This window comes from Anaerosalibacter bizertensis (genome assembly GCF_009696605.1).
GTDB lineage: Bacteria > Bacillota > Clostridia > Tissierellales > Sporanaerobacteraceae > Anaerosalibacter > Anaerosalibacter bizertensis.
Map to the genome: position 1 here is coordinate 1 of NZ_VULR01000017.1, position 45,141 is coordinate 45,141.

The window sequence follows — 45,141 nt, forward strand, 5'->3', positions numbered from 1 at the left end:
AGAGTAAGACTCCAAGTAGACTACTTGGTTGATAGGTCCCAGGTGTAAGAGTAGCAATATTCTTAGCTAAGGGATACTAATAAGTCGAGGGCTTGACCAATTATCTTACTGTGTATACAATTTTCAATTTCATATATTATCTGGTGACTATAGCAGGAGGGTCACACCTGTTCCCATACCGAACACAGCAGTTAAGCCTCCTAACGCCTATGGTACTTGAGTGGTAACGCTCTGGGAGAGTAGGAAGTTGCCAGATATATTCCTGGGTAGCTCAATGGTGGAGCAACCGGCTGTTAACCGGTAGGTTGTGGGTTCGAGTCCCACCCTAGGAGCCATATATTGCCGGGGTGGCGGAACAGGCAGACGCACAGGACTTAAAATCCTGCGATCCCCAAAGATCGTACCGGTTCGATTCCGGTCCTCGGCACCACTACTGGCGCGGGATGGAGCAGTCTGGTAGCTCGTCGGGCTCATAACCCGGAGGTCGTTGGTTCAAATCCAGCTCCCGCAACCATTTAACCTTTAAATATGGCGGCGTAGCTCAGTTGGCTAGAGCATGCGGTTCATACCCGCAGTGTCAGCGGTTCAAATCCGTTCGCCGCTACCATTATTTTAATTCTTAGTATCCTGGCCCTATGGTCAAGCGGTTAAGACACCGCCCTTTCACGGCGGTAACCCGGGTTCGAATCCCGGTAGGGTCACCAGGGCGCATAGCTCAGTTGGGAGAGCACCTGCCTTACAAGCAGGGGGTCATAGGTTCGAGCCCTATTGCGCCCACCAAATTTAAATATGGCCTGGTAGTTCAGTTGGTTAGAATGCTAGCCTGTCACGCTAGAGGTCGAGGGTTCGAGTCCCTTCCAGGTCGCCATTTTACCATAAGGTAAATACTTTCGCTGGTGTAGCTCAATTGGCATAAGCAGAGAACCCAAATCTCTGATTTGGTGTGAATCGCTTAGTCGGAGCAGCTAAGAACAATAACATTGTTCTTTATACATCATTAAATTAATACTTTTGCTGGTGTAGCTCAATTGGCAGAGCAACTGACTTGTAATCAGTAGGTTGGGGGTTCAAGTCCTCTCACCAGCTCCATAAAATGCGGAGGAGTTCCCGAGTTGGCTAAAGGGGACGGACTGTAAATCCGTTGGCTCAGCCTTCACTGGTTCGAATCCAGTCTCCTCCACCAAATTTTATTATATAGTGTATAAAACTAAATAGTTTGCGGAAGTGGCTCAGTGGTAGAGCATCGCCTTGCCAAGGCGAGGGTCGCGGGTTCGAATCCCGTTTTCCGCTCCATTATGCGGGTGTAGCTCAGTGGTAGAGCCCCAGCCTTCCAAGCTGGTTGCGAGGGTTCGATTCCCTTCACCCGCTCCATTTTTTATAAGAAAACCAAAATACGTTTTTCGTTTTGTGTGAATCACTTAGTCGGAGAAATTCTTTAGGATTACTATTTCAAAACAATTATAAAATTAAATATGGCGGCATAGCCAAGTGGTAAGGCAGAGGTCTGCAAAACCTTTATCCCCAGTTCAAATCTGGGTGCCGCCTCCAATTTGTACCTATAGCTCAACTGGATAGAGTGTCTGACTACGAATCAGAAGGCTGGGGGTTCGAGTCCCTCTAGGTACACCATTAAAATCCTTGTAATTATTGATGATTACAAGGATTTTGTTATATTCTCAAAGGGGGGTTATCATATATTATTTTATGTAGGAGCAGAAATTGCTCAAGCACCCTTGTATATAATTTCTGGATTTGTTATTTTAGGTATTCATGCCTTGATATTATTCTTAGCTGCAAAATTGTTTAAATTAGATTTATTTACTTGTGGCGTTGCAAGTTTAGCTAATGTAGGGGGAGTTGCTTCAGCACCTATATTAGCAGCAGCATATAGTGAAGCTTTAATACCAATTGGAGTACTTATGGCCTTGATGGGTTATGTAATAGGTACAGGAGGAGGACTTTTAGTAGGTAAGATATTATCTATGATTTAAATATAAAACATTTTAAATAGAGGTACTATATTAGTACCTCTATTTTTTCATTTATTTTTATAGAATCTTCCTTTACTATAGAATTATAAGCTAATATATTTACTCCTTTTTTATTTGCTTCTATCAATGCATTTGAAAACTTTTCATCCATAGAGGTATTAGGGGTAAAATATTTTATGTTTTCCATTTGAATTAGGAAAAATATATATCCTTTAAGTCCAGATTCTACTACTTTTATCATTTCCTTTATATGTTTAGTCCCTCTTTCAGTTGGGGCATCTGGGAATAAAGATAAACCATTATTTTCCAATGTCACACCTTTCACTTCTATAAATCCACTTTCTTTATCTTTTTCAAAATATAAATCAAAACGAGAATTTCCAAAAGTAACTTCTCTTTTAAGCACTTTTATATTTTCTAATTCTTTTATCCTATTGGACTTAATAGCATCAAAGACTACTTTGTTTGGAACTTGTGAATCTATATTTATTAGTTGATCTTCCTTATAAGCAGATATAAGAGAGTATTTGGTCTTTCTATTTGGATTATTTGATTTTTCCAAATAAACTTTTGTACCTTTTATTAGAATTTCTTTACATCTGCCAGTGTTTTTCACATGAACTTTTTCTTTTTTACCATCAATAAGAACGTTGGCAATAAATCTATTAGGACGTTCTAAAAATATTCCCTCACACATATTATTGTATTTCAAAAGTGATCCCTCCAAAGTACATATTAATTCTATTATATATTATTTTAAGGTTAAACAAAATAATATGTTTATTGGATTGGAGGTTTCTAATATAAAAAAATAATAGTTCGAAATATATAGATAATTTAGAATAAATATAATATAATGGAAATTAGTGGATTCAGTATTATAAACTTAATTTATAGAGAGGTGGATATACTATGAAAAAGGTTGGCTATATTTTAATAGTTAGTATTCTACTATCCATGATTTTAGTTGGATGTAAAAACAATAATTCAGCAGAAATAGATAAGGTATATAAAACTATAGAAGATTATTTTAATAGTTACTATACTATAGATGATTATAAAATTTTAGATGATAGTGATAAGGCATACGCAAAAGAAACGGATTTAATTGAAAGTGTAAAACAATATTCAACAGAAGAATTTTTTAACAGGCTAAAAGAAAAAAGGGGAAGTGGGGCAACGGTAGATACGGCTAAATTAGCTAAAAGAAATATTAAAGTTGGAGATATTGAATATAAAATAGAAAAACCTAAAAATATTGAAGAACTAAAAGATGAGATAACTTTATATTATACAGCAGATTTTAAATTTTATAATGATGATAAGGAGGATATTTTAGAAAAAGAAGGGCAAATAAGGCTTAAAAAAGTTAGTGGGGAATGGAAAATAGATTATGAACCAGGATATATACTACATTATATGTTTGAAAAGATAAAGTAATTTAGTGTATTTTTTATAGCACTGAGACTATTATTAATATATTTATAATTTATATATTAAAGACTGCCATGGTAGTCTTTAATTTTATTTTTTAATTTATATAATAGTATATAGAGAACAAATATAAGAAGATTTTATTATAAACTTTAGAAAGGGTGTTATTGTCTATGTATAAAATTAATGAAACTATCATAAACTTAATTAAGGGAGATATAACTAAGATTGAGACTGATGCTATAGTTAATGCAGCAAACAATACTTTACTTGGAGGGGGAGGGGTAGATGGAGCAATTCATAGAGCAGGAGGACCAGAAATATTGGATCAATGTAAAAAAATAGGGGGATGTCCTACAGGAGAAGCTAGAATAACTACTGCTGGAAACTTACCTAGTAATTATGTTATACATACGGTTGGCCCTGTATATAGGGGAGGAGACAATAGAGAAGCTGAGCTGTTATATAATGCATATTATAATTCATTAAAACTGGCTAAAGAATATAATTTAAAGACTATTGCTTTTCCATCTATTTCAACTGGAGTATATGGTTATCCTATAGATAAAGCCTCAGATATTGCTATTAAAGCAGTAACAGATTTCATTGAAGAAAAAGGTAGTATTGATAAAGTGGATTTTGTTTTATTTAGTGATAATGATTATGAAATATATGAAAAAAAGTTAAATAAATTAATGAATGAGTAAATATTTTCATTTGGTAACATTATTTAAAAATTAACTCAATATTGACTTTTCAGGTAAACTAATATATTATTATTTATGTAACAAATACTATATAAGGGAAGTGTTTTAAATTTTTGGAGATACTCATAAAATAATAGCTAGTAATATCCATGAAAGTGTTCGTAGAACCTATGATATAGAGCTAGATAAAAAGAAGCTTTTATGGGGATCTGTAGCACCAGATATATTGCCGCAATTAAAGATACACAGACATTATGAAAAAGAAAGTTTAGATTTTGTTGTAAATGAAATAGCAAAACTAATATTTTTAAGTAGATTTGTAAATTTAGATGGAAAATTAGATCCTATTGTAAATAAATATATAAGTAAAAAAATAGGTATGATATCACATTTTTTAAGCGACTTTGTGTGTTTGCCCCATTTTGAACGTTGGACTTTTGCAGGTAGTATGTTTAAACATATGTCTTATGAGTCAAAGCTGAATAGATATGCTAAATATCATGATTTTAAAAGGAATGTTATAGATGTTGATGATGTAGATATTTTTCAAGATAAAAATATAAATATTAAAGAAATAATAAAGAGTTATATTGAAAATGTAATTGAAGAATATTCAATTAATGAAGGATTTAAAAATGATCTTGATTTTTCTCTTTCCTTAAATATCAAGATATCTTATTTTATAATAGATACTATAAAAGTATATAATGAAGCAATGAAGAAAGAATTTGCTTTTGATTTTTAAAATACTATTAAATTTACATTAAATAAATTTAAAAAAAGAAGGAATTTTGATTAATGTGTAGAATTGATAATATAGTCGAAATAATTAGACATTTTAGATATTTATAAATTCTAATAGGAATTTTGTTTAGAGTACTGCTTTATTTGTGACAATACGGAGTAAAATCCTATTTGTTTTAGCAAATAAAACCCAGTACTAGTGGCTTGTATTGCCTAAAATGGTCCCTAAGTCAAGGACATTATAAAAAAGCCTAGGCAGATAAAAGCTGATTTCTATATTGTATAGGAGTCAGCTTTTTTAATCCCCATTGATATCTAAAATTATTATAATACTCCATATAATCATCTATTAAAAGCTGTAGTTCCTCAAATGTAGAGAAACCCTTAGAATCTATCTCATCCTTCATATGTCCAAAGAATGATTCTTGAGGAGCATTATCCCAGCAATTTCCTCTTCTTGACATGGATTGCCCAAGGTTATATTCTTTTAATAACTTTTGAAATTTGGGACTAGTATAGTGTACCCCTTGGTCTGAATGTATAAATGCATCCTTATGTAATAAATTCTTATGCTGTATTATTAATTTGCCTATGGTTTTGGTTGCTATTTCAAGAGTAAGACGGTTAGACAAATTATATGACAGTATTTCATTTGTTGAGGCATCTTTAATTGTTGATAAATATGCCATACAGGAAGCCCCATATGGAAGATATGTTATATCAGTTAGGAGGACTTTCCCAACAACCTCTTGTTTAAAATTCCTATTCAAAAGATTTGGCACAACAGTATGTTCTTTAGTTGCTTTCATCATTCTTCTATATGGATTTGCTTTTCTAATAGGGCATTTAATGTTATACTTTCTCATAATTTTCTGTATACATTTTCTATTGACTATTAAATTGAATTCATTCTCTAGAACCATTTTAATGGATCTAGAACCTTTCTTATACCCTCTATGATTAAAAGCTTTTAATATTGCTTCTTTCAGTTGTAAATCTCTTTGTTCTCGTACATCTCTATTTTTTGATGATTCTATGTATCTGTAATAACCAGATCTTGATACTTCTGCTACCTTGCATAGGTGACTAACCATATTTTTAAAGTTGTATTTTGAAATGATTTCTTGAATAAGTTTGAAGATAATAGCTGCCTTTAGTTCACCTCTTTTCACCTGCCTTTCTTGCAGCTCGATTTTTTTTTTAATAATTCTGCCTCAGCTTTCCAGTATGCTATTTCTGCATCCTTTTTAGCTATTATTTCTTCCACAGATAATTCACGACTTAAGGGTCTACCACTATTAAATTTTCTAGTATCTCTAAGTCCTAATTCCCCAGATTCTCTATATGATTTACGCCACCGCTTACTTGCACTATAGATTCTATGATTACCTAATATATTTACATCAAATCCAGCATCAATAAAGATTTGAGTTGGTAAATATCCCTTATTATATTCAGCAATAAACAATGTTTTAAAATCGTCTGTATAAGTAATTCCACGTTTACTTACTGATTTTACATACTTATTCTTTGATAAAACATCAATCTCTTCATCAGAAAATAATTTATTACTCATTAAATCCCCAACCTTTCCGTTGTCTTTCTACTATATTGTACAAAAAAAGATCCTATAATAATAGACTTTTTTTAATTGTCTACTATATAGGATCCATTTTAGGTTGTAGGTGTAGGTTTTTTAATTAATACAAAGACTGGCATAATAGAAGATGTAATGGTTACTTTACTTTCTGATTTGTGCAAAGAGTTTTTATCCCATTTGATGGTAGGCCACAATATTAAAGAAGATGGAATAGATGAAATAGTAGATAAAGTTGAAAATAGATTTTTTGGCTATTCACAAAAAGCTGTAGTAGTAGCTATGAAAGGTGCCTATAGACGATATGTAGAATGGGAAAGAACCAATTGAAGGTATTATTTAAACTTTGTTGATGAAGGTGCATTATGATATGCTACTAAAAAGAATGGTAGGTTTTATAATTTAAGGTTGGGATACATTTTTAAGCAAGAACATGAAAAAACTTCTAGAACCTATTTTTAGAAGTTTTTTCATTTAAAAAATCTAGTGATTTTTTGAATATGAAGTTTTTGAACCAAAGGTGTGATGTTAGATGTCCTGAAGGTAATCTGTATATTTTTGGCTTATTAAGATTTATCCATAAGTTTTGTGATGATTTTCTTGGTATAAATGGGTCAAATAATGCATTAAACATTAATACTTTTTTGTTGTCTATTTTTTTAGCAAATAATGAGGGGTCATATCTATAACAGTTAGGTAATTTATTTAAATCTTCTAATGAATTTACTTCTTTTATTTTTTCATTAAAATTCTTATGTAATTTGTGGCATCTTTCAGGGCTACAACTATCTTCATCTTCATATCTAATACGTAAAACTTTAGTTGCAACGCTCTTCCAAGTAATATATTCAAAGTTTCCACCTGTTACAACCAATATACCTTTATTAATCCTATGATCTAATGCAAGAGATATGGTAGCTATCATTCCACCAAAGCTAAAACCCATTATATGAATTTTTTCAATACCCATTTTTTCTAAAAAGTCTATACAAGTTAATGTATCTACTACTGATTGATAAAAACGTTTTTCAATATCTGAAGAAGTACCAGATAGAAAAGAGATGTTTTTATCTTTAGGCATTCTATTATAATGATATGGTAAAATTAACATTATTGTAGTATAACCGGATTTTGATAATTTAGATGGATAGTATTTAAGATATTCAAAATTTCTTTCTCCAAGTCCGTGGATAAATACAACGCCTTCTTTAGAATTACCTTTGTATAATAAAGCTTTTACTTTATCAACATTGGGATCACCAGATCTTAGGGGGCTATCAAAATATACTTCATCCATATTTTTTAGAGATTTAATATTAAAGTTTATATTTTCTCTGGAAATATTGTACATATAAAATCAATCCTTTCTTAATATATGGTATTTCTATATTTCTAATAAAAATCCTTTAACTATATTAAATATTGCTTATATATTGTATTTAGTTTAAAATATAGATTAATTGAAAAAGCAAATGAAAGGGGAAATATGTATGCACAAGTTTAAAAAAGCAAATTTCATAGTATTGACTATAGTTATATTGACCATATTATTATCTGGTTGTGAACTAGAATCAAGTGAGAATTTTCAGGACAATATTGGAGATTTAGTAGTTCATTATATAGACATAGGACAAGGCGATAGTATATTTATACAGCTTCCGAATGGTGAAACATCTCTGATAGATGGTGGACCAAAGGCTAATAGTAATGTAGTTGTAAACTATTTAAAGGAGATGAAAATAGAAAAAGTAGATTATTTAATTGCAACTCATCCTCATGAAGATCATATTGGAGGACTTCCTGAAGTAGTTAAAAATTTTGAAATAGGGAAAATATATATGCCAGATAAAGTAGCCAACACTGCTATATTTGAAAGTCTATTAAAAGAAATTAAAGCTAAAGATTTAAAAATCAGTGTTCCTAGTAGTGGAGAATATTTAATAGATACTGATGATCTAAAATATCAAGTATTAGCCCCAAATGGAGAAAAGTATGAGAATACAAATGATTATTCAATAGTTTCAAAAATAACTTTTAAAGATAATTCCTTTTTATTTACAGGAGATGCTGAAAAAACTTCTGAAAAAGAAATGATTGGAAAAGGATATGATTTAACTGCAGATGTTTTAAAAGTTGGTCATCACGGAAGTAGTACTTCTACTACAGAAGAATTTTTATTGAAAGTAGACCCAGACTATGGAGTAATTAGCTTAGCTAAAGACAATAAATATGGTCATCCACATAAAGAGATTATAGAGCTACTTAATAAAAAAGGAATAGATATACTTAGAACAGATGAGTTAGGAAATATAATTATAAAATCTGATGGTAAAGACATAGAGATACTAAATGGATATAGTAAAGAAAATTCTATAAAAGAAACAGTATATGAAGAAGAAAACTATATAGGAAATAAAAATACTAAAATTTATCATTCGCCAGACTGTGGCTCACTTCCTAAAGAAGAAAATCAAATAATATTTAAGTCTAAGGAAGAAGCGGAAAAAGAAGGTTTTAAACCTCATGAAAAATGTATAAAATAGGAGGGTAATTTATGAAAGGTATTGTGGATAGGATTGAAGGAGATTATGTAGTACTTGAAATAGGAGAAGAAATTAAAAATATCGAAAAGGAAAAATTTCCAGAGGATGTTAGAGAAGGGGATATAGTGGAGTTTAGAGAAAACAAGTATATAATCTTAAGAGAAAAGACAGAAAAAAGGAAAAAAACTATGGAAGAATTATTTAATAAGCTAAAGGAATAAATAGAATAATTATTAGTTTTTTAAGCTTGACAAAACTCTATTTATTTAATACAATACTTTAATAAACTAAATACTTGTAATAACTAGGAAGAGAAGAGTAGGCTATAAAATTTGTTATAGAGAGTTGGTGATGGTGGAAATCCAATACAAATTTATAGTTGAAGAACATCTCTGAGTTTCTAACCGAAATTCTAAGAAAGAGTAGGTTTAGACGGTTCTGATCCGTTAAGAATCAGATAGTATCGAATAATTTTCTGTACTAGTATGAGTGTGGTATGAATTAAGGTGGTACCGCGGAAGTAACCTTTCGTCCTTTGGATGAAGGGTTTTTGTTTTTTGATATATAAATTATATGAGGATTTAAAGGAGGAAGATTAATGCAATATTTAGATACAAGAGAAACTCAAGTAGCTATAAAAAGATTAAAAGATTATTTTGAAAAAAACCTTGCTGAAAAGTTAAATCTTACTAGGGTATCTGCACCCCTATTTGTAAAACCTGAAACAGGATTAAATGACAATTTAAATGGTGTGGAGAAACCTGTATCATTTCTAATGAAAAACTATGACGAAAAGGTAGAAATAGTTCAATCCCTTGCAAAATGGAAAAGAATTGCATTAAAGTGGTATGATTTTAAAGAAGGAGAAGGTCTTTATACAGATATGGATGCAATAAGACCTAATGAAATTTTAGATGAAACCCATTCAATCTATGTAGATCAATGGGATTGGGAAAAAGTAATATCAAAAGATGAAAGAACAGAAAAATACTTACAGAATATAGTAGAAGATATATATTCTGTATTTAAAGAAACAGAAGAGTATGTGAATTCATTTTATCCTTTTTTATCTACTAAACTACCTGAAAAAATTACTTTTATCACTACTCAAGAATTAGAAAATATGTATCCAGATAAAAGTTCTCAAGAAAGAGAATATTTAATTTGTAAAGAGAAAAAAGCAGTTTTTCTAACTAAAATAGGGAAAATATTAAATTCTGGTAAACCTCATGATGGTAGAGCACCAGATTATGATGATTGGGAACTAAATGGAGATATTTTATTTTGGAATCCAACATTAGAGGCAGTTTTAGAATTATCTAGTATGGGAATAAGGGTAGATAAAGATTCATTATTAAAACAATTAAAATTGGCTAATTGTGAAGAAAGATTAAAGCTTAAATACCATAGTAAACTAGTTAATGATGAACTTCCTTATACAGTTGGAGGAGGAATTGGACAATCAAGAATATGTATGTACTTTTTAGAGAAAAAACATATAGGAGAAGTACAGGCATCAGTATGGACTGATGATATAATAGAAGAGTGTAAGAAAAAAGATATTTTCTTACTTTAGTAAAATGTCTTAAACAACTATTTATAGGACTTTAAGGAGTGATTATTTGAGGGATAAGATCAATATTTTTTATATAATATTGGGAATTGGCATAGGAATTATTGTAACTAGTCTTATATTTACATTAAAGCCTAAAATTAAATATGTTGATTATAGTGATGATGAAATAATAAAAAAAGCAAAAGAGTTAGGAATGGTTTCAGTTAAAGAAAAAATAGAGTTAAATGAAGAAAAGGATAAAAGAGAAACTGATGAAAAAGAAGATACCAAGGAAGAGATAATTTTGTTTCGTGTTGAAAATGATGATACGTTAACTTCTGTTGCGGACAGATTATTAAAAAAAGGATTAATAGCGAATAAAGAAGATTTTATACAATTTGCAAAGTATAAAGAAGCTGATAAAAAACTAAGAACTGGAGACTATAAATTAGAAAAAAATTCAAGCTACAATGAGATAATAAAAATACTTATTAAATCAGAATAGGAATACTAAGTATTCCTATTCTTTATCGCCTAATATGAAACCAAAACCCCCAAATAAAAAGAAGAAAATAAATATTATAAATATGAAATTAAATCCTCCAAAAAAGTTACCACGGCTTTTATTAGTATCTTTTCTAGACTCTTCAATCATGTCAATATTTTGAATAGGTCTTCTATCCATAAATACACCCCCAATTATTTACTTACTATATGTTTATGTAAGCTATGAAAATTGGTTACTATTTTTAATATAGGTAAAAATAGTATATTTATTTACAAATTATTTATATAAAAAACAAAAAAAGAGTATATTTTTTACCATTAATAAAAATTATGTAGTATAATAATATGTACCTTAATTACAGGTGCTTATTTTATTGTTTTAAAGGTTTAAACCTCCAGTTCTTTGGTAATAATTGCTAGGGGAGGGATGTTTTATGGCTACAGCGACGGTGAATTTATGGCAAATGTATAAAGGATTAAAATACAATTTTTTATTTAATAATGACATAAATTGTATACATATCCTCCTTAACTTGTATGATTTAGAAGAAGATATAACCAATATCTGCCCTAAGTATATGTGTATAAAAAATGTTAAGAAGCGCGTCAAGAATTTATTGAGATATAGAGAAGATAAAGAATTGGTTGCTAATAAAATTAGTTATTTAATACATGAAGACGTGGATAGGCTAGAACTTTGTATTTATTTAGAAGGATATAAGTATGGTTATTATAATAATAAATGGGTAAATATCCTAGAAGAGAAGACTCTTGAACACTATAGTATAGATGAGATATTTGAAAGAAGACTATTATTCCATTATGATTTTTCATACGACAACATAGATATCCTAAAAAAAGAATTTGAACTAGAAATAGAAGATTCAGAAAGAAAAAATAGATATATAGAAAACTTGGTTATTTCATTTTGTGATGAAATTATAAAAGATAAAATAAATAATTTAAATAAATACATAGACAGGCAATTGAAGATGGACTTTAGTTCAAATTCCACTATTAAAGAAGAAGGAATTAGATTTTCTAAAGAGGATTTAGATAAAATTTATGGGGCTATAGTTAAAGATTTATTTAAGAGTATCTTCAAAATATATAAAGATGCAAGTTGGTTTGGAGTAAATGATAAAGTTATAAAACGATATTCTATATAATAAGCATTTTTAAAATTATTATAGAATAGATTTTATTATTACGAGGGGGGATTTTTAATGTATGTAAAAAATCATATGTTACCAAAGGATAAATTAACATTAGTTTATATTGATGAAAGCATAGGAAGTGCACTAGAAAAGATAAATAAAGGAGATTTTCTATCCTTACCTGTATTTGATGGAGACGAATTCAAAGGAATTTTAATGAAAGAAGCAATATTTAGGTACTATTTTGAAACTAATTCTATGGATAAAACTGATTTTTTAGATGATGTAAAAGTAAAAGACTTATATAATGAGGTATATAAATCTATATTAGAAACAGAAATAATAGAAAATGCTTCATATTTATTAAAAGAAGTTAGAACACCATTTTTACCAGTATTTGATGTAAAGGGAAACTTTACTGGAATTTTGACTCATACATCTATTTTTAATGCTTTTTCTGAAATATTTGGCCTAGGAAAAGGGACTAGAATATTGGTGAATCTATTTGATATACCGGGTCAACTTGCTAAATTGACTGGAATAATAAGGAAAGAAAATGTCAATATAATTAATATAGCTGTGATGGATGCGAAGGTATTGGATGTTTATAAAGTTGTTATTAGGGTTGATACGGAAGATGTAAATGATTTAATTAATAAAATTGATAAGTCAGGATTTAAAGTAGCGGGTGTATCGAAATAGATATAAAGTTTCTTATGTATAAAAAAATGTAAATTGGGAAAAATATCCCTCTAGATAGTACTGGAGGGATATTTTATGAAAAAATTTAGTATATTTCTTATATCTGTGCTTTGCGTAACAATTTTTTTATTAAGTTTTGTCTATGGATATTATTTCACTAATAGAAAAATAACTAATAAACCAAATAATACTAAAAATATTTCTAAATCTAAACCAAATGATTTAGAAATAGTAAAGGAGGATAATGTAATTTCTCCTAATACTTTTGTTGAAAAGGAAATTAATTATTCAGAATGTGGTCATGTTGTTACAGATACATTTAAGGCTAACGATGAAATAATAAATAAAACTGAAAAAGACTTTAGAAATTATATTAAAGAAAACTATCCTAATATAAAAATCATTGCATTTTCTACTCAAAAAATTGTTTTACGAGAAGAAAGAAATCATCTTTGTCCAAATCACTATGTGGTAGGGGAATCTGAAGGGAAAATTGCTATATTTAAGATTAATGACAGTGGAGAGAAGATTTTAGATAAAATTTTTAATGACTATCCATTGTCTTTGCTTAAAGAGGTAGATCAGCAAAAGTTAAAAGATGGGATAGTTGTAGATAATGAAGAAGAACTTTCAGATGTATTAGAGAATTTTATTAGTTAAACATTAATGATTAAGAGGGAGAAAACCCTCTTTTTATTCTGCCTTTTGAAAGTTTATTTAATATTTTTAAATAAATATGTTAAAATAAATAGGAGAACTTTTGAAAGGGGATAACTATGATTATATTAGGAATAGATCCAGGCATAGCTATTGTAGGATATGGAGTAATAGAGTGTAAGGGCAATAGATTTAAAGCTTTAGATTATGGAGCTATAACTACTGAGGCTAATATTCCTTTTACAGAAAGAATAAGAATAATATATGATGATATGACGACTTTAATAGATAAATATAATCCTACTGATTTAGCAATAGAAGAATTGTTTTTTAATAAAAATGTTAAAACAGCTATAAAGGTTGGACAAGCGAGAGGGGTAGAGATACTTGCTGCAGTTCATAAAGGGCTAAATATATATGAATATACACCTTTACAAGTAAAACAAGGTGTGGTAGGGTATGGTAGAGCAGAAAAAAGACAGGTTCAAGAGATGGTAAAGATGCTCTTAAATTTAAAAGAAATACCTAAACCTGATGATGCTGCAGATGCATTGGCATTGGCATTGTGCCATGGAAGTTCTTTGAAATTTAAAGAAATGTTCAGAATGAAATAATGGGGTGTTTTGATGTACGAGTATATTATAGGAAATATAATGGAAATACAAGAAGATTATTTAGTATTAGAGAACAATGGAATAGGATACAAAATATATGTGTCCAATAATTCTTTATCAAATATAGATAATAGAGAAAATGTAAAAATATATACATACTTTAATATGAGAGATGATGGAATATTTCTCTATGGTTTTGCAACAAGGGAAGAATTAGATATGTTTGAATTACTTTTATTAGTTTCTAAAATAGGACCTAAAATAGCAATGGGGATATTATCTGTTTTAACTCCTAACGATATTAAGCTGGGCATAATTAATAATAATACTGAAATATTGTGCAAAGCCCCAGGGATTGGTAAAAAAACGGCAAGTCGTATAATACTTGAATTAAAAGATAGAATAGATGAAAATATTGTTGTTAATGATAATCTAAACATAACTATGGAAGATGATAGTGTTGTAGAAGCTACTAATGCACTTATGGGTTTAGAGTATACTAAAAGCGAGATAGACAGAGCTTTAGCCAAAGTAGATATCACTGGTTTAACCACAGAGGAGATCATAAGAATAACATTAAAAAACATGTCTAAAAAATAAGAAAGGGTATGGATAGTCATGATTGAAGATGAAAACAGAATTGTATCAAGAGATTTGAGATCTGAAGATATTGAAAATGACACAAGTTTAAGACCAAAGTGGATTGAAGAATATATTGGTCAAGAGAAAGTAAAAGAAAAATTAAATATTTTCATAAAAGCAGCAAAGGAAAGAGAAGAATGTCTAGATCATGTTCTATTGTACGGACCTCCAGGTTTAGGGAAAACTACTTTGGCTAATATTATTGCTAATGAAATGGGTGTAAATATAAGGGTAACTTCTGGACCAGCCATTGAAAGGCCAGGGGATTTAGCTAGTATTTTAACTAATTTAGAAGAAAATGATGTATTATTTATAGATGAAATCCATAGATTAAATAGGAGTGTAGAAGAAGTACTATATCCAGCTATGGAAGATTTTGCACTAGATCTTATTATTGGCAAAGGTCCTAGTGCTAGATCTGTAAGATTAGATCTTTCTAAATTTACTCTTATAGGAGCTACTACAAGAGCTGGTCTTTTAACTTCTCCTTTAAGGGATAGGTTTGGTGTAATATTAAACTTAGATCTATACGATGAAGAAAGTCTTAAAATGATTGTAAGAAGATCTGCAAATATTTTAAAAATAGGGATTGAAGACAAAGGTGCCTTAGAGATAGCAAAAAGATCACGTGGGACTCCAAGAATAGCCAATAGACTTTTAAAAAGGGTTAGAGATTATGCACAAGTAGTAGAAGATGGAGTTATAACTGTAGATGTAGCTAATGATGCTTTGAAGCTTTTGGAAATAGATAGTTTAGGTTTAGATAGTGTAGATAGAAAGCTTATTTTAACTATGATAGATAATTTTAATGGAGGGCCTGTAGGATTAGATACAGTTTCAGCAGCTACAGGAGAAGAGAGGACAACAATTGAAGATGTTTACGAGCCTTATTTATTGCAAATGGGATTTTTAAATAGAACACCTAGAGGAAGAATTGTAACCAAAAGAGCATATGAACATTTTAATATTCCATATGAAGAATAGAGGTGATTATATGGAGTACATGGGAAAGATTCTGATAACAATAGGTATAGTACTCCTTATACTTGGGGCAGTGATATTACTAGGTGGAAAAATAGGATTAGGTAAATTACCAGGAGATATTTTTGTAAAGAAAGGTAACTTTACATTTTTCTTTCCTATAGTTTCAAGTTTGATTATAAGTTTAATTTTAACTTTAATTCTAAATTTATTTAAAAAATAACTAGCAAGGGATGATGAAATGAAGAAAGAAGATTTTTATTATGAACTACCAGAAGAACTGATAGCTCAACATCCACTTAAAAATAGAGAAAAATCTAGATTAATGGTTTTAGATAGAGAGACAGGAGAAACTAAAGACAGACATTTTGAAGATATATTAGAATATTTAAATCCAGGAGATTGTATGGTTTTAAATGATACTAGGGTAATACCAGCAAGATTATTTGGAAGTAGAGAAGGTAAAAAAGAAAGTATTGAATTTTTATTATTAAAAAGAATAGAAGATGATAAATGGGAGACTTTAGTTAGGCCTGGGAAAAAAGCAAGACCAGGACACAAAATAGTTTTCGGAGAAGGCAAGCTTCAGGGTGAAATATTGAGTATTGAAGAGGATGGTACTAGAATTATAGATTTTAGTTATAAAGGAATTTTTGAAGAAATATTAGATGAATTAGGGGAGATGCCTCTACCTCCATATATTCAAGAGAAGCTTGAAGATAAAGAAAGGTATCAAACAGTTTATTCGAAAAACAAAGGCTCAGCTGCTGCTCCTACTGCAGGGCTACATTTTACTAAAGAGCTTTTAGGAGAAATTAAGAATAGAGGAGTAAATATTGTATATATAACTCTTCATGTAGGACTTGGCACTTTTAGACCGGTTAAAGTTGAAAATATAGAAGAACATCATATGCATGAAGAATATTTTGAAGTCTCAAAAGAGGCGGCTAATATAATAAATAGAACTAAAGAAAATAGTGGAAAGGTTGTTGCAGTAGGCACCACTTCTACAAGAACCTTAGAAAGTATAGCCAATGATGATGGCAAAGTTATAGAAGGTAAAGGCTGGACGAATATTTTTATTTACCCAGGATATAGATTTAAGGTAGTAGATTCATTAATAACCAATTTTCATCTGCCAGAATCTACTTTGATAATGCTTGTAAGTGCTTTAGCTGGTAGGGAAAACACCCTTAATGCTTATAATAGGGCAGTTGAAAAAAAGTATAGATTTTTTAGTTTTGGAGATGCTATGTTAATTAAATGAGGAGGATTTGTATGGCAATAAAATTTGAACTTATAAAAGAATCTAGTGAATGTAATGCTAGGCTAGGGAAATTATATACTCCTCATGGAGTTATAGAAACACCAATATTTATGCCTGTAGGAACTAAAGCTACTGTAAAAACTATGACACCAGAAGAGGTTGAAAAATTAGGAGCTCAAATAATACTAGCAAATACTTATCACTTATACTTGAAGCCAGGACATAAACTTATTGAAGAGGCAGGAGGACTTCATAAATTTATGAATTGGAATAAGCCAATACTTACAGATAGTGGAGGATTTCAAGTATTTAGTTTAGGGAAACTCCGAAAGATAACAGAAGAAGGAGTAGAGTTTAGATCTCATATTGATGGTTCGAAACATATGTTAACTCCAGAAAAATCCATTGAAATACAAAATTCATTAGGTTCAGATATTATGATGGCTTTTGATGAATGTGCCCCTTATCCTAGTACATGGGAATATATAAAGCAATCAATGGAAAGAACTAGTAGATGGGCAAAGAGATGTAAAGAATATCATAAAGATTGGGATAGACAAGGTATATTTGGAATAGTTCAAGGTGGAATGTACAAAGATTTGAGAGAAGAAAGTGTAAAAGCTATAACAGATTTAGATTTTCCAGGGTATGCTATTGGAGGGCTAAGCGTAGGAGAGCCTTTAGATTTAATGTGTGAAATATTAGATTTTACTACACCTATGCTTCCTAAAGATAAACCTAGATATTTAATGGGAGTGGGAACTCCAGATTATTTATTTGAATCAGTAATTCGTGGTGTAGATATGGCTGATTGTGTGTTACCAACTAGAATTGCTAGAAATGGTACAACTCTTACTAGCCATGGAAAATTAGTTATAAGAAATGCTAAGTATGCCAAAGATTTTGGCCCATTAGATCCTGAATGCGATTGTTACACATGTAGAAATTATTCAAGGGCTTATATTAGACATTTATTTAATGTAAATGAAATACTAGGTTCAAGACTTGCTACTATACACAACCTTTATTTCTTAATTAAGTTAATGAAAAATATAAGAGAGGCTATTAAAGAGGATAGACTTTTAGAATATAGAGAAGAGTTTTATAAAAAATTTGGATATATTAATTAAAATTAAGAAGGAATTAGAAAACTTTTGTTGAATAAAAGATAGAGTGAAGGAGGGATAGATTTGCCAGCGAATATTCAAGGATTAATTTTGCCAATTGCTTTTTTAGTGATTTTTTATTTTCTAGCAATAAGGCCTCAACAAAAAAGAGAGAAACAAGTTAGAGAAATGAGAGAGGCTCTTAGAGCAGGAGATAAGATAATAACTATTGGAGGAATCTATGGTAAGGTAGTGAAAGTTAAAGAAGATATTGTAACTGTAGAAGTAGGCCCTGATAAAGTTAAATTTGATATTACTAAATGGGCTGTAGGTAGTGTGGTTAATAAAAAACCTGTTAAAAAGGATTCAACTGAAAAGAAAGATGAAAAATAATATAAAAACTTCCTTCTAAAAGGAAGTTTTTTATATTTAAAGTAATAAAATTCACTTTTCTAAAATAAATATTGATTAAGGAATATAGGAGGTGAATTTTATGGATATTAAAAAATCTGATTATGCTTTATATTTATTAAAAGGGATTTTAATTTCATATATTGTTACTTTTTTAATGCTTACCATAATATCTTTGCTTTTAACTTACACAAATTTAAAAGAAAGTAGTATTCCAATTTTAACTACAGTAGTTATGATAGTAAGTATTGTTTTGGGATCAATATATTTAACTTTGAAGATAGGAGAAAAAGGGTGGTTAAATGGAGGAATAATAGGTCTATTGTATATAGTAATCCTTATAATATTAAACAAAATTTTCATAAAACCTTTTATGTTTAATATGTATTTTATAACTAAAATAATAGTTTCATTAGTTATTGGTATAATTGGTGGAATGATTGGAATTAATCTGAAATAGAACTTTAAATGTATATTCATTTATGATATAATTTATAAGGTATTATTCCTATCAGAAGGAGGATTAGTTATAATGAAGCATATAAAAACTTTAGGAAAAAGAAATTTAAAAAACACATTAGCTAAAGGTGGATGTGGAGAGTGTCAAACCTCATGCCAATCAGCATGCAAGACTTCTTGTACTGTAGGAAATCAAAAGTGCGAGAATAAATAGTATTGTTTAAAAAAAGGTGGTGGTTTTATCCACTACTTTTTAATTTGTCATTTTTTATTTTAATAGTTAGTGGGAGGATATCATATGTTAAACAGCCAAAAAATTCATAAATTTCATCTTAACAATAAATATATAGTATTAGATATAAATAGTGGTGCAGTACATTTAGTAGATGAAGTAGCTTATGATGTATTAGACTATTATGAAAACAAGGATTTAAAAGAAATAATATCTGAATTAAGTAAAAAGTATTCTAAAAATGAGATAATAGAAGCTCATAGTGAAATAACTAAAATTAAAGAAGATGGACTTTTGTTTTCAGAAAATATAAACATGAACAATTTTAATTATAATAATGAAAATATAGTAAAAGCCTTGTGTCTTCATGTAGCCCATGATTGTAATTTAAGGTGTAAGTATTGTTTTGCTTCTCAAGGTGATTTTAAAGGGGAAAGACTTTTAATGCCTCTAGAAGTAGGCAAGAAGGCTTTAGAATTTATTGTAAATTCATCAGGAAATAGAAAAAATTTAGAAGTGGACTTTTTTGGTGGAGAGCCATTAATGAATTTTGAAGTAGTTAAGGATTTAGTAGCTTATGGTAGAGAATTAGAAAAAAACCATAATAAAAGATTTAGATTTACTATAACTACTAATGGTGTATTATTAGATGAAGATAAGATGGAATTTATTAATGAAAATATGGACAATATAGTACTAAGCCTTGATGGGCGAAAAGAAGTAAATGATAATATGAGGACTACTGTTGATGGAAAAGGAAGTTATGATATCATAGTTCCTAAGTTTATTGAAATGGCTGATAAAAGAGGGGATAAAGATTATTTTGTAAGAGGAACTTTTACAAGTAATAATTTGGACTTCACTAGAGATGCTTTAGAATTTTATAATTTAGGTTTTAAAAAAATCTCCATAGAACCTGTAGTTACAGATCCCAAAGAAGAATATGCAATAAAAGAAGAGCATTTGGATACAATATTAAATGAATATGAAGAGTTTTCTAAGGAATATATTAAAATAAAAAAGATGGACAAGGACTTTACATTTTTCCATTTTATGATAGATTTAAATCAAGGGCCATGTTTAATTAAAAGAGCAACAGGATGCGGTGCAGGTTCTGAATATATGGCAGTGACACCTGAAGGAGATTTATACCCATGCCATCAATTTGTGGGAAATGATGATTTTAAACTAGGAGATGTGTTTAATGGGGTTATAAACTCTGATATAAGGGAAAAATTTAAACAAAGCAATGTTTTTAGTAAAGAAGAATGTAAAACTTGTTGGGCAAGATTTTATTGTAGCGGTGGTTGTCATGCTAATGCTTACAATACTAATAAGGATATTACTAAACCATATAAAATAGGTTGCGAAATGGAGAAGAAAAGGATCGAATGTGCTATATCAATTTTGGCTAATTTAGAAGAATAGGAATAATTAAGATTTTTATTAGTTAGTTGACTGTAAATTTAAACAACTATATAATCATATAGTATTAGATACTAGAGGGAGGAAGAGGAATGAGGCTTAAAAGTACTATTATATTTTTAATAATAATTTCTTTAGTATTTTTGGGTTCTTATACGGCTATCAATGGAGCTGATATTGGGAAAATAAAAATACCAAATGCTAGAGAAGCAGTGGAACTTGGATTAGATTTAGCTGGTGGAGTATATGTAGTATTGGAAGCTCAAACAGATGCCCAAGGTGCAGAACTTCAAAAAATTATGGAGCAATCAAAAGCTGTAATTAGTGAAAGGGTAGATGGATTGGGAGTTTCTGAACCTAATATAGTTATAGAAGGGAATAATAGAATTAGGATAGAATTAGCAGGAGTAAAAGATGTTCAGGAAGCTATAGATATGATAGGAAAAACTGCACAACTTAAATTTGTTGATCCAGATGGTAAAGAAATTTTAACTGGAAAAAATGTTAAAGGCTCTGAACCACAGTATCAAAAAATGGATAGTAGTGGAGAACAACCAGTAGTATCTTTAGAATTTGATAAAGAAGGAACTAAGAAGTTTGCTGAAGCTACTAAGAGATTGGCACCGAAAACAGAACCTACAGAAAAAATAATCTATATAGTATTAGATGATCAAGTTATATCTAATCCTGTAGTTAATGCAATTATAGATGATGGTAGAGCAGTAATACAAGGTGATTTTACAATAGAAGAGGCAGGAAGACTTGCCACCTTGATTAGAGCTGGATCTTTACCAGTAGAGATGAAAGAAATACAATCTTCAGTAATTGGACCTAAACTAGGGTTAGAAGCCCTAGATAGGAGTATAAAAGCGGCAGCAATTGCTATTATGATTATATTCATATTTATGCTTATTATGTATAAGATACCAGGATTAGTAGCTGATATAGCATTAACTATATACATTATGCTAGTATTGATTGGTATGAAATCTTTAGGAGCAAAACTTACTTTACCTGGAATTGCAGGTCTTATACTTTCTATAGGTATGGCTGTAGATGCCAATGTATTAATATTTGAAAGAATAAAAGAAGAGCTAAGAGTAGGAAAGTCTATAAGAGCATCTATAGATGCTGGTTTTAAAAGAGCACTTTCATCAGTACTTGATTCTAATATAACAACTTTAATAGCAGGTCTAGTATTGTATGGTTTTGGAAGTGGGCCTATAAAAGGTTTTGGAGTAACACTTATACTAGGTATTATTGCTTCTATGATTACTTCTGTATTTATTACTAAACACTTATTAAAACTTATGGTAAATATGACTGGTGCAAAAAATACTAAGTTATATGGGGCTTAGAAAAGGGGTGATTGTAGGTGGATATAATAAAAAACAGGAAAATATTCTTCTCTATTTCTTTAGCAATCATAATAGTTGGTATGATAATGATGGCAGTAAATGGATTAAATAGAGGAATAGATTTTGAAGGCGGTACATTAATACAAATTAAAATTGGTAAGACTATTTCAGTAGATGAAGTTAGACTGATTGTTGATAAATTTGATAAAGAGGCAAGTATAGTTCATTCTGGTGAAAAAAAAGATGAAATACAGATTAAAAGTAAAAAAGATTTTAATAATAAAGAGATACATCAAATTTTTAATGAATTTAAGGAAAAGTATAAATTAAAAGACGAAGATTTGGTTCAATCTCAAAAATTTGGACCAACAATGGGCAAAGAAATAAGACAAAAAGCTTTATTATCTTCAGCTATAGCTGTAGTAGCAATGCTTATCTATATTTCATGGAGATTTGAATTTAAATTTGCAATATCTGCAATAATTACCTTAGCCCATGATATTTTAATTATGCTTTCGGTATACGCAATATTTAGAATACCAGTAAATGGATCATTTATTGCTGCTATATTGACTATTTTAGGTTATTCTATAAATGATACTATAGTTATTTTTGATAGAATTAGAGAAACTAGAAGATTATCAAGAAAAGATTCTTATGAAAAAGTAGTAAATGATAGCATTAAAAAATCATTGACTAGAACTATAAATACATCTATAACTACTTTAGTTACAATTTTATTATTGTATATTTTAGGGGTTGAAGATGTTAAAGTTTTAGCATTACCATTGATTATAGGTGTTATTGCTGGAACTTATTCTTCTATATTTATTGCAAGTCCTTTGTGGTATGTATTTAAGTCAAAGGAAAAAGATGCAAAATACAATGCCAGAAAAGCTTAAAAAACTGCCGAAAGGCAGTTTTTTATAGTATAAAAATAATAAAGACTTCCAATTCAAGTGAAAAAATTGTAATATATTATTAAATCGTGTATTAAGGAGGAAGTATTGTGCAGAGAGGATTTATTTTTTCATTATTATTTGCAATTATGGTAGCGGTGTTTGCATTAAAAAATGCAAATAAAGTTCTTATAGACTTTATATTTGGAAAAGTTAATATATCACAGGCATTAGTTATATTAATTTCAGCTATCTTAGGTGCAGTTATAGTAGCTATTATGGGAAGTGTGAAAAATTTCAAGCTAAAAAGAGATAACAAAGAATTGAATAAAAAACTAGAAAGTATAAAGAAAGAAAAGAATGAACTAATGCTTATGCTAGAAGAACAGGAGAAAGAAGTATTAGACATTGAAGAAGAAAAGGATACTAATACTCTAGATGGAAATAACAGCTAAATTATGAGGTGATTATATGGTAAAGTTTGATAAGGTATATAGTTTATATAGAGAAGACTATTCTGAAGTAGATACACTTTGTAAAGAATTAAATATATCCCCTCTTATGGCAAAAGTACTAATAAATAGAGGTTTCTGTAAAGTTCAAGAAGCAAGAAACTTTTTAAATACAGATTTGGATAGTTTAATAGATCCTTTTCTATTAAAAGATATGGAACAAGCTGTAGCAAGAATTATTAAGGCTATAGAATCCGATGAAAAAATATGTATCTATGGTGATTATGATGCTGATGGTGTGACTAGTACTTCTGTATTGCTTCTTTTTTTAGAGAAGATTGGTGCTAATTGTATCTATTATCTTCCTAATAGGCTTGAAGAGGGTTATGGATTAAATAAAAATGCCGTTGATAAAATAAGTGATTTGGGAGTTTCTCTCGTGATTACAGTTGATTGCGGAATAACTAATATAGAGGAAGTAGATTATTTAAACAAGAAAGATATTGATGTTATAGTTACAGATCACCATCAATGTGGAGAGGTATTACCTAATTGTGTTGCTGTTATAAATCCTAATAGAAAAGATTGTTCTTACCCATTTAAAAAATTGGCTGGAGTAGGTGTAGCTTTTAAATTGGTACAAGGGTTATCTGAAAAACTTGGCATATCTATAGATTATGAACAAATACTACCTATAGTAGCTGTTGGTACTGTAGCCGATGTAATGCCGCTAGTAGGTGAAAATAGGGTCATAGTAAAAAATGGATTAAAAATAGTGAATAATAGGCAAAGATTAAATATAGGTCTGGAAGCTCTTTTAGAGGTATCAGGGCTTAAGAATAAAGAGATATCTTCTTATCATATAGGCTTTGTATTGGGACCCAGGCTTAATGCAGCAGGAAGGCTTGGAGTCGCTTCTACTGGTGTGGAGATGTTTGTATCCAAAGACTATGAGAAAGCTTTTACATTAGCAAAAGAACTAGACGAAGAGAATAAAAAAAGACAAGAAATTGAAGATGGAATATTAAAAGAAGCAGAAGAGTTAATAAAACAACAAGTAGATTTAGAAAAAGATAAGGTAATAGTTCTAGCTTCAGATAAATGGCATTCAGGTATTATTGGTATATGTGCTTCTAAATTAACCGATAAGTATTTTAAACCTACAATATTATTTGCCATAGAAGGAGATTTGGCTAGAGGTTCAGCAAGAAGTATTCCAACACTTGATATATATGATAGTTTAACTAAATGTGGAAGGCTCTTTGAGAAATTTGGAGGTCATAAGCAAGCAGCAGGTATATCTATTAAAACCAAAAATATTGAAGTTTTTAGAAAAAAAATAAATAATATTGTAATAGATTCTTTAGATGAGGAAGATTTTATACCGAAAATATCTATTGATTGTGAAATAGGGCCAGAAGATATAAATTTGGAAACTATAATGGAATTAAAAGAGCTTGAACCTTTTGGAATAGAAAACCCTTCTCCTCAATTTATATATAGAGAGGCATTAATAGATAATATTAGAAGTGTAGGAAGGGATAACAAACATTTGAAACTAGTATTGGAAAAGGATAACAATAAAGTGGATGCTATAGCATTTAACTTTGGAAAATATGAAAATATACTAGAGGTTGGAGATAGTATAAATGTTATAACTACATTAGAAATTAATGAATATATGGGAATGGTAAATCCCCAATTTAAAATTAGAGATATAGCTGATATAGAACTTTACCAATCTAATTTAGATAAAGATTATTATTACCATATTAAAAAATGTTTGAAACTAAAAAACAAACAAAACTATCCTGACCCTTCAAACTTAAATTTTTATCCTAAAGATGATAGGCTTGAGATTATTATTGATAAGCTAAAAAATGAAGACTCTATACTGGTATTAGTTTTTAATTATTATAATTTACAAGAGATTTTAAAGGCAATTAAAATGGAAGGTAGAGATATTATTAAAAGAACTTCTATTACCTATAATTTAAGTGATAAAACCAAGCCAAATGGTTTAGTTATATTACCTATTTTATCAGAAATAGATTTTAAAGACTATGAGAAAGTTATTTTGTATGATTTAAATTTAAATAAAGATGGCTTACTAGATTTTATGAATAATTCAAAGGATTTAAATATAGAATTTTTATTTACTAAAAAGGATATAGAAAAAAACAAAAAGCTAATGAATATTTTTTCTCCTACAGCAGAGGAAATGAAAGTTGTATGTAAAACATTTACTGCTATGAAAGGGAAAGGCTTTAAAGTTGAACCAGATACATACTTAAGTTCTATAAATAGAAAAACAAATCAAAATATAACAAGATTTAAATTAGATCTAATATTTGAAATACTTAAGGATATGGATTTTATAGATTTTATAAATAAAGATGGATTTTATTTTATTAAAGTTTTGACAGCTTTTAATGAAAAAATTGACATAATTGAAAGAGCTAAAGTAAAATACTTATATAGTCTAAATAATTTTAGCTAATAAGGGTATCATCTAGGAAAAGGAATAGCAAATAGGAAATGAGTGGGTGAAATTATGTTAGAAAACTTAATTTTAAAAATAGAACAGTATAATCCGCAAGCTAATACGAAGCAAGTAATTAAAGCTTATAGTTTTGCAGAAGCTGCCCATGAAGGTCAGTATAGAAATTCAGGGGAGAGATTTTTTGTTCACCCTTATAATGTGGCTATGATACTTATTGAATTAAATATGGATACTGACACTATAGTGGCGGGATTGCTTCACGATGTACTTGAAGATACAGATGTTGTTTATGAAAAACTAGTAGAAGAGTTTGGAGAAGAAGTAGCAAATTTAGTAGAAGGGGTTACTAAACTCAAAAAATTAAAATACAAGACTAAACAAGAGAATCAAGCTGAGAACTTAAGAAAAATGGTTGTTGCTATGGCTAAAGATATAAGGGTTATAATAATTAAATTAGCCGATAGATTGCATAATATGAGGACTCTTGAGTATATGAGTGAGGAAAAGAAAAAAGAAAAGGCACTAGAAACACTGGAAATCTATGCCCCTCTAGCACATAGATTAGGTATTTCCAAGATAAAATGGGAGCTTGAAGATCTTTCTTTAAGATTTTTAGATCCAGAAGGATACTATAAATTAGTAGATAAAGTTTCTAAACAAAGAAGGGAAAGGGAAGCTTATATTCAAATGATAATAAATACCCTTCAAGAAAAGCTTGATGAAATGGAAGTATCTTGTGAAATAAGTGGTAGACCAAAGAATTTTTATAGTATATATAGAAAAATGGTATATCAAAATAAGAGTTTTGAACAAATCTTTGATTTAACTGCCATAAGAATAATTGTAGATACACTTAAAGACTGTTATGGAGCATTAGGCATAGTCCATACTATGTGGAAGCCTATTCCAGGAAGGTTTAAAGACTATATAGCTATGCCAAAACCTAATATGTATCAATCTCTTCATACTACTGTTATAGGGCCACAAGGAGAACCCTTTGAAGTTCAGATACGTACTTGGGATATGCATAGAACTGCTGAATATGGAATTGCAGCTCATTGGAAATATAAAGAAGGCACTGTAAAAACAGATAATTTTGATGAAAAACTTTCATGGTTAAGACAGCTTTTAGAATGGCAAAAAGATATGAAGGATCCTAAAGAATTTATGGAATCTTTAAAAATAGATTTCTTTACTGACGAAGTTTTTGTATTTACTCCTAAAGGCGATGTTATTAGTTTGCCAAATGGATCTACACCTATAGATTTTGCTTATAGGGTTCATACAGCTGTAGGTAATAATTGTGTAGGTGCTAAAGTAGATGGAAGAATTGTTCCTTTAGACTATAAATTAAAAAATGGAAATATTGTAGAGGTAATTACTTCCGCAAATAGTACAGGACCAAGTAGGGACTGGTTAAAAGTTGTTAAAAGCAGTCAAGCTAAAACAAAGATTAGACAATGGTTTAAGAGAGAGGAAAAAGATTTAAACATTATAAAAGGAAAAGATATGCTAGAAAAAGAGGTAAAGAGACAAGGGTTTAAGCTGACAGAAATCTTAAAAGAAGATTGGTTGAAGAATATTGCTAGTAAACTTAGCTTAAACAATACAGATGATTTATATGCTGGTCTTGGTTATGGAAGCGTAACTTTAAGCCAAGTTATGCCGCGACTTAAGGAGTTTTATAAAGAACGTCATGACATTAAAGAAGAAAAAAATATTTTAGAACCAAAGATAACTCCTCAAATTTCGAAAAAGAAGGAAAGGGTTCAGCAAGGAGTAACAATAAAAGGAGTAGACAACATAAAAGTACGATTTTCCAAATGCTGTAATCCAGTACCAGGGGATGATATAGTAGGTTATATAACTAGAGGAAGAGGGGTCTCTATTCATAGGAGTGATTGTCCAAATATTGAAGACTTAGGAAGTGGCGAAAGATTTATTTACGTAGAATGGGCTGATGATGAAAAAGCTTCTTATCAAGCAGAAATTCAAATAAAAGCTACTGATAGATCAGGGCTTTTAACCGACATAACTCAAAGAATAACTGAAGCAAAATTAGCAGTTCTATCTTTAAGCGCTAGAACAAATAGGGAAAAATTAGTAGTTATGAATATAACCCTTGAAATAAAAGATATAAACCAACTAAGACAATTAATGAAAAAGATTAAAAAAGTAAAAGGTGTTATAGATGTCTATAGAGTGACTACTTAGAAATAAGAAAGGATGGAGAAAATGAGAGCTGTAGTTCAGAGAGTTAATTATGGAAGTGTTACAGTTGATGATAAAAAGGTTGGAGAAATAGAAAAAGGTTTATTAGTATTTTTGGGAATTGGAAAAGAGGATAATGTAGAGGATTTAGATTATTTAGTTAAAAAGGTCTTAGGACTTAGAATATTTGAAGATGAAAATAATAAAATGAATTTGTCTCTTCTAGATATTAAAGGTGAATTATTGGTAGTTTCACAGTTTACTTTATATGGGGATGTTAGAAAAGGTAAAAGACCAAACTTTACAGCCTCTGCTTCCCCAGATTTGGCAGAAAAATTATATAAAGATTTTATTGAAAAAAGTAAAGAATATGATATAAAAGTAGAAGAAGGAATATTTGGTGCCGATATGAAAGTAAATATTGAAAATGATGGACCAGTTACTATTCTTTTAGATAGTAAAAAAATTTTTTAGGAGGGATATTGTGAAAATAGAAAGATTACCAGTAGGTATATATGCTGCTAACTGTTATATTGTTTATTGCGAGGACACAAAGGAAGGTATAGTTATTGATCCAGGTGGAGAAGGGGATACAATATTAGAAAGAATTAAGAAACTTGATTTAAATATAAAGTATATCATACTTACTCATGGACATGGAGATCATATAGGTGGGATAATAGAGGTTAAAAATGGAACTAAAGCACCTATTTTAATTCATAAAGGTGATGAAGAATTATTAAAAGATGCTACTAAAAATTTATCTAGCATGATGTTTACAGGGAAGGTTCAAGTAATTGCTGATAAATTTGTAGAGGACAAGGAAGAGCTTAAATTTGGGAATCATATGATTGAAATAATTCATACTCCAGGCCATACTCCAGGGGGAATAAGCATAAAAATAGAAGAAAATCTATTTACTGGAGATACTTTATTTGCTGGCTCCATAGGAAGAACAGATTTTCCAGGTGGCTCTTATAAACAAATTATTGAGTCAATAAAGGAAAAGCTTATTCTTTATCCAGATGATACTATTGTATACCCAGGACATGGTCCATCATCAACAATAGGAAGAGAAAAAGCATCCAATCCATTTATTGTAGAATAAAAAGTAGCTAGGCACCTTCCAAGAGAATTCAAGTTAAAGGTGATTACATGATATTAGTCTATTTAGAAGGACATAATTATGAATATGAAGTACGTGAATTAATTAAATTATTTTTCTTTGGAAAAGAAATTAAATTTATTAAAGATGAAAAAGCTTGCAACGAATATAATATATTGATAAAAAATTGTTTAAGGAAAGCTAAAGATGATTATTTTTCCTTAACTGAAATTTTTAAAAACGGAAAAATAGTAAGTAGTTCTTCCATAGAGTCTATAAATAATATTTATGTTGGAAAAGATGATTTAAATAAAAAGATTAAAACTGGTATAAAACAGAGTATTTATGAAGCTATTTCAAAGATAGCAAAATTAGAAGCCCCTTGGGGAATACTTACTGGAGTAAGACCAGTAAAAATAGTACATGATTTGATGGACAAACAAATTAAAGAGGAAGGAATTTATGATATCCTTAAAAATGAATATAAATTGTATCCTGATAGGGCTAGGCTGATTATTGATGTAGCTAAAAAGCAAAGAAGTTTTATTTATCCATTATCAAAAGATAGATTTAGCTTGTATATAAGCATTCCTTTTTGCCCTACAAGGTGTATATATTGTTCATTTCCATCAAATTCTTTAGAAGTAAGTAAAAAATATGTAGATGAGTATACAGAAAAACTTATATATGAATTAACTGAGATAAAAAAGATAATGAAAAATAAAAATATATACACAGTTTATATAGGAGGAGGTACCCCTACTGCAATACCTACAGAAAATTTAAATAAAATAATTAAAAGTATATACAATTTATTTGGGAGAGAAAACATAGAAGAAATAACAGTTGAAGCAGGTAGGCCAGACACTCTGACAGTTGAAAAGCTTCAGATGTTAAGGGAAAATTATATAGAAAGAATAAGTATAAATCCTCAAACTATGAACTTAAAAACATTAGAGACTATTGGAAGAATGCATACAGATAAAGATATAATTAGAACATTTAATTTGGCAAGAGAAATAGGATTTTCTAATATAAATATGGATATAATAATGGGACTTCCAGGTGAAGATATAAATGATGTTAAAAATACATTGGAGATTATATCTGAATTAAGACCTGAAAATTTAACGGTTCATACATTGGCAGTAAAAAGGGTTTCTAAATTTAGAAAAACAATTGATGCTTATTCTTTAAAAGATCAAAATACTATTAATTCTATGCTGGAATTGTCTAAGAAGTATGCAAAAAATATGGGGCTTTTACCATATTATCTATATAGACAAAAGCAAATGTTAGGAAATCTTGAAAACATAGGCTACTCCATTGAAGGAAAAGAATGTATCTATAATATGCTTATAATGGAGGAAAGAGAAACTATAATAGCATTGGGAGCAGGAGGAGTATCTAAAATATTCTATCCTAATGAAAATAGATTTGAAAGGGTTCCTAATGTAAAGAGTTTAAAAGATTATTTACTTAGAACTGAAGAAATGGTAGAAAGAAAAAGGAAGTTTATTGACACTATCTAATTTTTATCTTATAATTATTAAAAACATACTAAAAGACTAGGATAAGGAAGAGTAGTTAAATCCCTTGGCTATAGAGAGTCGGTGATGGTGGAAATCCGATGCCAATATTTGATGAAGACACCTTTGAGTCAATAGGTTAAAAAAGCGAGGTCTATTACCTAATTAGGGTGGCACCGCGAGATAAAACCTCTCGTCCCTGAAATTCATGGATGAGAGGTTTTTGTTTTTGTAAATATAACAGGGAGGTTTGAGATATGGGTGAAAAAATGGGTAATTTAAGAAGGACTCATATGTGTGGAGATTTAAGAAAAATAAATATTAATGAAGAAGTAGTGCTTATGGGTTGGGTCCAAAAAAAGAGAAATTTAGGTTCATTAATATTTGCAGATTTAAGAGATACTAAAGGAATAGCACAGGTTGTATTTGATGATACTATTTCAGAAGAACTATTTAAGAAAGCAGAAAAAATTAAAAGTGAATATGTTATTGCAGTTAAAGGAAAGGTTAGAGAAAGAGAGTCTATAAATAAAAATATACCTACTGGGGAAATAGAAATACTAGCAAGTGAACTAAAGATATTGAATGAGTCAGAAACTCCTCCAATTTATATTAAAGATAATGATGATGTTTCTGAAAATATGAGATTGAAATATAGGTATCTTGATTTGAGAAAACCTTCTATGCAAAGAAATCTTAAAGCAAGACATAAGACTGGAAAAATTATAAGAGAGTTTTTAGATGAAAACAATTTTGTTGAGGTAGAAACTCCTATGCTTACTAAGCCAACTCCTGAAGGTGCTAGAGATTATTTAGTTCCTAGTAGGGTAAATGAAGGTAAGTTTTATGCTCTTCCTCAGTCACCACAATTGATGAAACAGCTTTTAATGGTTTCAGGTATGGATAGATACTATCAAATAGTAAAATGCTTCAGAGACGAAGATTTGAGGGCAAATAGGCAGCCGGAATTTACTCAAGTAGATATAGAAATGTCTTTTGTAGACATAGAAGATATAATAGAGATAAATGAAAAACTTTTATATAAAATATTCAAAGAAATGAAAGGCATCGAGCTAGAATTGCCTATTGCGAGAATGACTTATAATGAGGCTATGGAAAGATTTGGTTCAGACAAGCCGGATTTGAGATTTGGATTTGAACTAAAAGATATAACAGATATAGTTGCTAATTCAAATTTCAAAGTATTTAGCGGTACAATAAAAAATAATGGAGAAGTTAGAGGTATAAATATAAAAGGATATGAAAGTAGTTTTTCTAGAAAAGATATTTCAAAGTTAGAAAACTATGTAAAGACCTTTGGTGCTAAAGGATTAGCTTGGATAAAAATAACTGATGAAGGTATTACCTCTCCTATTGCTAAGTTTTTAGGTGAAAATGAATTAGAAAATATAATTAGCAGAATGGATGGAGAAAAAGGAGATTTATTATTATTTGTTGCAGATAAACCTAAAGTGGTATTTGATAGTTTAGGCAATCTAAGAGTAGAAATTGCCAAAAGGCTTGATATAATAGAAAAGGATGATTTGAAATTAGTTTGGATAACAGAGTTTCCATTATTCGAATATGATGAAGATGAAGAAAGATATGTAGCTAAACATCATCCTTTCACCCATCCAATGGAGGAAGATATTGAGCTTTTAGAAACTAATCCTGAAAAAGTTAGGGCAAAAGCTTATGATATTGTTATAAATGGAGATGAAATGGGGGGAGGAAGTATTAGAATAAGTGACTCTAAACTTCAAGAGAGAATGTTCAAAGCATTAGGTTTTTCTATGGAAGAAGCCAGAGAAAAATTCGGATTTTTATTAGAGGCATTTAAGTATGGAACCCCTCCTCATGGCGGAATAGCTTATGGATTTGATAGGTTAGTAATGCTTTTAACTGATACAGATAATATTCGTGATGTAATTGCTTTTCCGAAAACTCAAAGTGCAACTTGTCTTTTAACAGGAGCACCAGCAAATATAGATTCAGAACAACTTAAAGAAGTTCATATGAAGTTAGATTTGGAAAAATAAATTATTCCAGGGCTTTTGCCCTGGAAAGTATTCATAATGTAGGTGATAATTGTGGATAACCCTTTTTTGAGAACTGAAATGCTTATAGGAAAAGAAGGAATGGATATATTAAATAATTCAACAGTATGTGTATTTGGAATAGGAGGGGTAGGCTCTTATACTGTAGAAGCATTAGTAAGATCAGGAATTGGAAATATTGTTTTAGTAGATTATGATATAATAGATATAACAAATATTAATAGACAGATTCATGCTACACATAGTACTATAGGCAGATATAAAGTTGAAGCTATGAAAGAAAGAGTATTGGATATTAATCCATATATCAATATAAAAACATATAATGCAAAATTGGAAAAAACTAATATAGATTCTCTATTATCAAAAGAATATAATTATGTAGTAGATGCCATAGATATGATTAGTTCAAAATTAGATCTAATTGAAAGATGTAAAATTGAAAATATTCCTATTATTAGTTGTATGGGAGCTGGAAATAAATTAGATCCAACTATGTTATTAGTAGGAGATATTTATAAAACAAGTACTTGTCCACTAGCGAGAGTTGTGAGAAGAGAGTTAAGAAAAAGAAAAGTAGATTCATTAAAAGTTATATGGTCTAAAGAGAAACCTATTAAGATAAACTTAAAAAATGAAGAAACTAAAAAACCAGTTCCAGGCAGTGTTTCTTTTGTTCCACCTGTAGCAGGATTAATAATAGCTTCAGAAGTGGTTAAAGATTTAATTAGTAAGGAGGGTTTATAATATGGATCAAGTTGGATTAGTAACAAAAATAAAAGATGATAATATTGCTGAAGTTAAGATAAAACGTATGACAGCTTGTGGTGATAGTTGTGAAAGTTGCTCTGGTATCTGTCATGTACCGGGTATTGTAATTACTGTACCTAATACTTTGAATGCTAATGTAGGAGATGAAATTGAGTTAAGAGCTAAAGGTGAAAGTATATTAAAATATGCAATGATAACGTATATGATTCCTTTTTGTATGTTGTTAATAGGTATTTTTGCAAGCATGTATATATTTAAGTCTATGGGTATAAAAAGCTATGAAAATTATAGTTTTTTAGTAGGACTAGTATTTTTAGCCATATCTTATGTTATTCTTAGAAAAATAGATAAGAAAATAGAAAAGACTAATAACTTAAGCTTTGAAATGGTTAAAATATTGTAAGGAGGTATGTAAGGGTGAGTAAAGAAGACAAGGATAGAGCCGCTATAATTAATAGATTAAGGCGAATTGAAGGACAAGTAAAAGGCATTCAAAAAATGGTTTATGAAGAAAAAGTTTGTGGTGATATTCTTATACAAATTGCTGCAGTAAGATCAGCATTAAATAAGGTTGGAGGTATGATCTTAGAAGATCATATGAAAGATTGCATAAAAACTTCATTAGAAAATGGGGCAGATGATGATGTTATAGATGGATTAATAGATACAATACTAAAATATACAAAATAAATTATTGTGCTTTTTTTTGCACCCTTTTTATTGAACGACTTAAAGAAGAGGATATGACTATACCAATGCTAATAGCTACTGCTATAAATAAAGTTTCTGTACCTATATTTGCCGCATCAAGGAACCTTTTTTCTATTAAAGCCAACATTGTATAATACATTCCTGCTCCTGGAACTAAAGATATAATTCCAGGTATAATAAATACTGTAGCTGGTTTTTTTAAGTGTCTAGCAAGTAATTCGCCTATAATACCTACAGCTAAAGCACCGAAAAAAGTACCAGCTACAGGTGAAGAATATTTACTTAATATAAAAGTGTATGTCATCCATCCTAAGGATCCTACAGTTCCAGAGATTATTATAGAGTCTCTAGGTATGCTAAACAATATAGAAGCTCCTATGGTGCCAAAAAAAGAAAAAACAAATTGTTTAATAAATTCCATTAAATCAACCCCTTAAAATATATTTTGAGTATCATTCCTACTCCAAAAGCTATGGAAAGAGCAGTGATGATGGCTTCCATTCCTCTAGAAAGTCCTGAGACAAAATCTCCAGACATAGTATCCCTAATAGCATTGGTTATGGCTACTCCAGGAACTAATGACATTATAGAGCCAATTATAATTTTATCTGGGCTTGCACCAAGCCCTATTTTAACAAAGAGTATAGATAATAATGATGCAACTGCTGCTCCACAAAAATTACTTATAAAAAAAGTAATTCCCAATTCGTTCAATTTAGTAGTAACAACAACAACCATTATACCTGTAAAGAAACTTGCTAAAAAATCAAGAAAATTTCCCCCGAACAATAAAGAAAAAAATGCTGCAATAATACCTCCAAATAAAAATTTAGTTATATTATCATAGTTGTCAACATCATCTATTTTTTTTAGCTTTTCAATTGCTTCTTCTATTCCCATATCTGATTCAACAAATTGTCTTGAAAAATCATTTACCATATTGATTTTATTTAAGTCAATTTTTATAGTGTTTATCCTTTGCAAATATGATACAACCTCTTCCCCATGCTCTAAAGATACAAATATTCCTGTTGGCGTTACAAAAGCTTCTACATATTTAATATTTTTTCTTGATCTACATATTCTTATTATCATATCTTCGACCCTATAAGTTTCTGCTCCATTTTTTAACATTATTCTGCCAGCTAAAACCGCTAGTATAAGTAGTCTTTTTACTTCTCTTTTTTCGTCTATTTCATTCATTGTTATTTTTCACCTCTATTGTTAAAACTATTTAACTTGTAAAAATATTGTCCAATTTATATAATAGAACTGTAAAATATAATAATATTTTTTATACATGATTATATTATATTATGAAATAGGACTTAATCAAGTACATATGAAATATTAAATTAAGAAAGGAGATAAATAAATGGATTTTTCAAATTTGAAAAAAGCTGACCCTGAGATAATGAAATTTATTGAAATGGAAACTCAAAGACAGAGAGAAAAGATTGAATTAATTGCTTCTGAAAATTTTGTAACTCCTCAAGTTATGGAAGCTATGGGAAGCCAACTTACTAACAAGTATGCAGAAGGCTACCCTAATAAAAGATATTATGGTGGTTGTGAATATGTGGACATGGTTGAAGATTTAGCGAGAGATAGACTTAAAAAATTATTTGGAGCAGATCATGCAAATGTTCAACCTCATTCAGGCTCCAATGCTAACTTAGGAGTTTATTTTGCAGTATTAAAACCTGGTGATAAGGTTTTAGGTATGAACCTTTCTCAAGGTGGACATTTGACTCATGGTAGTCCAGTAAATATTTCAGGAACTTATTATAACTTTGTTTCTTATGGGGTAGATAAGGAAACAGAAAAAATCGACTATGATGAAGTAAGAGAAATTGCAGTTAGAGAAAAACCAAAGATGATAGTTGCTGGTGCTAGTGCTTATCCAAGAATTATTGATTTTGAAAAGTTTAGAGAAATTGCAGATGAAGTAGGAGCATATTTAATGGTAGATATGGCTCATATTGCAGGATTAGTTGCAGCTGGCCTTCATCCAAATCCAGTTCCATATGCAGATTTTGTAACTACTACAACCCATAAGACTTTAAGAGGTCCAAGAGGTGGAGCTATACTTTGCAAAGAAGAATATGCTAAAAAAATAGATAAATCAATATTTCCTGGAATTCAAGGTGGCCCATTAATGCATATAATTGCTGCTAAAGCTGTTAGTTTTGGAGAGGCTTTAACAGATGAATTTAAAGATTATCAAAAGCAAATAATAAAAAATGCAAAAGTTTTATCTGAAGGATTGAAAGAAGAAGGATTTAGACTAGTATCTGATGGAACAGATAATCATTTAATACTTCTAGATGTAAGAAATAAAAAATTAACAGGAAAAGAAGCAGAAGAACTTTTAGATGAAATAGGTATAACAACAAATAAAAATACTATACCTTTTGATCCAGAAAGTCCTTTTGTAACTAGTGGACTTAGAATAGGGACTCCAGCAGTTACTACAAGAGGTATGAAAGAAGAAGATATGATAGAGATTGCTAAAATAATGGGCTTAGCATTGGATAAAAATAATGATAGAGATATGGTGAAGAATAGAGTTAGGGATTTATGTAACAAGTTTCCATTATATGAATAGATATAAAAAAACCTATGGCTTAAGCCATAGGTTTTTAGCATATATAAGAGTTAAAGAGGGAAACATATATTTAAGATCATTATATTAGGTAGGTGTTATAATGTTTGAATATAGTTACATTATAGTTCCCTCTATATTATTAGGCATAATATCAAGAATTTCAATGCTCAAAGTGGACTATAGGCAATATCCAAGTTATCCTCAAGGGGTTTTTTCTCATTTTACATTAGGTATAGTATCTTCGAGTTTAGGAGCAGTAGCCCTTCCAGCTTTGCTAGAAAGAGAGTTTTCAGCAGTTACTTTTTTAGCATTGGCAGCCCAGCAATTTAGAGATGTTAGAAATTTAGAAAGACAAAGTTTAGAAAATATTGATAAAACTGAATTGGTAGAAAGGGGAACAGCTTATATCGAAGACATAGCTAAGGCTTTTGAAGCTAGAAATTATATGACTATGTTAACATCATTAATAGTTAGTATAGTTATTTTTCTTCTTAATAAATTTTTAATAAGATTTTATTCTATACTTATCGGCAGTATTATAGGAATTCTAACTATTGTTTTATTTCATAAGGCTATTTCTAGGGAGACTGTTGGAGAAATTGCTGATATTTATCCAGCAAATATTTCTTTTGAGGGATCTATTTTAACAGTTAATAATCTAGGAATAACAAATATTGGTTTTAAAAAATCTAGGGAAATTTTTTTAGAAAAAGCTATAGCAGTTGAAATAGTTCCAAAAGATGAAAATGCAATTGTAACTCTTTCTAATTTAGGACAAAGGAAAGCTATAGAACATAATGTATCTGTTCAATTAGGAATAAGAAAAGATTTAGATGAACCAGATTTTTCGCCTATGATAACTAGGGACTCAGATACTGGTAATCTTGTATTTGTAATAGTTAGTATGGAACCTGATATGGAATGTTTAATAACAGCAGTAAAAAGAACCATTGTATTGGAAAGTGCTAAGAGAAAACCATTATCATCTTATGCAGGAAGAAAAGCTGCAGATTAAGGAGGTTTTTATATTGAATAACCAGACAAAAAACAATATACTAGCTATTGTGACCATAGATGAAAGCAAAGTAATAGGTGGGTCTGTTCCTACTTTTTTAGCTAGGGATGAAAAAGAAAGAGAAAGGATTGCAATATTACTTTCTAAGGTAACTTTAGGAATGATACATGATTTGGAAAATGGTTGTTATATTATTGTTAGACATTAGATTTAAAGTGTATCTATTTACATATCTATCTTGCTATAATAAAATAGACATAGTTATAAATTTAGAATGGAAGGTGTATTATGGAAATAAAGCTATTAGGTGAGGATAAAAATATTATAGAAAAAGTGGAAACGGGAAGCATAGCAAATGAACTAGGAATTGAGCCAGGTGATATTTTAATTTCTATTAATGATAAAAAAGTTTTAGATATTATTGACTATAAGTATCTAATATCCGATAATTATGTTTTAGTAACTATCCAAAAGAAGAATGGAGAATTGTGGGATTTTGAAATAGAAAAAGATTATGATGAGGATTTAGGTATATATTTCACCAACCCTTTAATAGACAAAGCTAGAAGTTGTCGAAATAATTGTATTTTTTGTTTTATAGATCAGCTTCCTAAGGGAATGAGAAAAACTTTATATTTTAAAGATGATGATTCTAGGCTTTCTTTTTTACAAGGGAATTTTATTACTTTTACTAATTTAAGTGATGAAGAAATACAAAGAATAATAGATTATAGATTGAGTAATATAAATGTTTCTGTCCATACTACTAATCCAGAATTAAGAGTAAAAATGTTAAATAACAAGAATGCTGGAAAAATATTGGATATATTAAAGAAATTTAAAGAGTCAGGAATTAAAGTCAATTGTCAAATAGTTTTAGTTCCTGGAATAAACGATGGAAAAGAGCTAGATAGAACATTAGAAGATCTAGCAAGTCTATATCCTAGTGCTAGTAGCGTAGCAGTAGTACCAGTAGGACTGACAAAGCATAGGGAAGGACTTTGTAAGTTAAGCACCTTTGATAAAAAATCTTCAAAAGAGCTTTTAGAATATATGAAAACTAAACATAAAATCTTTTTAGATAGATTAGGCACTAGATTTGTATATCCTTCAGATGAATTTTATGCTGTGGCAGAAGAAGAACTTCCGGCTTATGAAGAATATGAGGGATTTCCACAGCTAGAAAATGGAGTAGGCCTTATGAGACTTTTTTTATACGAAATAGAAGAAGAACTAAAAAAAATAGATGATAATACTATTGTGAATAAAAAATATATTATTGCTACAGGTACATTAGCATATAAATTTATGAAGGATATAGCTGATAAAGTTATGAAAAAAATTAAAGGATTAGATCTAAAGGTAGTACCAATAGAAAATAATTTTTTTGGAACTACTATTACCGTATCAGGTCTTATAACAGGACAAGACTTAATATCCCAAACAAAAATTTATAGTGATTATGATGGAATTATAATTCCTAGTTCAATGCTAAGAGATGGGGAAGATGTTTTTTTAGATGATTATACCGTATTAGATGTAGAAAAAGAGTTAAACAAAAAAATCATACCATCAAAAGTTTCAGGAAGTGATTTTATAAAAATATTCAAAAAAATATGAGGTGATAATATGAGACCAGTAGTTTGTATAGTTGGAAGACCTAATGTAGGAAAGTCTACACTTTTTAATAAAATAGTTGGAAGAAGAATTGCAATTACAGAGGATAGACCAGGAGTTACTAGAGATAGAATTTATGCAGAGGCAGAATGGTTAAATAATTATTTTATTCTTATTGATACGGGAGGAATTGAACCTTATAGCGATGATATAATATTATCCCAAATTAAAAGACAAGCAGAGATAGCAATAGATACAGCTGATGTAATATTATTCGTAGTTGATGGATTAGGTGGAATAACTTCTACTGATAGAGAAATAGCAAATATATTAAGAAAATCAGGAAAGGAAGTACTCTTAGTATGCAATAAAATAGATACACCAAAAACTCCAGATGAAATATATGAATTTTATGAATTAGGATTTGGAGAGCCTATTGTAGTATCTGCAGGACAGAGTTTAGGTCTAGGCGATTTACTAGATGAAATAATTAAAAAATTCCCTGAGAATAAGGATACAGATTATGAAGAAGGGGTGATCAAAGCTTCTATTATAGGAAAACCTAATGTAGGTAAGTCATCCCTTATAAATAATGTACTAGGAGAAAACAGGGTTATTGTAAGCAATGTACCTGGAACTACTAGAGATGCAGTAGATACACCTTTTACATATAAAGGTGATAAGTATGTATTTATAGATACTGCAGGAGTTAGAAGGAAAAGAAGTATTTCAGAAAATATAGAGAGATATAGCGTTATAAGAACCCTTACAGCTATAGAAAGGTCAGACGTATCTATTTTAGTAATAGATGCTACTGTAGGTGTTACAGAACAAGATGCTAAAATAGCAGGTTATGCTCATGAAAGAGGGAAAGGATTAATTATAGCAGTCAATAAATGGGATTTAATTGAAAAATCCAATAAAACCTACAGAGAATTTGAAAAAAATATAAAGAATACATTATCTTTTGTAACTTATGCACCTATAGTTTTTATATCTGCCAAAACAGGAAAAAGGGTTGATAAACTACTGCAGATCATTAAAGAAGTGTACAATAGTTATACAAAAAGAATTAGTACAGGAGTATTAAATGATATAATAAATGAGGCGGTTCTTTTAAATCAACCACCTACAGATAAAGGTAGAAGGCTTAAAATATATTATGGGACTCAAGTAGGGGTTATGCCACCTAAGTTTGTTATATTTATAAATGATAAGGAACTATTGCATTTTTCATATGAGAGATATTTAGAAAATCAAATCCGTTTAAACTTTGGCTATGAAGGAACTCCTCTTCAATTTGAATTTAAAGAAAAGGGGGATTAATTTTAATGAATAATATATTAAAAATAGCTATTATAGCTTATCTTATTGGTAATTTTTCTTCTGCATATATTTTAGGAAAATTATGTAGAAAAAAGGATATAAGAAACTATGGTAGCGGTAATGCTGGTGCAACCAATGCTTTGAGGGTTTTTGGTTTAAAGATAGGTATTATAGCATTTATATTTGATATTTTAAAAGGATTTGTAGCTGTTAAAGTAGGTAAAAGTATAATGGGATTTGATGGTGGCTTAGTAGCAGGATTATTTGTAGTTATAGGGCATAATTGGCCAATATTTCTTAAATTTAAAGGTGGAAAAGGCATAGCATCATCTCTAGGTGTTATGTTATGTCTGAATCCACCTATAACTATTATATGTATGATTATAGGTTTTTCAATTATAGCAAAAACTAGATATGTTTCCTTAGGCTCAATAGTAGCCACAGGATTAGTTCCTATTGTAGGATTGATTATGAAGAAACCTTTTGATTTAAAGTTTTTTTTATTTACTATCGTCTTGGCTTTTATGGCTATTTTAAGACATAGAAGCAATATAAAAAGATTATTAGCTGGAGAAGAATCAAAACTTGGAGAACGAGTTGATTAGAATCAATATAAGGGGGCAAATATAAATGGTAGAAAAAATTGGAGTAATAGGAGGGGGAAGTTGGGGAACAGCATTAGCTATACTTCTCTCTAAAAAAGGATATGAAGTAGAGCTTTGGGTTAGAAACAGCAAACAATGTAATGATATGAATATTTCAAGAGAAAATGTAAAATATTTATCAGGAGTGGTGATTCCTAATAATGTTAGAATTATAGATGATTTAGAGAAGGCAGTAACTGATAAGGATATTATAGTCCTATCCATACCTTCTCATGGGGTTAGAGAAACCTTATTAAATTCTAAAAATTACATAAAACCAGATCAGATAATTGTTAACGTAGCTAAAGGAATAGAAAATAATAGTCTTATGAGAATTTCAGAAGTTGTGAAGGAAATAATTCCTAAAAGTAAATATGCAATTTTATCTGGCCCATCTCATGCAGAAGAAGTTGCAAGAGATATGCCTACAACAGTTGTTACAGCATCTGAAGACAAAAAAATAGCCAATTATACTCAAGATATATTTATGTCTCCTAAGTTTAGAGTTTATACCAATCCAGATGTTATAGGTGTAGAGCTAGGAGGTTCTTTGAAAAATGTAATTGCTCTAGGAGCAGGAATTTCTGATGGTTTAGGTTATGGAGATAATACAAAGGCAGCACTTATGACTAGAGGAATTATAGAAATGTCAAGATTGGGAAGTAAGATGGGTGCTAATAATGAAACTTTTGCAGGTCTTTCAGGAATTGGCGACTTAATAGTTACTTGCACAAGTATGCATAGTAGGAATAGAAGAGCAGGAATTTTAATAGGAGAAGGAAATAGCCTTGAAGAAGCTACAAAAAGTGTAGGTATGGTAGTAGAAGGTGTCAAGACAGCTAAGTCTGCATATAATTTAGCAATTAAATATAATGTTACTATGCCTATAACTAAAGAAATATATGGAGTGTTGTATGAAGGTAAAGATGTTAAGAATTCAGTTGTAAATTTAATGCTTAGGGATAAAAAACATGAAATGGAGGATGTTGTAAAAATATTAAATAATAGTTGGTAAGACATACTTTTTAGTATGTCTTTTTTAATGCCTGTCATATTATTGAGATTTAGACATATATATATAATGTTAAGGAGCGTTTTTATAGATAAAATAGGTTTTAAAGGGAGGGAAAGGAATGGAGAAGTTTGATATATACAAAGATATTGGGGAAAGAACAGATGGAGATATTTATGTAGGAGTGGTAGGACCAGTAAGAACAGGAAAATCAACTTTTATAAAAAGATTTATGGAATTATTGGTATTACCTAATATTGAAAATAAGTATAAAAAAGAAAGAGCTAAAGATGAATTACCTTTAAGTGGTTCAGGAAAAACTATTATGACAACAGAACCTAAATTTGTACCTAATGAAGCTGTAGAATTAACTTTAAAGGACAATGTGAAATTTAAAGTCAGAATGGTTGATTGTGTAGGATATTTAGTAAGAGGTGCTCTTGGACATGAAGAAGATAGTATTCCACGAATGGTTACTACTCCTTGGTATGAGAAAGAAATACCTTTTGAAGAAGCAGCAGAAATAGGGACTAGAAAGGTTATAACTGATCATTCAACAATTGGCATTGTTGTTACTACTGATGGTTCAATAACAGATATCGATAGATCAAATTACATAAAAGCAGAAGAACGAGTAATAGGTGAATTAAAGGAACTAGAAAAACCATTTATAATAATATTGAATTCAAAGCACCCAAATTTAGATAGTACTATTGCATTGCGAGAAAGTTTAGAAGAAAAATATGATGTAGCTGTAATAGCTGTAGATTGTTTAAATATGAATAATAGTGATGTAGAGAAAATATTTGAAAAAATACTATTTGAATTTCCAGCAAAAGAGATAAATATAAATTTACCAGGATGGGTGGAAGGACTAGATAGAAATCATTGGATAAAATCTACTATTTTAGATTCTCTAAAAGAATCTATTCAAACATTGCAAAGATTAAGTGAGGTTAATCCTGCAATAGAGAATTTAAATGAAATAGATATAATAGAAGAAACTAGGATAAAAGAAATAAAATTAGGAGAAGGAATTGCAGATATAGATATAGTATTGGAAGAAGAGCTTTTTTATAATGTTTTAGAGGAAATGACAGGATATGCAATTGAAGGAGAATATCAGCTTCTAGGGCTTATTTCTAAATTGTCAGAAGCTAAATCTGAGTACAGTAAAATAGAAGGTGCACTAAATGATGCAAAAGAGTTGGGATATGGATTAGTAAATCCAGGCTTGGAAGAGTTAGATTTGGCAGAGCCAGAAATATATAAGCAAGGTAATAGGTTTGGTGTAAAATTACGTGCCAAAGCACCATCACTACATTTTATAAGAGCAGATATAACAACTGAAGTTTCTCCACTTATAGGAACAGAAAAGCAAAGTGAGGAGTTAGTTAAATACTTTATAGATGAATTTGAAGAAAATCCATCGAAAATTTGGCAGTCAAATTTATTTGGAAAGTCTCTATATGACTTAGTAAATGAACAACTTCAGGGGAAACTTAATATGATGCCAGAAGATGTAAGGGAAAAGATGAGAAGGACCTTAGAAAGAATAATTAACGATGGCAGCGGAGGGCTTATTTGTATAATAATATAAGATAATAAAGCAATATAGAAAAAAGAGCTGTTCCAAAAGGGATTAAATAAATTACTTTTGAGGACAGCTTTTTACATTATGAACGTAATTGAAGTTGATAAATAGTATATTATAGAAATATTTTATAGGAGGTAAAAAAATGAGTTATACTAATCCACATGGCCAGCCACAGGGTATTGCTATATATGATACAATACTAATAGCTGAAATTGATGCAATAAATACTTATGCTGATCATATTGCAAACTCCAATATGGAAGATGTTAACAAAGTTTGGAGAGATATTATAAAAGATGAAAAAACATTATGGAATGATTCTTTCGTTGCTTCGTAAATATGATCCAGCACAGTACCAAGCATATTTAAACCATATAAATATAAAGCTAGGTCCAAAATCTCCTATGCAAGAGTATAAACCAAACTATGACAAACAGATTATTTTAAATAATATAAGGGAAGATATAAAAGGTGAATTTGAAGCTGTTATTTTATATGAACAATATTTATCAATTATTCCTTATGTAGATGTTAGAGATACATTACACTATATAATTAATGGGGAGAAAAATCATACCGAATATTTAACACGTTTATTATTAAGATATGATAAAGATAAATATAATGGTTTAAAATAAAGAAAGAATATATTATTTGCCCCTAACTAACTATTTTGGACAATTGCATACGATTATGGTAAAGCATAAAATACCTAGAGGAACTTGAAAACTAGGAAAGGTTAAATAGGGGTGATATTTTGCATGAAAGAATATAATTATAATGATAAGTTTCGAGTTCATGAGGATTTATTTTTAAAACGAATGGAAAATTTAATAGATAAATATTCTGATAAAGTTGTATTTGATGCTAGATAGGCTATACTAAATAGGACAACTAAATTCCGAACAATGATATAATATAAAATATAAAGAATTGGGAGGAATTAAAATGGCAAAAAGGTATACGGAAGATTTCAAAAAACAAATAGTTAGCCT

Annotated in this window: 49 protein-coding genes, 13 tRNA genes, 2 rRNA genes, 1 pseudogene and 2 other annotated features; of the genes and pseudogenes, 59 read left to right on the forward strand and 6 right to left on the reverse strand. The window is 29.7% G+C overall.

Annotated elements, in window-relative coordinates:
• The 16 genes from FYJ27_RS10465 to FYJ27_RS12945 all read left to right on the forward strand — a co-directional run.
• Nucleotides 1-100: ribosomal RNA gene (locus FYJ27_RS10465) — 23S ribosomal RNA — on the forward strand; the annotation flags it as partial.
• Between the two features lie 39 nt (nucleotides 101-139).
• A 5S ribosomal RNA gene (gene rrf, locus FYJ27_RS10470) occupies nucleotides 140-256 on the forward strand.
• A 4-nt stretch (nucleotides 257-260) separates the two neighbouring features.
• A tRNA-Asn gene (locus FYJ27_RS10475) sits at nucleotides 261-335 on the forward strand.
• A gap of 6 nt (nucleotides 336-341) precedes the next feature.
• Nucleotides 342-430: transfer RNA gene (locus FYJ27_RS10480), tRNA-Leu, on the forward strand.
• Between the two features lie 7 nt (nucleotides 431-437).
• A tRNA-Met gene (locus tag FYJ27_RS10485) sits at nucleotides 438-514 on the forward strand.
• A 16-nt stretch (nucleotides 515-530) separates the two neighbouring features.
• Nucleotides 531-607: transfer RNA gene (locus FYJ27_RS10490), tRNA-Met, on the forward strand.
• Nucleotides 608-629: 22 nt separating this feature from the next.
• Nucleotides 630-704: transfer RNA gene (locus FYJ27_RS10495), tRNA-Glu, on the forward strand.
• Nucleotides 705-780 (forward strand) — tRNA-Val (locus tag FYJ27_RS10500).
• A gap of 11 nt (nucleotides 781-791) precedes the next feature.
• Nucleotides 792-868, forward strand: a tRNA-Asp gene (locus FYJ27_RS10505).
• Nucleotides 869-1,013: 145 nt separating this feature from the next.
• Nucleotides 1,014-1,089: transfer RNA gene (locus tag FYJ27_RS10510), tRNA-Thr, on the forward strand.
• 8 nt (nucleotides 1,090-1,097) lie between these two features.
• A tRNA-Tyr gene (locus FYJ27_RS10515) sits at nucleotides 1,098-1,183 on the forward strand.
• 35 nt (nucleotides 1,184-1,218) lie between these two features.
• A tRNA-Gly gene (locus tag FYJ27_RS10520) sits at nucleotides 1,219-1,293 on the forward strand.
• 4 nt (nucleotides 1,294-1,297) lie between these two features.
• Nucleotides 1,298-1,371: transfer RNA gene (locus tag FYJ27_RS10525), tRNA-Gly, on the forward strand.
• 103 nt (nucleotides 1,372-1,474) lie between these two features.
• Nucleotides 1,475-1,548, forward strand: a tRNA-Cys gene (locus FYJ27_RS10530).
• 4 nt (nucleotides 1,549-1,552) lie between these two features.
• Nucleotides 1,553-1,629, forward strand: a tRNA-Arg gene (locus tag FYJ27_RS10535).
• Nucleotides 1,630-1,718: 89 nt separating this feature from the next.
• On the forward strand, nucleotides 1,719-1,991 hold the full coding sequence (locus FYJ27_RS12945; RefSeq protein WP_226809026.1) for a DUF819 family protein: 273 nt from the start codon (nucleotides 1,719-1,721) through the stop codon (nucleotides 1,989-1,991).
• A gap of 25 nt (nucleotides 1,992-2,016) precedes the next feature.
• Here the strand turns inward: FYJ27_RS12945 and sfsA are convergent, their stop codons facing one another.
• Entirely contained in the window at nucleotides 2,017-2,703 is a 687-nt protein-coding gene (sfsA, locus tag FYJ27_RS10545) for a DNA/RNA nuclease SfsA (RefSeq protein WP_154484798.1), read from the reverse strand.
• Between the two features lie 200 nt (nucleotides 2,704-2,903).
• Here sfsA and FYJ27_RS10550 point away from each other — a divergent pair, with 200 nt between their 5' ends.
• The 3 genes from FYJ27_RS10550 to FYJ27_RS10560 all read left to right on the forward strand — a co-directional run bounded on the left by FYJ27_RS10550 (nucleotide 2,904) and on the right by FYJ27_RS10560 (nucleotide 4,877).
• Complete coding sequence (locus FYJ27_RS10550) at nucleotides 2,904-3,431, forward strand: hypothetical protein (protein ID WP_154484799.1); 528 nt, start codon at nucleotides 2,904-2,906, stop codon at nucleotides 3,429-3,431.
• 167 nt (nucleotides 3,432-3,598) lie between these two features.
• A complete protein-coding gene (locus FYJ27_RS10555; protein WP_154484800.1) occupies nucleotides 3,599-4,132 on the forward strand; it encodes an O-acetyl-ADP-ribose deacetylase in 534 nt (177 codons plus the stop codon).
• A 133-nt stretch (nucleotides 4,133-4,265) separates the two neighbouring features.
• Nucleotides 4,266-4,877, forward strand: a complete 612-nt coding sequence (locus FYJ27_RS10560) for a zinc dependent phospholipase C family protein (protein WP_326831081.1) — start codon at nucleotides 4,266-4,268, stop codon at nucleotides 4,875-4,877.
• Nucleotides 4,878-5,127: 250 nt separating this feature from the next.
• Here FYJ27_RS10560 and FYJ27_RS10565 read toward each other — a convergent pair.
• Nucleotides 5,128-6,452, reverse strand: a protein-coding gene (locus FYJ27_RS10565; protein WP_412030656.1) for an IS3 family transposase whose coding sequence is annotated in 2 segments (ribosomal slippage) — nucleotides 5,128-6,051 and nucleotides 6,054-6,452 — 1,323 coding nt in all. Because the reading frame shifts where the segments join, the coding sequence is not laid out codon by codon here.
• Between the two features lie 117 nt (nucleotides 6,453-6,569).
• Between FYJ27_RS10565 and FYJ27_RS10570 the strand changes: the two are divergent.
• Nucleotides 6,570-6,803: pseudogene (locus FYJ27_RS10570) on the forward strand (DUF3870 domain-containing protein); the annotation flags it as partial.
• A 115-nt stretch (nucleotides 6,804-6,918) separates the two neighbouring features.
• Here the strand turns inward: FYJ27_RS10570 and FYJ27_RS10575 are convergent.
• Entirely contained in the window at nucleotides 6,919-7,824 is a 906-nt protein-coding gene (locus FYJ27_RS10575; RefSeq protein WP_154484803.1) for an alpha/beta fold hydrolase, read from the reverse strand.
• A gap of 139 nt (nucleotides 7,825-7,963) precedes the next feature.
• Between FYJ27_RS10575 and FYJ27_RS10580 the strand changes: the two genes are divergently transcribed.
• The 4 genes from FYJ27_RS10580 to FYJ27_RS10595 all read left to right on the forward strand — a co-directional run bounded on the left by FYJ27_RS10580 (nucleotide 7,964) and on the right by FYJ27_RS10595 (nucleotide 11,076).
• The gene (locus FYJ27_RS10580) at nucleotides 7,964-9,016 is read left to right on the forward strand and encodes an MBL fold metallo-hydrolase (protein ID WP_154484804.1); all 1,053 of its coding nucleotides are present in this window, start codon (nucleotides 7,964-7,966) and stop codon (nucleotides 9,014-9,016) included.
• Nucleotides 9,017-9,027: 11 nt separating this feature from the next.
• A complete protein-coding gene (locus FYJ27_RS10585; RefSeq protein ID WP_154484805.1) occupies nucleotides 9,028-9,237 on the forward strand; it encodes a DUF3006 domain-containing protein in 210 nt (69 codons plus the stop codon).
• A 76-nt stretch (nucleotides 9,238-9,313) separates the two neighbouring features.
• Nucleotides 9,314-9,555, forward strand: a binding site (T-box leader).
• A 59-nt stretch (nucleotides 9,556-9,614) separates the two neighbouring features.
• On the forward strand, nucleotides 9,615-10,592 hold the full coding sequence (gene asnA / locus FYJ27_RS10590; protein ID WP_154484806.1) for an aspartate--ammonia ligase: 978 nt from the start codon (nucleotides 9,615-9,617) through the stop codon (nucleotides 10,590-10,592).
• Between the two features lie 46 nt (nucleotides 10,593-10,638).
• Nucleotides 10,639-11,076, forward strand: coding sequence for an endolytic transglycosylase MltG (locus FYJ27_RS10595; protein WP_154484807.1), 438 nt, complete (start codon nucleotides 10,639-10,641; stop codon nucleotides 11,074-11,076).
• Nucleotides 11,077-11,091: 15 nt separating this feature from the next.
• Here the strand turns inward: FYJ27_RS10595 and FYJ27_RS10600 are convergent, their stop codons facing one another.
• The gene (locus FYJ27_RS10600) at nucleotides 11,092-11,256 is read right to left on the reverse strand and encodes a hypothetical protein (RefSeq protein ID WP_154484808.1); all 165 of its coding nucleotides are present in this window, start codon (nucleotides 11,254-11,256) and stop codon (nucleotides 11,092-11,094) included.
• A gap of 256 nt (nucleotides 11,257-11,512) precedes the next feature.
• On the opposite strand from FYJ27_RS10600, the gene FYJ27_RS10605 reads away from it, so the two are divergent.
• From FYJ27_RS10605 to FYJ27_RS10725, 25 genes are all read left to right on the forward strand, one after another.
• Complete coding sequence (locus FYJ27_RS10605; protein ID WP_154484809.1) at nucleotides 11,513-12,247, forward strand: hypothetical protein; 735 nt, start codon at nucleotides 11,513-11,515, stop codon at nucleotides 12,245-12,247.
• Nucleotides 12,248-12,304: 57 nt separating this feature from the next.
• Nucleotides 12,305-12,937: a CBS domain-containing protein gene (locus FYJ27_RS10610; protein ID WP_154484810.1), complete on the forward strand. Its 633-nt coding sequence runs from the start codon at nucleotides 12,305-12,307 to the stop codon at nucleotides 12,935-12,937.
• Nucleotides 12,938-13,012: 75 nt separating this feature from the next.
• Nucleotides 13,013-13,597: a BofC C-terminal domain-containing protein gene (locus FYJ27_RS10615; RefSeq protein ID WP_154484811.1), complete on the forward strand. Its 585-nt coding sequence runs from the start codon at nucleotides 13,013-13,015 to the stop codon at nucleotides 13,595-13,597.
• 116 nt (nucleotides 13,598-13,713) lie between these two features.
• Complete coding sequence (gene ruvC, locus FYJ27_RS10620; RefSeq protein WP_154484812.1) at nucleotides 13,714-14,208, forward strand: crossover junction endodeoxyribonuclease RuvC; 495 nt, start codon at nucleotides 13,714-13,716, stop codon at nucleotides 14,206-14,208.
• Between the two features lie 12 nt (nucleotides 14,209-14,220).
• On the forward strand, nucleotides 14,221-14,808 hold the full coding sequence (ruvA, locus tag FYJ27_RS10625; RefSeq protein ID WP_154484813.1) for a Holliday junction branch migration protein RuvA: 588 nt from the start codon (nucleotides 14,221-14,223) through the stop codon (nucleotides 14,806-14,808).
• An 18-nt stretch (nucleotides 14,809-14,826) separates the two neighbouring features.
• Complete coding sequence (ruvB, locus tag FYJ27_RS10630; protein ID WP_154484814.1) at nucleotides 14,827-15,834, forward strand: Holliday junction branch migration DNA helicase RuvB; 1,008 nt, start codon at nucleotides 14,827-14,829, stop codon at nucleotides 15,832-15,834.
• Nucleotides 15,835-15,844: 10 nt separating this feature from the next.
• Nucleotides 15,845-16,054, forward strand: a complete 210-nt coding sequence (locus FYJ27_RS10635) for a DUF2905 domain-containing protein (protein WP_154484815.1) — start codon at nucleotides 15,845-15,847, stop codon at nucleotides 16,052-16,054.
• Between the two features lie 18 nt (nucleotides 16,055-16,072).
• Entirely contained in the window at nucleotides 16,073-17,098 is a 1,026-nt protein-coding gene (gene queA / locus FYJ27_RS10640) for a tRNA preQ1(34) S-adenosylmethionine ribosyltransferase-isomerase QueA (RefSeq protein ID WP_154484816.1), read from the forward strand.
• A gap of 11 nt (nucleotides 17,099-17,109) precedes the next feature.
• The gene (tgt, locus tag FYJ27_RS10645) at nucleotides 17,110-18,228 is read left to right on the forward strand and encodes a tRNA guanosine(34) transglycosylase Tgt (RefSeq protein ID WP_154484817.1); all 1,119 of its coding nucleotides are present in this window, start codon (nucleotides 17,110-17,112) and stop codon (nucleotides 18,226-18,228) included.
• Nucleotides 18,229-18,288: 60 nt separating this feature from the next.
• Complete coding sequence (gene yajC, locus FYJ27_RS10650) at nucleotides 18,289-18,597, forward strand: preprotein translocase subunit YajC (RefSeq protein WP_154484818.1); 309 nt, start codon at nucleotides 18,289-18,291, stop codon at nucleotides 18,595-18,597.
• Between the two features lie 100 nt (nucleotides 18,598-18,697).
• Nucleotides 18,698-19,075, forward strand: coding sequence for a TIGR04086 family membrane protein (locus FYJ27_RS10655; protein WP_154484819.1), 378 nt, complete (start codon nucleotides 18,698-18,700; stop codon nucleotides 19,073-19,075).
• Between the two features lie 72 nt (nucleotides 19,076-19,147).
• Nucleotides 19,148-19,288: a six-cysteine ranthipeptide SCIFF gene (gene scfA, locus FYJ27_RS10660; RefSeq protein ID WP_154484820.1), complete on the forward strand. Its 141-nt coding sequence runs from the start codon at nucleotides 19,148-19,150 to the stop codon at nucleotides 19,286-19,288.
• A gap of 84 nt (nucleotides 19,289-19,372) precedes the next feature.
• Nucleotides 19,373-20,734 (forward strand): thioether cross-link-forming SCIFF peptide maturase, encoded by a 1,362-nt coding sequence (gene scfB, locus FYJ27_RS10665; protein ID WP_154484821.1) that lies wholly within the window; start codon nucleotides 19,373-19,375, stop codon nucleotides 20,732-20,734.
• An 89-nt stretch (nucleotides 20,735-20,823) separates the two neighbouring features.
• On the forward strand, nucleotides 20,824-22,089 hold the full coding sequence (secD, locus tag FYJ27_RS10670; RefSeq protein ID WP_154484822.1) for a protein translocase subunit SecD: 1,266 nt from the start codon (nucleotides 20,824-20,826) through the stop codon (nucleotides 22,087-22,089).
• Between the two features lie 17 nt (nucleotides 22,090-22,106).
• Nucleotides 22,107-22,991 (forward strand): protein translocase subunit SecF, encoded by an 885-nt coding sequence (gene secF, locus FYJ27_RS10675; protein WP_326831079.1) that lies wholly within the window; start codon nucleotides 22,107-22,109, stop codon nucleotides 22,989-22,991.
• A gap of 107 nt (nucleotides 22,992-23,098) precedes the next feature.
• Complete coding sequence (locus FYJ27_RS10680; protein WP_216383969.1) at nucleotides 23,099-23,443, forward strand: LapA family protein; 345 nt, start codon at nucleotides 23,099-23,101, stop codon at nucleotides 23,441-23,443.
• A gap of 16 nt (nucleotides 23,444-23,459) precedes the next feature.
• Nucleotides 23,460-25,940, forward strand: a complete 2,481-nt coding sequence (gene recJ / locus FYJ27_RS10685; protein WP_154484823.1) for a single-stranded-DNA-specific exonuclease RecJ — start codon at nucleotides 23,460-23,462, stop codon at nucleotides 25,938-25,940.
• A gap of 54 nt (nucleotides 25,941-25,994) precedes the next feature.
• On the forward strand, nucleotides 25,995-28,157 hold the full coding sequence (locus FYJ27_RS10690; RefSeq protein WP_154484824.1) for a RelA/SpoT family protein: 2,163 nt from the start codon (nucleotides 25,995-25,997) through the stop codon (nucleotides 28,155-28,157).
• 21 nt (nucleotides 28,158-28,178) lie between these two features.
• On the forward strand, nucleotides 28,179-28,628 hold the full coding sequence (gene dtd, locus FYJ27_RS10695; protein WP_154484825.1) for a D-aminoacyl-tRNA deacylase: 450 nt from the start codon (nucleotides 28,179-28,181) through the stop codon (nucleotides 28,626-28,628).
• Between the two features lie 10 nt (nucleotides 28,629-28,638).
• Complete coding sequence (locus tag FYJ27_RS10700; RefSeq protein ID WP_216383963.1) at nucleotides 28,639-29,262, forward strand: MBL fold metallo-hydrolase; 624 nt, start codon at nucleotides 28,639-28,641, stop codon at nucleotides 29,260-29,262.
• A 47-nt stretch (nucleotides 29,263-29,309) separates the two neighbouring features.
• Nucleotides 29,310-30,791, forward strand: a complete 1,482-nt coding sequence (hemZ, locus tag FYJ27_RS10705) for a coproporphyrinogen dehydrogenase HemZ (protein ID WP_154484826.1) — start codon at nucleotides 29,310-29,312, stop codon at nucleotides 30,789-30,791.
• A gap of 29 nt (nucleotides 30,792-30,820) precedes the next feature.
• Nucleotides 30,821-30,992: a binding site (T-box leader), on the forward strand.
• Nucleotides 30,993-31,045: 53 nt separating this feature from the next.
• Nucleotides 31,046-32,827: an aspartate--tRNA ligase gene (aspS, locus tag FYJ27_RS10710; RefSeq protein WP_154484827.1), complete on the forward strand. Its 1,782-nt coding sequence runs from the start codon at nucleotides 31,046-31,048 to the stop codon at nucleotides 32,825-32,827.
• Between the two features lie 51 nt (nucleotides 32,828-32,878).
• Nucleotides 32,879-33,592, forward strand: a complete 714-nt coding sequence (locus FYJ27_RS10715; protein WP_326831080.1) for a tRNA threonylcarbamoyladenosine dehydratase — start codon at nucleotides 32,879-32,881, stop codon at nucleotides 33,590-33,592.
• Nucleotide 33,593: 1 nt separating this feature from the next.
• Nucleotides 33,594-34,019 (forward strand): SoxR reducing system RseC family protein, encoded by a 426-nt coding sequence (locus FYJ27_RS10720; protein ID WP_154484828.1) that lies wholly within the window; start codon nucleotides 33,594-33,596, stop codon nucleotides 34,017-34,019.
• A 14-nt stretch (nucleotides 34,020-34,033) separates the two neighbouring features.
• The gene (locus tag FYJ27_RS10725) at nucleotides 34,034-34,306 is read left to right on the forward strand and encodes a metal-sensitive transcriptional regulator (RefSeq protein WP_216383956.1); all 273 of its coding nucleotides are present in this window, start codon (nucleotides 34,034-34,036) and stop codon (nucleotides 34,304-34,306) included.
• Between the two features lies 1 nt (nucleotide 34,307).
• On the opposite strand, the gene FYJ27_RS10730 is transcribed toward FYJ27_RS10725, so the two are convergent.
• Together FYJ27_RS10730 and FYJ27_RS10735 are read right to left on the reverse strand one after the other, a co-directional pair.
• Nucleotides 34,308-34,748 carry a threonine/serine exporter family protein gene (locus FYJ27_RS10730; protein WP_154484829.1) on the reverse strand — a complete coding sequence of 147 codons (441 nt, stop codon included), beginning with the start codon at nucleotides 34,746-34,748 and terminating at the stop codon, nucleotides 34,308-34,310.
• Nucleotides 34,748-35,530, reverse strand: coding sequence for a threonine/serine exporter family protein (locus FYJ27_RS10735; RefSeq protein WP_154484830.1), 783 nt, complete (start codon nucleotides 35,528-35,530; stop codon nucleotides 34,748-34,750). Before FYJ27_RS10735 ends, FYJ27_RS10730 begins: the two co-directional genes overlap by 1 nt.
• 172 nt (nucleotides 35,531-35,702) lie before the next feature.
• On the opposite strand from FYJ27_RS10735, the gene FYJ27_RS10740 reads away from it, so the two are divergent.
• The 10 genes from FYJ27_RS10740 to FYJ27_RS10780 all read left to right on the forward strand — a co-directional run bounded on the left by FYJ27_RS10740 (nucleotide 35,703) and on the right by FYJ27_RS10780 (nucleotide 44,784).
• Nucleotides 35,703-36,935: a serine hydroxymethyltransferase gene (locus FYJ27_RS10740; RefSeq protein ID WP_154484831.1), complete on the forward strand. Its 1,233-nt coding sequence runs from the start codon at nucleotides 35,703-35,705 to the stop codon at nucleotides 36,933-36,935.
• A gap of 100 nt (nucleotides 36,936-37,035) precedes the next feature.
• Nucleotides 37,036-37,950: a YIEGIA family protein gene (locus FYJ27_RS10745; protein WP_154484832.1), complete on the forward strand. Its 915-nt coding sequence runs from the start codon at nucleotides 37,036-37,038 to the stop codon at nucleotides 37,948-37,950.
• Between the two features lie 13 nt (nucleotides 37,951-37,963).
• Nucleotides 37,964-38,158 (forward strand): capping complex subunit for YIEGIA, encoded by a 195-nt coding sequence (locus FYJ27_RS10750; protein WP_154484833.1) that lies wholly within the window; start codon nucleotides 37,964-37,966, stop codon nucleotides 38,156-38,158.
• Between the two features lie 80 nt (nucleotides 38,159-38,238).
• The gene (locus FYJ27_RS10755; protein ID WP_154484834.1) at nucleotides 38,239-39,570 is read left to right on the forward strand and encodes a DUF512 domain-containing protein; all 1,332 of its coding nucleotides are present in this window, start codon (nucleotides 38,239-38,241) and stop codon (nucleotides 39,568-39,570) included.
• Between the two features lie 9 nt (nucleotides 39,571-39,579).
• Entirely contained in the window at nucleotides 39,580-40,893 is a 1,314-nt protein-coding gene (gene der / locus FYJ27_RS10760; RefSeq protein ID WP_154484835.1) for a ribosome biogenesis GTPase Der, read from the forward strand.
• Nucleotides 40,894-40,898: 5 nt separating this feature from the next.
• On the forward strand, nucleotides 40,899-41,498 hold the full coding sequence (gene plsY / locus FYJ27_RS10765) for a glycerol-3-phosphate 1-O-acyltransferase PlsY (RefSeq protein WP_154484836.1): 600 nt from the start codon (nucleotides 40,899-40,901) through the stop codon (nucleotides 41,496-41,498).
• A gap of 25 nt (nucleotides 41,499-41,523) precedes the next feature.
• Complete coding sequence (locus tag FYJ27_RS10770; protein ID WP_154484837.1) at nucleotides 41,524-42,552, forward strand: NAD(P)H-dependent glycerol-3-phosphate dehydrogenase; 1,029 nt, start codon at nucleotides 41,524-41,526, stop codon at nucleotides 42,550-42,552.
• 118 nt (nucleotides 42,553-42,670) lie between these two features.
• Nucleotides 42,671-44,149: a stage IV sporulation protein A gene (gene spoIVA, locus FYJ27_RS10775; RefSeq protein ID WP_154484838.1), complete on the forward strand. Its 1,479-nt coding sequence runs from the start codon at nucleotides 42,671-42,673 to the stop codon at nucleotides 44,147-44,149.
• Between the two features lie 139 nt (nucleotides 44,150-44,288).
• Nucleotides 44,289-44,483 carry a hypothetical protein gene (locus FYJ27_RS12800; protein WP_229775542.1) on the forward strand — a complete coding sequence of 65 codons (195 nt, stop codon included), beginning with the start codon at nucleotides 44,289-44,291 and terminating at the stop codon, nucleotides 44,481-44,483.
• Complete coding sequence (locus FYJ27_RS10780) at nucleotides 44,443-44,784, forward strand: ferritin-like domain-containing protein (RefSeq protein ID WP_229775543.1); 342 nt, start codon at nucleotides 44,443-44,445, stop codon at nucleotides 44,782-44,784. The genes FYJ27_RS12800 and FYJ27_RS10780 overlap by 41 nt, the downstream gene beginning before the upstream one ends.
• The last annotated feature ends 357 nt before the right edge of the window (nucleotides 44,785-45,141 follow it).

Excerpts from the sequence above, each read along its gene's own strand:
- FYJ27_RS10550 (WP_154484799.1), top strand. The coding sequence starts at position 2,904 with ATGAAAAAGGTTGGCTATATTTTAATAGTTAGTATTCTACTATCCATG.
- FYJ27_RS10555 (WP_154484800.1), top strand. The coding sequence starts at position 3,599 with ATGTATAAAATTAATGAAACTATCATAAACTTAATTAAGGGAGATATA.
- FYJ27_RS10575 (WP_154484803.1), bottom strand. The coding sequence starts at position 7,824 with ATGTACAATATTTCCAGAGAAAATATAAACTTTAATATTAAATCTCTA.
- FYJ27_RS10580 (WP_154484804.1), top strand. The coding sequence starts at position 7,964 with ATGCACAAGTTTAAAAAAGCAAATTTCATAGTATTGACTATAGTTATA.
- FYJ27_RS10585 (WP_154484805.1), top strand. The coding sequence starts at position 9,028 with ATGAAAGGTATTGTGGATAGGATTGAAGGAGATTATGTAGTACTTGAA.
- asnA (WP_154484806.1), top strand. The coding sequence starts at position 9,615 with ATGCAATATTTAGATACAAGAGAAACTCAAGTAGCTATAAAAAGATTA.
- FYJ27_RS10600 (WP_154484808.1), bottom strand. The coding sequence starts at position 11,256 with ATGGATAGAAGACCTATTCAAAATATTGACATGATTGAAGAGTCTAGA.
- FYJ27_RS10605 (WP_154484809.1), top strand. The coding sequence starts at position 11,513 with ATGGCTACAGCGACGGTGAATTTATGGCAAATGTATAAAGGATTAAAA.
- FYJ27_RS10610 (WP_154484810.1), top strand. The coding sequence starts at position 12,305 with ATGTATGTAAAAAATCATATGTTACCAAAGGATAAATTAACATTAGTT.
- FYJ27_RS10615 (WP_154484811.1), top strand. The coding sequence starts at position 13,013 with ATGAAAAAATTTAGTATATTTCTTATATCTGTGCTTTGCGTAACAATT.
- ruvC (WP_154484812.1), top strand. The coding sequence starts at position 13,714 with ATGATTATATTAGGAATAGATCCAGGCATAGCTATTGTAGGATATGGA.
- ruvA (WP_154484813.1), top strand. The coding sequence starts at position 14,221 with ATGTACGAGTATATTATAGGAAATATAATGGAAATACAAGAAGATTAT.
- ruvB (WP_154484814.1), top strand. The coding sequence starts at position 14,827 with ATGATTGAAGATGAAAACAGAATTGTATCAAGAGATTTGAGATCTGAA.
- FYJ27_RS10635 (WP_154484815.1), top strand. The coding sequence starts at position 15,845 with ATGGAGTACATGGGAAAGATTCTGATAACAATAGGTATAGTACTCCTT.
- queA (WP_154484816.1), top strand. The coding sequence starts at position 16,073 with ATGAAGAAAGAAGATTTTTATTATGAACTACCAGAAGAACTGATAGCT.
- tgt (WP_154484817.1), top strand. The coding sequence starts at position 17,110 with ATGGCAATAAAATTTGAACTTATAAAAGAATCTAGTGAATGTAATGCT.
- FYJ27_RS10655 (WP_154484819.1), top strand. The coding sequence starts at position 18,698 with ATGGATATTAAAAAATCTGATTATGCTTTATATTTATTAAAAGGGATT.
- scfA (WP_154484820.1), top strand. The coding sequence starts at position 19,148 with ATGAAGCATATAAAAACTTTAGGAAAAAGAAATTTAAAAAACACATTA.
- scfB (WP_154484821.1), top strand. The coding sequence starts at position 19,373 with ATGTTAAACAGCCAAAAAATTCATAAATTTCATCTTAACAATAAATAT.
- secD (WP_154484822.1), top strand. The coding sequence starts at position 20,824 with ATGAGGCTTAAAAGTACTATTATATTTTTAATAATAATTTCTTTAGTA.
- recJ (WP_154484823.1), top strand. The coding sequence starts at position 23,460 with ATGGTAAAGTTTGATAAGGTATATAGTTTATATAGAGAAGACTATTCT.
- FYJ27_RS10690 (WP_154484824.1), top strand. The coding sequence starts at position 25,995 with ATGTTAGAAAACTTAATTTTAAAAATAGAACAGTATAATCCGCAAGCT.
- dtd (WP_154484825.1), top strand. The coding sequence starts at position 28,179 with ATGAGAGCTGTAGTTCAGAGAGTTAATTATGGAAGTGTTACAGTTGAT.
- hemZ (WP_154484826.1), top strand. The coding sequence starts at position 29,310 with ATGATATTAGTCTATTTAGAAGGACATAATTATGAATATGAAGTACGT.
- aspS (WP_154484827.1), top strand. The coding sequence starts at position 31,046 with ATGGGTGAAAAAATGGGTAATTTAAGAAGGACTCATATGTGTGGAGAT.
- FYJ27_RS10720 (WP_154484828.1), top strand. The coding sequence starts at position 33,594 with ATGGATCAAGTTGGATTAGTAACAAAAATAAAAGATGATAATATTGCT.
- FYJ27_RS10730 (WP_154484829.1), bottom strand. The coding sequence starts at position 34,748 with ATGGAATTTATTAAACAATTTGTTTTTTCTTTTTTTGGCACCATAGGA.
- FYJ27_RS10735 (WP_154484830.1), bottom strand. The coding sequence starts at position 35,530 with ATGAATGAAATAGACGAAAAAAGAGAAGTAAAAAGACTACTTATACTA.
- FYJ27_RS10740 (WP_154484831.1), top strand. The coding sequence starts at position 35,703 with ATGGATTTTTCAAATTTGAAAAAAGCTGACCCTGAGATAATGAAATTT.
- FYJ27_RS10745 (WP_154484832.1), top strand. The coding sequence starts at position 37,036 with ATGTTTGAATATAGTTACATTATAGTTCCCTCTATATTATTAGGCATA.
- FYJ27_RS10755 (WP_154484834.1), top strand. The coding sequence starts at position 38,239 with ATGGAAATAAAGCTATTAGGTGAGGATAAAAATATTATAGAAAAAGTG.
- der (WP_154484835.1), top strand. The coding sequence starts at position 39,580 with ATGAGACCAGTAGTTTGTATAGTTGGAAGACCTAATGTAGGAAAGTCT.
- plsY (WP_154484836.1), top strand. The coding sequence starts at position 40,899 with ATGAATAATATATTAAAAATAGCTATTATAGCTTATCTTATTGGTAAT.
- FYJ27_RS10770 (WP_154484837.1), top strand. The coding sequence starts at position 41,524 with ATGGTAGAAAAAATTGGAGTAATAGGAGGGGGAAGTTGGGGAACAGCA.
- spoIVA (WP_154484838.1), top strand. The coding sequence starts at position 42,671 with ATGGAGAAGTTTGATATATACAAAGATATTGGGGAAAGAACAGATGGA.
- FYJ27_RS12800 (WP_229775542.1), top strand. The coding sequence starts at position 44,289 with ATGAGTTATACTAATCCACATGGCCAGCCACAGGGTATTGCTATATAT.
- FYJ27_RS10780 (WP_229775543.1), top strand. The coding sequence starts at position 44,443 with ATGAAAAAACATTATGGAATGATTCTTTCGTTGCTTCGTAAATATGAT.